At 71.6% G+C, this 56883-nt stretch carries 53 protein-coding genes (1 of these 53 only partly in view); 22 read left to right on the top strand and 31 right to left on the bottom strand.

What is annotated here, in order from left to right; all coding sequences use genetic code 11:
- The 3 genes in view from BLA60_RS38795 to BLA60_RS38785 are tightly spaced (at most 21 nt apart) and all read right to left on the bottom strand, a layout consistent with a single transcriptional unit that may run on beyond the window.
- A protein-coding gene (locus BLA60_RS38795) for an STAS domain-containing protein (RefSeq protein WP_154814898.1) crosses the window boundary here: on the bottom strand, positions 1-284 show its 5' portion. The gene continues 4 nt to the left of window position 1, outside the view; the window shows 284 of its 288 coding nt (coding positions 1-284); its start codon is at positions 282-284; its stop codon lies off the left edge, out of view.
- A gap of 18 nt (positions 285-302) precedes the next feature.
- Positions 303-1445, bottom strand: coding sequence for a CaiB/BaiF CoA transferase family protein (locus BLA60_RS38790; RefSeq protein ID WP_075138080.1), 1143 nt, complete (start codon positions 1443-1445; stop codon positions 303-305).
- A gap of 21 nt (positions 1446-1466) precedes the next feature.
- Positions 1467-2618, bottom strand: coding sequence for an acyl-CoA dehydrogenase family protein (locus BLA60_RS38785; protein ID WP_075138079.1), 1152 nt, complete (start codon positions 2616-2618; stop codon positions 1467-1469).
- Positions 2619-2666: 48 nt separating this feature from the next.
- Between BLA60_RS38785 and BLA60_RS38780 the strand changes: the two genes are divergently transcribed.
- Together BLA60_RS38780 and BLA60_RS38770 are read left to right on the top strand one after the other, a co-directional pair.
- Complete coding sequence (locus tag BLA60_RS38780; RefSeq protein ID WP_084736021.1) at positions 2667-3302, top strand: TetR/AcrR family transcriptional regulator; 636 nt, start codon at positions 2667-2669, stop codon at positions 3300-3302.
- 515 nt (positions 3303-3817) lie between these two features.
- The gene (locus tag BLA60_RS38770) at positions 3818-5488 is read left to right on the top strand and encodes a hypothetical protein (RefSeq protein ID WP_154814897.1); all 1671 of its coding nucleotides are present in this window, start codon (positions 3818-3820) and stop codon (positions 5486-5488) included.
- Between the two features lie 36 nt (positions 5489-5524).
- Here BLA60_RS38770 and BLA60_RS38765 read toward each other — a convergent pair whose 3' ends face one another.
- From BLA60_RS38765 to BLA60_RS38735, 6 genes are all read right to left on the bottom strand, one after another.
- Entirely contained in the window at positions 5525-6196 is a 672-nt protein-coding gene (locus tag BLA60_RS38765) for an alpha/beta fold hydrolase (protein WP_075138076.1), read from the bottom strand.
- Positions 6197-6238: 42 nt separating this feature from the next.
- Positions 6239-7060 (bottom strand): DUF4262 domain-containing protein, encoded by an 822-nt coding sequence (locus BLA60_RS38760; RefSeq protein ID WP_154814896.1) that lies wholly within the window; start codon positions 7058-7060, stop codon positions 6239-6241.
- On the bottom strand, positions 7057-7812 hold the full coding sequence (locus tag BLA60_RS38755) for a putative protein N(5)-glutamine methyltransferase (protein WP_075138074.1): 756 nt from the start codon (positions 7810-7812) through the stop codon (positions 7057-7059). The genes BLA60_RS38760 and BLA60_RS38755 overlap by 4 nt, the downstream gene beginning before the upstream one ends.
- On the bottom strand, positions 7809-10823 hold the full coding sequence (locus tag BLA60_RS38750) for a helix-turn-helix transcriptional regulator (protein ID WP_075138073.1): 3015 nt from the start codon (positions 10821-10823) through the stop codon (positions 7809-7811). The genes BLA60_RS38755 and BLA60_RS38750 overlap by 4 nt, the downstream gene beginning before the upstream one ends.
- 473 nt (positions 10824-11296) lie before the next feature.
- Positions 11297-11500, bottom strand: coding sequence for a DUF397 domain-containing protein (locus BLA60_RS38740; RefSeq protein ID WP_425427132.1), 204 nt, complete (start codon positions 11498-11500; stop codon positions 11297-11299).
- A gap of 25 nt (positions 11501-11525) precedes the next feature.
- Positions 11526-12374: a helix-turn-helix domain-containing protein gene (locus BLA60_RS38735; protein ID WP_075138094.1), complete on the bottom strand. Its 849-nt coding sequence runs from the start codon at positions 12372-12374 to the stop codon at positions 11526-11528.
- A 258-nt stretch (positions 12375-12632) separates the two neighbouring features.
- On the opposite strand from BLA60_RS38735, the gene BLA60_RS42780 reads away from it, so the two are divergent.
- Complete coding sequence (locus BLA60_RS42780; protein ID WP_154814895.1) at positions 12633-12992, top strand: hypothetical protein; 360 nt, start codon at positions 12633-12635, stop codon at positions 12990-12992.
- Between the two features lie 174 nt (positions 12993-13166).
- On the opposite strand, the gene dacB is transcribed toward BLA60_RS42780, so the two are convergent.
- The 5 genes from dacB to BLA60_RS38710 form a co-directional block, all read right to left on the bottom strand.
- Entirely contained in the window at positions 13167-14696 is a 1530-nt protein-coding gene (gene dacB, locus BLA60_RS38730) for a D-alanyl-D-alanine carboxypeptidase/D-alanyl-D-alanine endopeptidase (protein ID WP_075138070.1), read from the bottom strand.
- 82 nt (positions 14697-14778) lie between these two features.
- A complete protein-coding gene (gene tesB / locus BLA60_RS38725) occupies positions 14779-15702 on the bottom strand; it encodes an acyl-CoA thioesterase II (RefSeq protein WP_075138069.1) in 924 nt (307 codons plus the stop codon).
- A gap of 28 nt (positions 15703-15730) precedes the next feature.
- The gene (pyk, locus tag BLA60_RS38720; protein ID WP_075138068.1) at positions 15731-17155 is read right to left on the bottom strand and encodes a pyruvate kinase; all 1425 of its coding nucleotides are present in this window, start codon (positions 17153-17155) and stop codon (positions 15731-15733) included.
- 74 nt (positions 17156-17229) lie between these two features.
- Positions 17230-17898, bottom strand: coding sequence for a DUF2461 domain-containing protein (locus tag BLA60_RS38715; RefSeq protein ID WP_075138067.1), 669 nt, complete (start codon positions 17896-17898; stop codon positions 17230-17232).
- A gap of 82 nt (positions 17899-17980) precedes the next feature.
- Positions 17981-18955, bottom strand: coding sequence for a trypsin-like serine peptidase (locus BLA60_RS38710; protein ID WP_075138066.1), 975 nt, complete (start codon positions 18953-18955; stop codon positions 17981-17983).
- A gap of 229 nt (positions 18956-19184) precedes the next feature.
- Here BLA60_RS38710 and BLA60_RS38705 point away from each other — a divergent pair, with 229 nt between their 5' ends.
- Positions 19185-20618 carry an aromatic amino acid ammonia-lyase gene (locus BLA60_RS38705; protein WP_075138093.1) on the top strand — a complete coding sequence of 478 codons (1434 nt, stop codon included), beginning with the start codon at positions 19185-19187 and terminating at the stop codon, positions 20616-20618.
- A gap of 69 nt (positions 20619-20687) precedes the next feature.
- Here the strand turns inward: BLA60_RS38705 and BLA60_RS38700 are convergent, their stop codons facing one another.
- On the bottom strand, positions 20688-22199 hold the full coding sequence (locus BLA60_RS38700; RefSeq protein ID WP_075138065.1) for a glutamate synthase subunit beta: 1512 nt from the start codon (positions 22197-22199) through the stop codon (positions 20688-20690).
- The gene (gltB, locus tag BLA60_RS38695; protein WP_075138064.1) at positions 22192-26760 is read right to left on the bottom strand and encodes a glutamate synthase large subunit; all 4569 of its coding nucleotides are present in this window, start codon (positions 26758-26760) and stop codon (positions 22192-22194) included. The genes BLA60_RS38700 and gltB overlap by 8 nt, the downstream gene beginning before the upstream one ends.
- Before the next feature lie 371 nt (positions 26761-27131).
- On the opposite strand from gltB, the gene BLA60_RS38690 reads away from it, so the two are divergent.
- The 6 genes from BLA60_RS38690 (at position 27132) to BLA60_RS38665 (ending at position 34115) form a co-directional block, all read left to right on the top strand.
- Positions 27132-28550: a glycoside hydrolase family 16 protein gene (locus BLA60_RS38690; protein WP_084736019.1), complete on the top strand. Its 1419-nt coding sequence runs from the start codon at positions 27132-27134 to the stop codon at positions 28548-28550.
- A gap of 108 nt (positions 28551-28658) precedes the next feature.
- Entirely contained in the window at positions 28659-29942 is a 1284-nt protein-coding gene (locus BLA60_RS38685) for an ABC transporter substrate-binding protein (RefSeq protein WP_075138063.1), read from the top strand.
- 7 nt (positions 29943-29949) lie between these two features.
- Positions 29950-30867, top strand: coding sequence for a carbohydrate ABC transporter permease (locus BLA60_RS38680; RefSeq protein WP_075138062.1), 918 nt, complete (start codon positions 29950-29952; stop codon positions 30865-30867).
- Between the two features lies 1 nt (position 30868).
- Complete coding sequence (locus tag BLA60_RS38675; RefSeq protein WP_075138061.1) at positions 30869-31705, top strand: carbohydrate ABC transporter permease; 837 nt, start codon at positions 30869-30871, stop codon at positions 31703-31705.
- Positions 31702-33084, top strand: a complete 1383-nt coding sequence (locus BLA60_RS38670; protein WP_075138060.1) for a GH1 family beta-glucosidase — start codon at positions 31702-31704, stop codon at positions 33082-33084. The genes BLA60_RS38675 and BLA60_RS38670 overlap by 4 nt, the downstream gene beginning before the upstream one ends.
- 8 nt (positions 33085-33092) lie before the next feature.
- A complete protein-coding gene (locus tag BLA60_RS38665) occupies positions 33093-34115 on the top strand; it encodes a LacI family DNA-binding transcriptional regulator (RefSeq protein ID WP_075138059.1) in 1023 nt (340 codons plus the stop codon).
- On the opposite strand, the gene BLA60_RS38660 is transcribed toward BLA60_RS38665, so the two are convergent.
- Positions 34112-34756 (bottom strand): DJ-1/PfpI family protein, encoded by a 645-nt coding sequence (locus BLA60_RS38660; RefSeq protein ID WP_245812466.1) that lies wholly within the window; start codon positions 34754-34756, stop codon positions 34112-34114. The two genes, BLA60_RS38665 and BLA60_RS38660, sit on opposite strands and share 4 nt — an antisense overlap.
- A gap of 21 nt (positions 34757-34777) precedes the next feature.
- The gene (locus BLA60_RS38655; protein ID WP_084736017.1) at positions 34778-35749 is read right to left on the bottom strand and encodes a GlxA family transcriptional regulator; all 972 of its coding nucleotides are present in this window, start codon (positions 35747-35749) and stop codon (positions 34778-34780) included.
- Positions 35750-36100: 351 nt separating this feature from the next.
- Between BLA60_RS38655 and BLA60_RS38650 the strand changes: the two genes are divergently transcribed.
- From BLA60_RS38650 to BLA60_RS38635, 4 genes are read left to right on the top strand one after another with little or no spacing between them, the layout of a single operon-like run.
- Complete coding sequence (locus BLA60_RS38650) at positions 36101-37054, top strand: ABC transporter substrate-binding protein (protein ID WP_075138057.1); 954 nt, start codon at positions 36101-36103, stop codon at positions 37052-37054.
- Positions 37054-38103, top strand: a complete 1050-nt coding sequence (locus BLA60_RS38645) for a FecCD family ABC transporter permease (RefSeq protein ID WP_075138056.1) — start codon at positions 37054-37056, stop codon at positions 38101-38103. The genes BLA60_RS38650 and BLA60_RS38645 overlap by 1 nt, the downstream gene beginning before the upstream one ends.
- Positions 38100-38882: an ABC transporter ATP-binding protein gene (locus tag BLA60_RS38640; RefSeq protein WP_075138055.1), complete on the top strand. Its 783-nt coding sequence runs from the start codon at positions 38100-38102 to the stop codon at positions 38880-38882. Before BLA60_RS38645 ends, BLA60_RS38640 begins: the two co-directional genes overlap by 4 nt.
- A gap of 8 nt (positions 38883-38890) precedes the next feature.
- Complete coding sequence (locus BLA60_RS38635; RefSeq protein ID WP_075138054.1) at positions 38891-39958, top strand: NAD(P)H-dependent amine dehydrogenase family protein; 1068 nt, start codon at positions 38891-38893, stop codon at positions 39956-39958.
- Here the strand turns inward: BLA60_RS38635 and BLA60_RS38630 are convergent.
- A complete protein-coding gene (locus BLA60_RS38630) occupies positions 39955-40539 on the bottom strand; it encodes a TetR/AcrR family transcriptional regulator (protein WP_075138053.1) in 585 nt (194 codons plus the stop codon). The two genes, BLA60_RS38635 and BLA60_RS38630, sit on opposite strands and share 4 nt — an antisense overlap.
- A 73-nt stretch (positions 40540-40612) precedes the next feature.
- Between BLA60_RS38630 and BLA60_RS38625 the strand changes: the two genes are divergently transcribed.
- Positions 40613-41965 (top strand): MFS transporter, encoded by a 1353-nt coding sequence (locus tag BLA60_RS38625; protein WP_211288999.1) that lies wholly within the window; start codon positions 40613-40615, stop codon positions 41963-41965.
- Here the strand turns inward: BLA60_RS38625 and lgt are convergent.
- The 6 genes from lgt to BLA60_RS38595 all read right to left on the bottom strand — a co-directional run bounded on the left by lgt (position 41901) and on the right by BLA60_RS38595 (position 48095).
- Positions 41901-43043, bottom strand: a complete 1143-nt coding sequence (lgt, locus tag BLA60_RS38620; protein WP_084736016.1) for a prolipoprotein diacylglyceryl transferase — start codon at positions 43041-43043, stop codon at positions 41901-41903. The two genes, BLA60_RS38625 and lgt, sit on opposite strands and share 65 nt — an antisense overlap.
- 67 nt (positions 43044-43110) lie before the next feature.
- Entirely contained in the window at positions 43111-43902 is a 792-nt protein-coding gene (trpA, locus tag BLA60_RS38615; RefSeq protein ID WP_075138052.1) for a tryptophan synthase subunit alpha, read from the bottom strand.
- On the bottom strand, positions 43902-45161 hold the full coding sequence (gene trpB / locus BLA60_RS38610; RefSeq protein WP_075138051.1) for a tryptophan synthase subunit beta: 1260 nt from the start codon (positions 45159-45161) through the stop codon (positions 43902-43904). Before trpB ends, trpA begins: the two co-directional genes overlap by 1 nt.
- Positions 45140-45949, bottom strand: a complete 810-nt coding sequence (gene trpC, locus BLA60_RS38605) for an indole-3-glycerol phosphate synthase TrpC (RefSeq protein ID WP_075138089.1) — start codon at positions 45947-45949, stop codon at positions 45140-45142. Before trpC ends, trpB begins: the two co-directional genes overlap by 22 nt.
- Positions 45950-46096: 147 nt before the next feature.
- Positions 46097-46549, bottom strand: a complete 453-nt coding sequence (locus tag BLA60_RS38600; RefSeq protein ID WP_075138050.1) for a Trp biosynthesis-associated membrane protein — start codon at positions 46547-46549, stop codon at positions 46097-46099.
- The gene (locus BLA60_RS38595; RefSeq protein WP_075138049.1) at positions 46542-48095 is read right to left on the bottom strand and encodes an anthranilate synthase component I; all 1554 of its coding nucleotides are present in this window, start codon (positions 48093-48095) and stop codon (positions 46542-46544) included. The genes BLA60_RS38600 and BLA60_RS38595 overlap by 8 nt, the downstream gene beginning before the upstream one ends.
- A 107-nt stretch (positions 48096-48202) precedes the next feature.
- On the opposite strand from BLA60_RS38595, the gene BLA60_RS38590 reads away from it, so the two are divergent.
- Positions 48203-48817 (top strand): TetR/AcrR family transcriptional regulator, encoded by a 615-nt coding sequence (locus BLA60_RS38590; protein WP_075138048.1) that lies wholly within the window; start codon positions 48203-48205, stop codon positions 48815-48817.
- Here BLA60_RS38590 and hisI read toward each other — a convergent pair.
- Positions 48810-49142 carry a phosphoribosyl-AMP cyclohydrolase gene (gene hisI, locus BLA60_RS38585; RefSeq protein ID WP_075138088.1) on the bottom strand — a complete coding sequence of 111 codons (333 nt, stop codon included), beginning with the start codon at positions 49140-49142 and terminating at the stop codon, positions 48810-48812. The genes BLA60_RS38590 and hisI overlap by 8 nt on opposite strands.
- Positions 49143-49231: 89 nt before the next feature.
- Complete coding sequence (hisF, locus tag BLA60_RS38580) at positions 49232-49990, bottom strand: imidazole glycerol phosphate synthase subunit HisF (RefSeq protein WP_075138047.1); 759 nt, start codon at positions 49988-49990, stop codon at positions 49232-49234.
- 40 nt (positions 49991-50030) lie between these two features.
- Between hisF and BLA60_RS38575 the strand changes: the two genes are divergently transcribed.
- The 4 genes from BLA60_RS38575 (at position 50031) to BLA60_RS38560 (ending at position 52724) form a co-directional block, all read left to right on the top strand.
- Positions 50031-50606: a TetR/AcrR family transcriptional regulator gene (locus BLA60_RS38575; protein ID WP_084736011.1), complete on the top strand. Its 576-nt coding sequence runs from the start codon at positions 50031-50033 to the stop codon at positions 50604-50606.
- A 146-nt stretch (positions 50607-50752) separates the two neighbouring features.
- Positions 50753-51472 carry an ABC transporter ATP-binding protein gene (locus BLA60_RS38570; protein ID WP_075138045.1) on the top strand — a complete coding sequence of 240 codons (720 nt, stop codon included), beginning with the start codon at positions 50753-50755 and terminating at the stop codon, positions 51470-51472.
- 73 nt (positions 51473-51545) lie between these two features.
- Positions 51546-52280, top strand: coding sequence for an ABC transporter permease (locus tag BLA60_RS38565; RefSeq protein WP_075138044.1), 735 nt, complete (start codon positions 51546-51548; stop codon positions 52278-52280).
- Positions 52281-52316: 36 nt separating this feature from the next.
- Positions 52317-52724 (top strand): PPOX class F420-dependent oxidoreductase, encoded by a 408-nt coding sequence (locus BLA60_RS38560; protein WP_075138043.1) that lies wholly within the window; start codon positions 52317-52319, stop codon positions 52722-52724.
- Here the strand turns inward: BLA60_RS38560 and priA are convergent.
- The gene (gene priA / locus BLA60_RS38555; RefSeq protein ID WP_075138042.1) at positions 52690-53424 is read right to left on the bottom strand and encodes a bifunctional 1-(5-phosphoribosyl)-5-((5-phosphoribosylamino)methylideneamino)imidazole-4-carboxamide isomerase/phosphoribosylanthranilate isomerase PriA; all 735 of its coding nucleotides are present in this window, start codon (positions 53422-53424) and stop codon (positions 52690-52692) included. The two genes, BLA60_RS38560 and priA, sit on opposite strands and share 35 nt — an antisense overlap.
- Positions 53421-54287 (bottom strand): helix-turn-helix domain-containing protein, encoded by an 867-nt coding sequence (locus BLA60_RS38550; RefSeq protein ID WP_075138041.1) that lies wholly within the window; start codon positions 54285-54287, stop codon positions 53421-53423. Before BLA60_RS38550 ends, priA begins: the two co-directional genes overlap by 4 nt.
- Before the next feature lie 727 nt (positions 54288-55014).
- Here BLA60_RS38550 and BLA60_RS45150 point away from each other — a divergent pair.
- Positions 55015-55344: a hypothetical protein gene (locus BLA60_RS45150; RefSeq protein ID WP_211288998.1), complete on the top strand. Its 330-nt coding sequence runs from the start codon at positions 55015-55017 to the stop codon at positions 55342-55344.
- A gap of 97 nt (positions 55345-55441) precedes the next feature.
- On the opposite strand, the gene hisH is transcribed toward BLA60_RS45150, so the two are convergent.
- Both hisH and BLA60_RS38535 read right to left on the bottom strand, forming a co-directional pair.
- Positions 55442-56074, bottom strand: coding sequence for an imidazole glycerol phosphate synthase subunit HisH (gene hisH, locus BLA60_RS38540; protein ID WP_075138039.1), 633 nt, complete (start codon positions 56072-56074; stop codon positions 55442-55444).
- A gap of 9 nt (positions 56075-56083) precedes the next feature.
- The gene (locus tag BLA60_RS38535; protein WP_154814893.1) at positions 56084-56404 is read right to left on the bottom strand and encodes a fibronectin type III domain-containing protein; all 321 of its coding nucleotides are present in this window, start codon (positions 56402-56404) and stop codon (positions 56084-56086) included.
- 148 nt (positions 56405-56552) lie between these two features.
- Here BLA60_RS38535 and BLA60_RS38530 point away from each other — a divergent pair.
- Positions 56553-56883, top strand: a 331-nt coding sequence (locus tag BLA60_RS38530; RefSeq protein WP_425427131.1) for a hypothetical protein, incomplete at its 3' end; no start/stop codon positions are given.

The following is a 56883-nucleotide window of genomic DNA, read 5'->3' as shown; positions in this document are numbered from 1 at the left end:
CGGGGATGCATGGCGAACCGAACGGCATCCGAGGGAACCACCCGCAGCGCGCACCCAGCCTTCGCGCACCCGGCCTGCGCGTGCCGAACGACCTCCACCGCGCTGAGGTCGCACATGGAGACCGCGCTCAGGTCGAGGGTGAGCAGGTCAAGCTCGGCACCGCCGAGAAAGTCCGTCACCACCTGGTTGACCTCGACGATCCCGGCAGCGTCCAGCCGCCCCGCCACGCTCACCCCGGCGCCGGGGTTCACCGACACCGTGACCAGCGACATCCGTGCGCTCATGGCGCAGAGACTATCCGCTCAGCCGATCACGCCATCAGCCCGCAGCTTCTCCACGTCCTCCGGCGAGTAACCCAGGTCGGACAGCACCTCCACGGTGTCCGACCTCGGCTCGTGAGGTGCTGCGGGCGTGCCGGCGGGAGTCCTGTCGAACCTGGGGGCGGGGGCCGGCTGGCGATGGCCGTCGGGCGCCACGAAGGTTCCGCGGGCGGTGTTGTGCGGGTGTTCGGCGGCCTCCTCCGGCGTCAGGACGGGGGTGAGGCACGCGTCGGTGCCCTCGGCCAGCGCCGCCCACTCGTCACGGGTGCGGGTGCGGATCACGGCCGCCAGCGTGGCACGAACCTCGGGCCATCGCGCCTGGTCAAGGCGTCCGGCCACGTCGGCCGGGTCCACGCCCAACACCGTCACCAGTGCCTGCCAGAAGCGTTCCTCGATGGCGCCCACGGCGACGTACCGGCCGTCGGAGGTCTCGTAGGTGTCGTAGAACGGGGCGCCGCCGTCGAGCATGTTGTTGCCCCGGCCCTTGTTCCACAGGCCGATGTTGCGCAGGCCGTGCAGGCCCGTCGTCAGCAGCGCGGCGCCGTCGACCATCGACGCGTCGACGACCTGGCCCCTGCCCGACGCCGCCCGCTCCACCAGTGCCGCCAGGACACCCATCGCCAGCAGCATTCCGCCGCCGCCGAAGTCGCCGAGCAGGTTCAGCGGGGGAACGGGCCGTTCGCCAGCGCGGCCGATCGGCTCCAGGGCGCCGGCCAGGCCGATGTAGTTGATGTCGTGGCCGGCGGTCTGGGCCAGCGGACCGTCCTGCCCCCACCCCGTGACCCGGCCGTAGACCAGGCCGGGGTTGCGTTGCAGACACACCTCCGGGCCAAGGCCGAGGCGCTCGGTCACGCCGGGGCGGAAGCCCTCGATGAGCACGTCGGCGCCGTCGATCAGGCGCAGGACCACGTCGCGGCCCGCCGGCTGCTTGGTGTCCACGCCGATCCACCGCCGCGAGCGCGACAGCGGGTCGTTCGGGAACACCAGCACGTCGAAGCCGGGCTTGGCGCGGTCGACGCGCACGACGTCGGCGCCGAGGTCGGCCAGGACGGTGGTGGCGAACGGCGCCGGGGCGAGACCCGCCAGTTCGACGACCTTGAGCCCAACGAGCGGTCCGGCGCCCATCAGCCTCCCCTTCGGTTGTGACTACAGGGAACGGGAGATGATTTCCTTCATGATCTCGTTCGTGCCGCCGAAGATCCGCTGCACGCGCGCCGCGGTCCAGGCCCTCGAGATCGGGTACTCGGTCATGTAACCGTAACCGCCGAACAGCTGCAGGCACTCGTCGGCGACCCGGGAGAGCCGGTCGGTGGTCCACCACTTGGCCATCGCCGCGCCGGTCACGTCCAGTTCGCCGCGCAGGTGGCGTTCGATGCACTGGTCGAGGTAGGCCTTGGAGACCGCGACCTCGGTGGCGGCCTCGGCGAGGGTGAACTTGGTGTTCTGGAACTTGAAGATCTCCCGGCCGAACGCGGTGCGTTCCTTGGTGTAGGCCACGGTCATCTCGACCGCCGACTCCATCGCGGCCACCGCCGACACCGCGATGATCAGCCGTTCCTGCGGCAGCTGCTGCATCAGGTGCACGAATCCGAGACCCTCGGTGCCGCCCAGGAGGTTCTCGGCCGGGATCCGGACGTCGTCGAAGAACAGCTCGGCGGTGTCCTGGCCCTTGAGGCCGACCTTGTCCAGGACCCGCCCCCGGCGGAAGCCCTCGGCGCCCTCGGTCTCCAGCAGCAGCAGCGACACGCCCTGTGCCTTCTCCGCCGGGTCGGTCTTGGCGACCACGACCACCAGGTTGGCCTGGGCGCCGTTGGTGATGAACGTCTTGGCGCCGTTGAGGACGTAGTGGTCGCCGTCCCGGATGGCTTTGGAGCGCACGTTCTGCAGGTCCGAGCCGGTGCCCGGTTCGGTCATCGCGATCGCGCCGACGAGCTCGCCGGAGGCCAGGCGCGGCAGGTAGCGGCGCTTCTGGTCCTCGGTGCCGCACGCCAGCAGGTAGTGGGCGACGATGCCGCTGTGCACGGCGTTGCCCCACGCGTCGTCGCCGGCCTTGGCCTGTTCCTCCAGCAGGACCGCCTCGTGGGCGAACGTGCCGCCGCCACCGCCGTACTCCTCGGGGACGCTCAGGCACAGCAGGCCGACCTCGCCGGCCTTGTTCCACAGCTCGCGGTCCACCTGCTTGGCCTGCGCCCAGCGTTCCTGGTGCGGTGCGAGTTCCTTCTGGCAGAAGGAACGGGCGAGGTCGCGGAAGGTGTCGAGATCCTCGGTCAGCCAGGACGAGCGCTGGGTCAGCGGCATGAGATCTCCCCAAGAAACAATCCGGGCGGCATGTAAAGTCTGGCCTGAATGTACATGCGTGCGGACCTGCACGTAAAGCGGAGGAGTCGACACGTGACCGCGCACCGGACCCAGCAGGAACGCAGTACGCGCACCCGCGCCCTGCTGCTCGACGCGACCATCGACTGTCTGGTGGAACTGGGCTACGCGCACACCACGGTGATCGAGATCTGTCAGCGGGCCGGCGTGTCCCGGGGCGCGCAGCAGCACCACTTCACCACCAAGGCCGACCTGATGACCAGCGCGCTGGAGCACCTGTTCACCCGCCTGGCCGCCAAGATCCTCGACGGCGACCTGCCCACCGGCCCGGACCGCCTGGAGAAGGGCATCGACCTGCTGTGGGAGGCGTACTCCGGCGCCCTGTCGACCGCCGCGGTCGAACTGTGGGTCGCCGCCCGCACCGACGAGGAACTGCGGGCGAGCCTGCTGCCCGTCGACCGGGCGCTGGGCCACACGACCCTCGAGTTCTACCGGCGGCTCGTCGGCGCCCCCGACGTTCCCGCCGACCCGACCGAACTGGAGACCGTGCTGCTGCTGACCGTGCACCTGTTCCGCGGTCTGGCCCTGGACGCCATGATCGGCGGTGACCCCGGCCGGCGTACGGCCCTGATCGCCGACTGGAAGTCCCGGGTCCTCCCCCGCTGATCCGCTCCGGTTGGCGGCGGTTGGCCCGGCCCTCGCTCGCGCCAACCGCCGCCACGAAGTCGCCCGCGTCCGGGCGACTCGGGCGCCGCCGGACGTGCTGTCGCGACACCGCTCGCGCGGTGCCGGTGCCCCAACAGTCGCGTCCGTGAGTGGCGCCCGAGCCGCGCCGCCTCCCGCCCCGTTCCTGGTAGGCGGCGGTTGGCCCGGCCCTCGCACGAGCCAACCGCCGCTACGGAGAAAGAGGGGGGCAAGCGCGGAACGTGACGTTCGCTAACGCAACGAGTCTGGTAGCGATCGTTTTCAACATCACTCACCGAAATGCGAAAGTCACTCAGTAGCCGACAGTGACCGCCGCTCCCAGCGGGTCGCCCCCCGTCGCAGGCAGGCCCTCCTGACCCGGCCGGCGCGGGGTTGTGGCAGGTGAGGGCGCGGTGCGCGGTGGGCAGGGCACGCCGGGGCAACGATTGGCGCCCTTCCGGACATGGGTGTCCGGGATCACTGGCATCATGCAGGCCGTGACTCAGCCGCCACCGCAGCGACCGTTCCAGCCACCGCCGATGGGCATGCGGCCGCCCACACCACCACCGCCTCCTCCCCCGCCACCGCCGCCGAAGCCGCCGAAGCCGCCCCGGCGGCGGACCGGGGTCGGGGCCGTGCCGGCGATCGGCGCGGTGGCGGCGGTCCTGGCCGCCGGGCTCACGATCGCCGGGCTGTTCCTCCCGGTGCACTCGGTCACCAACTCGTGGGGCCCCGGCGAGGGGACGTTCGGCTACGACGTCACGTGGTGGGGTCTGACGGCCACCAGCGACGGCATCGACTCCCCCCTGGCCCAGTCCACCACCGCGGTCACCGGGATCCTGCCGTCGGTCGCGGCGGCGTTGTTGTTGGTGGCGGCGGTGTTCATGTACCTGGCCGGGCGGTCGCTGCGCCCGGGGGTACGCACGGCCGGCCGGTCACTGGTGTCGGCCGGCGTCGGCATGTTGGCCGGGGTGGCGACGTTCCAGCTGATCAGCAGCCTGCTGGACATGCGCACGTGGAACGAAAGCCCGCTCGACCCCGGCGAGGGCGTCGACTTCATGGTCGACATCGGCCTGTACCTGCCGCTGGGCGCGGTGATTCTCGGCGTGGTCGCGATCGTGCTGGCGCACCGCACCCGCCCGGCCCGCCGCGAACCCATGACGCCGCCGATGGGTATCCGCCGTCCCCCGTACCCCGGGCCGATGACCGGTCAGCAACCGGCGGTTCCCGGGCCAGGACAGTCCAGTGGCCGGTTCACGCCCGTCGCCCAGCCGCCCGCGCCGTTCGCCGCCGCCGGCTCCACTTCGGACACACCGGCGACCCCGGAGGACGACGCGGAGATCACCCAGACCGTCCACGTCGACACCGCCGCTCCGTCGGACGGCCCCCAACCCGACGGCATCACGGCGACGATCACCCCGTCCGCGACGGTGGCCGACGCCCTGCCCGCCGCTGAAACCCCACCGGCCTCCCCGGCGACGACAATCGGCCAGGTCCAACCGACCGAGGAAACGTCCACGGCGGAAACACAGCCCCACGCCACGACACCGGAGTCCGGCGCGACAACCGAGACGGTCACGGCCGAACCGGCGCAACCCGTCGACACGCCCGCGGCGACCACCTCGACCGAGTCCCCGCCCAGCGAGCCAGCCCGACCGACGGACCCGGCACCCGCCCAGCCGGCGGAACCCGGCGACACCGCGGCGAGCACTCCCGCCGAACCACCGACCCCGCTCGCCGACACCCCCAGCGAGCCAACGGAACCCGCCGACACGACATCCGCCGACCCAGCCCCGGGCGCGGCGACCGCAACGGCGAACACCGGCGCGGGCGAACCACCAGCCGGCGACGACCCCGCGACGGACACCGGCGCGAGCGAACCAACCCCCGCCGCCGGCCCTCCCTCGGAACCGACGGCCCCGGGCGGTCAGGAGAACCAGCCCGCGCCGGAAAGGTCGCCGGCCGACGACAGTCCGGTGTCACCGGAGCGGTCCACCGACGCGGGCGAGTCGGCGCCAACCGCCGGTGACAACCCGGCGGCCACCGGACACGTCCAGTCGACGGCAGCCCCCGAGCCGACCGACCCCGCGCCGGGTCAGCCGAAACCCCTGTCCCCGCTCAGTTTCCCGCCAGCGCCGCCCGCACCGGAGATCGACGGCCGGAGCTGACCGAACCGGCCGGCCCCGTGGCCGGGGCCGGCCGGTTCAGCGGGACAGGAACGGCGCCACCACCGCGGCGAACCGCTCCGGCGCCCGGGCGTGGATCTCGTGTCCGACCGGGATCGTCTCGACCGTGGCCGAGGGCATCTGGGTGGCGGCCTCGACGTGGCGGGTCTGGTCGAGGTGGCTCGACGGGCCTCCGCTGACCCACAGGGTCGGCGACGGGAACCGGCGGATGTTCGTCCACCACGCGGGGTTGGCGCGGCGGCCGTCCCCGCGCAGCGGGACCACGGCCCGCCAGTCGAACGGGGGCGGGGTGTCGGGCTCGGCGGGCGGGTTCGGGTCGGGCAGCGGCGGGCCGTGCTCGGGCGGCACGGGACTGTCCTCCAGGACCAGGTGGCGCACCAGCTCCGGGTGCCGCCCGGCCAGCAGCGACGCGACCAGGGCACCCATCGAGTGGCCGACGAGGTCCATCTCGGACACGTCGGGCAGCGCCAGGATCACGTCCGCCACCATCAGGTCGAACGTGTAGGTGTCGGGGCGCGGACTCCGGCCGTGGCCGCGCAGGTCGAGGGCGATGGTGTGCCGGCCATCGAGTCTGGCCGCGAAGTCCGTCCAGGTGGCGGCGTCCTCACCGAGGGCGTGCAGGAGGACCACCGGCGGCTCGGCGCCGGGGGTTCCGGTGGTGCGGCGGTTCAACTCGACGGTCGACGGCATCAGCAGAGCGTAGTGGAGAACCTACAAGTCCACTATGGACTGTCAGCCCTCGTGCGTGGTCCGCGACCAGTTGCCGTCCGGTTCCTGCCAGGCGGCGTGGCCGCGCGGCAGGTCAGCGAAGTCACGGATGTGCGGATGGCCCGTCACCAGGTGCCGCAGGTGCACCAGGCCCGTCTCCCCGCCGGGGGAACGGCTGTCGCGGAACTCCCACCCCCCGGACCGGGTGTGCACGATGCCGACGATCGGCGCCTCGCCCCGGATCACCCCGGTCGAACCGACGACCAGTTCGTCGCCGTCGGTGTCCGGGAACGGGGAGGTCGCGAGGTCGGCGAGCCTGGTCCACTGGCCCGGCGGATGGTCGTCGCGCGGGAGCCACAACAGGGGCTGGTTGGCGCGGCACCGCTCACCGGCCGCCGCGTCCCACGGGAACCGGCCGTCGCGGTCGGGCCAGACCAGCTGCACCGCCGGCACCGCCGACCGGTAGAAATCCCCCGCGAGGGTGAGCATCTCCTCCTGCCAGCTCGGGTCCACCGGGCGCACCACCACCGGGAACCCGTCCAGCACGCCCCACCGCTGCTCCCCCGGCCGCAACGTCTGCCCCGCGCGGACCTGCTGGCCGACGGCGTTGACCCAGGCGTGCATGTCCCGCCCGCGCAGCCCGAACATGCAGACCTCCGGCGACCGCATCGTGTGCCACAGGCCCACCGAGTAGGCCCAGCCGGGCACCTCCCGCTCCTCGGCCACGACCACGACACTCCAGCCGTGCTCCTCGATGTGCCACACCATGTTCAGCTCACGCGGGCCGAGCCCTGCCGGTAACTCGCCGCCGGCGCACAACCAGCAACGGCAGTCCGCCTCAGTCACCCGGCGACCCTAACGCGGCCGATCACCGCCGTGGCCTCCTCCCCCTCGGCGCTCACCGACCACGCCTCCAGCCCCGCCCCGGCCAGCACCGCCACCGCCGGCCCGGCCTGCCGCCGCCCCGACTCGGACAGCAGGTGCCCGCCCGGCGCCAGCCACCGCGCCGCCGACGCCGCGACCCGACGCAGCACGGCCAGCCCGTCGGCGCCGCCGTCGAGGGCCTGCCTCGGCTCGTGGTCACGCGCCTCGGGCGGCATCAGCCCGATCTCACCGGTCGGCACGTACGGCACGTTCGCCACCAGGACCTCGACCCGTCCGCGCAGCTCACCGGGCAGGGCCGCGAACAGGTCACCCTGGTACACCCTCGGCACGTTGCGCCGCGCGGCCGCCACCGCGGCCGGCGACACGTCCGCCGCGTGCAGCTCGACCGGGACCGCCGCCGCGATCGCCGCGCCGACAGCGCCACAACCGCAGCACAGGTCGACGACCACCGCGCCGGGGCGGGCCAGCGCCACCGCCTGGTCGACCAGGAACTCCGTGCGGTGGCGCGGGACGAACACGCCCGGCCCGATGTGCAGCCGCAGCCCGTGGAACTCCGCCCAGCCCAGCACGTACTCCAACGGCTCGCCGGCCACCCGCCGCTCGGTCAGCCCCGCCAGCTCCGCCGGCGAGGACGCCGCCTCGGTGAGCAGCCGCGCCTCCTCCTCGGCGAACACGCATCCCGCGGCCCGCAGCCGCGCCACCAGATCGGTCACCGGCCACCGGGCGCGTCGTCGAGCAGGCCCCGCTCGTAGGCGATGGCCACCGCGTCGGTCCGCCGGGCCGCCCCCAGCTTCGCCATGATCCGCGACAGGTGCACGCTCACCGTCTTCTCACTGATGTACAGCTCCTCGCCGACCTGCCGGTTGGTCCGGCCCAACGCCACCAGCCGCAACACGCTGCGCTCCCGGGGGGTGAACGGGTCGAGCGAGGTGCGCGGCACCGGGCCATCGCCCAGCGTCAGCCGCGCCCGGCGGGCCAGCGAGCGCACCGCGTCGCGCAGCGGCAGCGCCCCCAGCCGGCAGGCCACCTTCTCGGCCGCCCGCAGTTCGGTCTCCGCGCCCTGGCGGTCCTCGGCTCCCAGCAGCGCCTCGGCCAGCCGCCACCGGGCCACCGCCTGCTCGTAGACCGCGCCGTAGCCGAAGTTCTCGATCACCGTGCGCCACAGCGCCGGGTCGTCCTCGCCGGACAACCGGCTGGCCTCGGCCTCGGCCCTGGCCAGCCAGCCCCGGCCCTCCGGACCCAGCCGGCCGGTGCGCGCCCGGCCGAGGCGCGCGGTGTCGCGGGCCAGGGTGAGCAGCCGCTGTCCCTCCTCGACGGCGGCCAGGCGCTCGTCCTCGGCCCGCCGCCGGGCGGCGTCGCCGGCCCGCTCGGCACACAACGCGAGGCCCAGCGCGGCGATCCGGATGTTCACCAGCGGCCACTTCCCGGCGACCCGCTCGGCCCACTCCACCGTCTCCCGCACGCCGCGCACACCGTCCTGGTGGCGGCCCTGCCAGAACGCCAGCTCGGCGCCGACCGCGCCCATCGTCGCGCCGATCTGGAAGTCGCGGTTCCACTCCGGGCGCAGCTCGGCGACCAGCCGGGCGCCCTCCTCCAGCCGGCCCCTGGCGACCACGACCGCACTGCCGAGAGCGGCGATCCTGGCCGAGACCGTGTTCGACACCCGCCGCCCCGGCGGCTCGGCCGCCGACTCGCTGGCGTCCCAGTCGCCACGCGCGTAGCTGGTGATCACCTTCAGCGCGCGCAGCTCGAAACCGTAGGAACCCCAGGCCAGACCGGTGCTCCTGGCCCTGGCCAGGCCCTCGTCGATGACCGCGATGGCCTGGTCGATCTCGCCGTGCTCGTAGTGGTTGAGGCCCAGGTAGTGCCAGGTGCGCAGCTCGACGCTGGGTGCGTCGGCCAGCTGCGCCAGGCGCTGGGCCTGCCGCAGCCGCTCGCGGCTCTGCTCCAGCAGGTCGTCGGCCTCGTCCAGCACGGCCAGGGTGCTCAGCGCGTCGGCCTCCACCGCCGGCTCGTCCGCCGCGCGGGCGTCGGCCACGGCCATCTCGGCGAACACGCGCGCCTCGGCCGGATCGCCGATGCCGCGCAGGATCGCCGCGTACACCGCCAGTACCCAGGCCTTCTCGCAGCTGGGCGGCAGGTCGCGGACGTGCTCCCAGGCGCGTTCGATGACCTGGCGGGCCTCCTCGTCCCGGCCCTCGACGGCGAACAGCGCCGAGGCGAACCGGCGCAGCGTCATCCCGGCCAGCTCCGGGTCGCCGTCCGGGTCGAGCAGTGTGGCCGCCGAGCGCAGGAACGCCACCGCCCGCTCGGGCTCACCGGCGCTGCCGGCGGCGTGCGACGCCTTGCGCAGCAACGCGCCCTCGTCGACGTCCGGCGGGCGGTCGGCCTCGGGCACCGCGTCCCACAGTTTGAGTGCCCGCTCGAAGTGACGCAGCGACTCGGTCGGCGCGCCGGACTGCTTGGCCTCGATGCCGGCGGTCACCGACGCGGCCAGTGCCTGGGGCAGCTGGTGGCTCTCCATGCTGTGGTGGGCCAGTGCCGCTGCCATGCCCCGGCGGACGTGCTTGCCGAGCAGCCGCTTGGCGTAGGCGCTGTGCAGCCGGACCCGTTCGCCGGGCAGCAGGTCGCCGTAGACGGCCTCGCGCAGCAGCGCGTGCCGGAAGGAGTAGATCTCGCGGTTGTCCTGCTGCTGGGGCAGCAGCACGTGGTGCTGCACCGCCTCGCGCAGGGCCTCCTCCAGCTCGGTCTCGGACAGCTCGACGACGTCGAGCAGCACGTGGTGGCCGATCCGGCGACCGCCGACCGACGCCACCCGGATCACCTGCTGGGCCGGGGCCGACAGCCGTTCCACGCGGGAGAGCAGCACGTCGACCAGGGTCGCCGGCAGGCCGGAGGGGTGGCCGGACTCGGTGTAGGCGGCGACCAGCTCCTCGGCGAAGAACGCGTTGCCCTCCGACCGTTCGGCGACCTCGCGGACGGTGTCCTCGGGCAGCACCTCGTCGGCCAGCGCGGCGACGAACGTGCGGGAGTCGGCGTCGCCGAAGGGGGTCAGCTCCAGGCGTTCGGTGGCGGGCTGGCGGACCAGCTCGGCCAGCAGCTGGCGCAGCGGGTGGCGGCGGTGCAGGTCGTCACCCCGGTAGGTGCCGGCGACCAGCAGCCGCTGGTCACGCAGCCGGGAGACCAGGAAGGCCAGCAGCCAGCGGGTGGAGCCGTCTGCCCAGTGCAGGTCCTCCAGCACGAGCACCACGCACCGGTCGGCGGCCAGGTCGGTGAGCAGGCCGTGGACGGCGTCGAACAGCTGGAGCTGGCCGATGTCCTGCTCGGAGCGGCGCACGCCGTCGCGGGTGCCCACGCCGCCGGACTGGTCGGCCTCGCCGGCCGGCAGCACCGCGTCGGGCAGGAGCCTGGCCAGGGCGGGGCGGGTGCGCAGGGCCTGCTCGGGGTCGGGCAGCTGGGCCATCGCCTCGACGAAGGGCAGGTAGGGCAGGCCGGTCTCGCCGGCGTCCAGACAGCGGCCGGTGAGCACCAGGGCGTCCTTGTCCCTGGCCAGCGCGGCCAGTTCCTCGGTCAGCCTGGTCTTGCCGACCCCGGCGTCGCCGGAGATGAGCAGGGCCGCCGCGGTACCCGCGGCGGCCTGTTCGAAGGTCACACGTAGCCGGTCCAGCTCCCGGTCACGTGCCACCAGCGCGATTCCGGATCCGAGGCGAGCCACGTTCTGCATGCTCGCACACCTCAGGTGGCCGGCCGCATCTGATTAACCGGTGACCGGGACCTCCCCTTCCGCCGCCGTAGGGTCCGCCGCCACCACGGGGCGGAGGTCCGGCGGGCCTCGCGGGCGTGGGCCAGGGCATCCTCGGCCAGCGCGCGCTCCAGGCGGTACGCCATCTCGAACCTGATCTGTTCGGGGGTGACTATCATCTCGACTCCTCGTTCACGTCCTGCGGTGACGAGAGTCAGAGTCGTCCTGAGGCCGGGGGCCGGGCATCGGACGTTCGCGCAGGCCTGCGCGGGGCGATGCCTTACCCGGACGGGGGAGGGCGTAAGGGGTGCGGGTAAGGGGCCTGAGGCGGGGTAAGGAGCCGGTGCTCCAGGGTCTGGAGAGCACTGGGGCCGCCGTTCACTCAAGCGATGCCACTGGTGATTTCCCTACGGGAACCGGGCCGGACGGGCCGGCGCGGCTCACCGGCGCGACGCTCAGGCGTCGAGCCGTCCCTCCTTGAGGGCGCCGAGGAACACGGTCCATCCGGCGTTGGCGAACTCGACGTGACCGGCGTCCGGGCGCTTGGAATCCCGCACCGCTGCGCCGATTCTGGCCACGACAAGCTCGACACAGTCGTTGCCCGCACCGCTACGGCTGCTCTTGCGCCAGTCCGCACCTGTCAGGTCAGAAAAGGTCAACACTCTGCTCCTCTCGAAATCGTCTCTAGGTCAGCCGGTCGGCTGCCTGAGTGACCATTGCGGCGGTGTCGTCCGGCTTCAATGCCGCCGCACGCAAATGGTCGAACATCAACGTATACCGGTGGACGTCCGATGGCTGTTCCAAGTAGACGCCAGTTGTCGTGTTCTCGACATAGACGACATCCGGGTCGGCCTGCTCGGGGAAGCCGAGGATGAGGAACGGGCCCTCCATGCCGGCGTGCGCGCCGGAGGCGAAGGGCAGGACCTGGAGGGTGACGTGCGGCAGGGCGGCGAGTTCGACGAGCCGGTGGAGCTGTTCGCGCATGATGTCGACGCCGCCGACGGTCCGGTGCAGGACGGCTTCGTCCAGTATCGCCCAGTACTCCGGCGGAGTCGGGTCGGTGAGCAGCTTCTGCCTGGTCACCCGGGCCTTGACCCGGCGTTCGACGTCGGCCTCGGTCGCGTCGGGACGGATGGCGCGGTGCACGGCCCTGGTGTAGCCCTCGGTCTGCAGCAGGCCGGGGATGAGCAGGGCCTGGTGGGTGCGCAGCGAGGCCGCGTCGGACTCGAGGCCGACGAAGGAGCCGGTGAAGACCTCGTTGTAGGCGTGCCACCAGCCCTTCTTGCGGGCCTCGCGGGCGAGTTGGACGAGGGCCTCGCGTTCGTCGTTCTCGATGCCGTAGACCTCCAGCATGTCCCGGACGTCGCGGGGGGTGACCCCGACGTGGCCGGTCTCGATGCGACTAATCTTGGAGGCGGAGCACTCCAACTTCTCGCCGACCTCGTCGATGGTCAGTTCGGCGGCCTCGCGGAGCCGCCGTAGCTCGCTGGCGAGGCGACGGCGCCGAACCGTCGGGCTGGGACCTCGCGCCAACACGATCACCTCATCGTTGTCGGTTGCTCAAGTTTCTAGCAACTGGGTGGGGAAACCGAGAAACTCGGAACAGGTTGCCTGCGCACAGTAGAGATTTCCAACCTAGCCCTTGCGGTGTCACCCGATCGTGTATTGCAACTTGCAGAATGCGGGTCGCTACCCGCAAGCTGCTAATGCGACGAGCTGTTTGTTCAACGAACACGCAAGGTCGACGCACAGGTTAGGCCCTCCGTAATCGTCGGTTCAACGGGAGTCACGGTGAGTAGTCCAGTCTTTGGCGAGCTGGAGTCGTCGCTGGCCGGGTACCTGACCGACGTCACCAAACGGACCCGGTTGGGTGATGACCGTTCGGTGGCCGCTCTCGCCCGGGCGGAGCTGCCTCGGCTGGTGGTGGCGCTGCGGGCCGTGCTCGACGAGCACAGCCCGGACAGCGGGGGACGGTGTTCACGGTGTCGTCGGCGACGGTTCGGGCGGGTGCCCTCACCCTGTCGGGCCTACCTCACGGCCCATCTGTGCCTGGTGGCCGTGGAGGAGACGTCCTCGACCGCTCCCTCTGACGCGACCGTGCCCATGCGGCGACCGGTGGTGGTTCGTGAGGTGTTGCGAGCTTCTGGTTGATGGTGTGCGAGTGTCGGTTTTGCCCGAACCGACGCTCGTGTGGTGACCCGCTCTCCCTTTCTCCCCCCGGGTCACCGTGCCGACGGGGGCGAGCCCGGTTCTTTCGGGCTCGCCCCCTGTGGTCGTGGTGTGGCTGGACCACCTGTCCGCCCGCCTTCATTCCTGGGTGTCGTGTCAGCAGGCCTTGACCCAGCTGCATTCCAGGTCCTGGGGGTAGGTGGTGGTGCGGGGGGCCGTGGTCGCCGCGGTGGTGTCGCCGCCTTCCTCGGCCAGGCGGACGGCGACCCTGTCTTCAATGGTCTTGGCGTTGATGCCGATCGTGTTGTTGGTCAGCATCGAGAACACCAGGCGCTCACCACCAGCCGTGTCCACATAGCCGGACAGGCCGGTGACGCCGGTGAGGCTGCCGGTCTTGGCGTGGACGTTGCCTTCGGCCGCGGTCCCGGCCATGCGGCTGCGCAGGGTGCCGCCGGTGAGGCGGTCGGGGTTGCCGGCCACGGGGAGGGCGTCGAACCAGGCCGGGAACCAGGGGCGGGTGGTGGCCCCGGACAACAGCTGCGCCAGTTGGGCCGGCGAGATCTGGTCCATTCTGGACAGACCCGACCCATCCGCCATGGACAGTGCGCCCGTGACGCCCAGGGTGGTGAGGGCGTCCACCAGAACCGGACGGCCGGCGTCCCAGCTGCCCTCGCCGGAGACCTTGCGGCCCATGGACTTGACGAGGATCTCGGCGTGCAGGTTGTTGCTCAGCTTCAGGAACGGGACCTGCAACTCACTCAGCGGGATGGACTCGCGGGTCGCCAGGACCCGCGCGTCGGACGGTGTCGCGGCGCGGACCGTGGGGCCAAGGACCGTGACACCGTGGCGTTGGAGGGACGCCCGGAACAGGGCCGCCGCGTAGCCGGTGGGCTCCCAGACGGCCATCCACTCCGACTGGGCGGAGGCGCCGGCGGGAATGGAGCCGGTGATGGTGAAGGTGTTGGTGCCGTGGACCCGATCAACCGTCGTGGTGTTGGACGAACCCGCCGGGCCGGTGGTCGCGTTGTTCACCACCCGGACGTAGTTGGTGGGGGGATCGGTGGTGACCGTGGGGCGCTGGCCGGCCGCCCCTGGCGCCACGCGGACGATGATCGAGCCGGCGTCGAAGTCCTCGTCCGGGGACACGGTCAGGGCCGAGACCTGGGCGTTGTAGTAGTAGGGCTCGTCGTCCCAGGCCCAGGACAGGCCGAGGCGGATGTCGTCGAACCAGGTGTCGTCGGCGGTCAGGTTGCCGGTGACCACCCGGGTGCCGGTGGCGGCCACCGTCGCGGCCAGGGCGTCGTAGTCGGCGGCCAGCATCGTGGGGTCACCGGTGCCCTTGAGGTACAGGTTTCCGTTGAGGACCGCGCCGGTTCGGCGGGCGGGGGTGGCCACCGTCGTGGTGAACGTGTGGTCGGGGCCCAGAACCTCCAGGGCCGCGGCCGAGGTCGCCAGTTTCGCGTTGGACGCCGGCTGGCGACGACGCTCGGGGGCCCGCTGGTAGACGACGTCGCCGTCCGGTGTTGTGACCACCAGGCCCACGTCGGCGCCGGCCAGGCCCGGGTCGGCGAGGATGGTGTCCAGGTCGGCGCCCAGCGAGTCGCGGTCCTGGGCCTGGACCGGGGCACCGGCCACCAGGACGATCAGGCCAGCTGTCAGGGCGGTCAGGCGAAGAGATCTACGCACAAGGGTCTCCTGAGGTGATCAGGGAACGTCGAGGTGGAAGATCCTCCTACTCTGGACAGTCCCTGACAATCACCAACAAGGGTTAGTCGTAGACCCTCAACAGCCCCTCCTGCACCACCGTCGCGATCAGCGAACCGTCCCTGGCGAAGAACCGGCCGGTCGCCAGCCCTCGCGCGTCCGACGCGCTCGGCGACACGCTATCGTACAGGAACCACTCGTCCGCGCGGAACGGTCGGTGGAACCACAGCGCATGGTCCAGGCTCGCACCGACCACGTTGTCATAACCCCAGTAGATCCCGTGCCGGGCCAGGATCGAGTCCAACAGGGTCATGTCCGACGCATACGTCAGCACGCACACGTGCAACAGCTCGTCGTCGGGCAGTGTGCCGTCGGCGCGCATCCAGACCTGGTTACCGCCCTCCAGGTCACCGCGCTCCCTGGCCTTCCACGGAGGCTCGGTCACGTACCGGATGTCGATGGGACGCGGCAGGGTCGCCATCGCGCCCAGCTTGTCCACCAGCTCCGCCATGCTCCACGCGCGGTTGGGCAACGACTCCGGATCGGGCACGTCCGGCATCCCGTCGGCGTGGTCCAGACCCGCCTCCGGCACGTGGAACGACGCCGACAACGAGAAGATCGCCTTGCCGCGCTGGACCGCCACGACCCGGCGGGTGGTGAACGAACGACCGTCGCGGATCCGGTCCACCTCGTAGACGATCGGGATGCTCGGATCCCCGGGGCGGATGAAGTACGCGTGCAGCGAGTGCACCTTCCGCTCCGGCGGCACGGTCCGGCCGGCCGCCACCAGGGCCTGGCCGGCGACCTGCCCGCCGAAGACCCGCACCGGGGACTCCGCCGGGCTCACGCCACGGAAGATGTTCTCCTCGATCCGCTCCAGGTCCAGCAGCGCGACCAGGTGGTCCACCACCGGCTGGCCGGTGGCGACCTCCGGCGTGCCACCCAGTCGCTCCAGGTCAGCCGCCGCCTGTCGCGCCGCTTCGGTCATGTCGCCGCTCCCCGGGGCCTCGGCACCCTCAGGCGTGGTCCTCCTCGCCGAGCCGGTGCACCCGGATCAGGTTAGTGGAGCCGACCGTCCCCGGCGGCGAGCCTGCGACCACGACCACAAGGTCACCCGGCTGGTAGCGGCCGATCGAGAGCATCGACGTGTCCACCTGGCGGACCATCAGGTCGGTCGAGTCGACCTCCGGCACCATGAACGTCTCCACGCCCCAGGTCAGCGCGAGCTGACTGCGCACCGCCGGTTCCGGGGTGAACGCCAGCAGCGGCAGGTGCGTGTGCAGCCTGGCCAGCCGGCGGACCGTGTCCCCGGACTGGGTGAAGGCGACCAGCGCCTTGGCGTTGAGCCGCTCGCCGATGTCGCGGGCGGCGTAGGACAGCACGCCCCGCTTGGTGCGCGGCACGTGCGTCAGCGGCGGCACGACCGTCGACTCGCTCTCCACGGCCTCGACGATCCGGCTCATGGTCTCGACGGTCTCGATCGGGTACCGGCCCACGCTCGTCTCGCCGGAGAGCATGACCGCGTCGGCGCCGTCGAGCACCGCGTTGGCCACGTCGGAGGCCTCGGCGCGGGTCGGCCGGGAGTTGTTGATCATGGATTCCAGCATCTGGGTCGCCACGATCACCGGCTTGGCGTTCTCCCGCGCGATCTGGATGGTGCGCTTCTGCACCAGCGGAACCTGCTCCAGCGGCAGCTCCACTCCCAGGTCACCCCGGGCGACCATGACACCGTCGAAGGCGAGCACGATCGCCTCCAGGTTCGACACCGCCTCCGGCTTCTCCAGCTTGGCGATCACCGGCACCCGGCCCCGGCCCACCCGGTCCATCACCTGGTGCACCAGGTCGATGTCGGCCGGGGACCGCACGAAGGACAGGGCGACGAAGTCCACCCCGAGCTGCAGCGCGAACTCCAGGTCCTCGATGTCCTTGTCCGACATCGCGGGGACCGACACGTCCATCCCCGGCAGCGAGATGCCCTTGTTGTTGCTGACCTTGCCGCCCTCGGTGACCTCGCAGACCACGTCCGGCCCGTCCACCTCGACCACCGTCAGCCCGACGTTGCCGTCGTCCACCAGCAGCCGGTCGCCGGGCGTGGCGTCCCGGGCCAGGCCCTTGTAGGTGGTGGACACCCGGTCATGGGTGCCGGCGACGTCCTCGACGGTGATCCGGACGACGTCACCGACGCGCCACTCGGCCTTGCCGCTGGCGAACGTGCCGAGACGGATCTTGGGACCCTGCAGGTCACCCATGATGCCCACGGCCCGGCCCGACTCGTCCGAGGCGGCCCGCACCAGGTCGTAGACCTGCTTGTGGTCGCTCTGGCTGCCGTGGCTGAAGTTCATCCTGGCGACGTCCATGCCGGCCGCGACCAGGTCACGCACCTTCTCCGGTGTCGCCGTCGCCGGCCCCAGAGTGCATACAATCTTCGCTCGTCGACTCACAGGTACGCAGCCTAGCGCGCAACGCTGGAACGATCCCGAAATACTCGGCAGTAATGAGCGGATCGATCCAGAAGTTATCGACTCGTTCGCTTCTCGGTGACCCCGACGTGGTCCCGTGCCCACTCGTTGAACGGCCGCAGCGCACGGAAGGACCGGCGTACCCGGTCGAGCAACGCCCGTTCGTGCAGCACGTCATCGGGTTCCCAGACCCGCGCGGCGTAGACCGAGCGGTAACGCAGCAGGTCGAGGCGCGGGTGGTCGGGGTCGACGCCACGCGGGCGGGTGCGCAGCCGGTCCCCCAGGATCTCGAAGCCGGACCGCTCCAGCTTCGCCAGCACCGAGGCCAGGGCGCTGCCGTGGATCCGCTCGCCGACCGCCGTGCGGTACCGGGCGAGCTGGTCGGACTCCAGGTGGAAGCAGCCGCCGCCGACCCGCACACCGTCCGGGCCGACCTCCACGTAGTAGGCGCCCGCGCCCCGGCCGGCCTCGATCACGCCGCCGCAGTGGTCCTTGTACGGGGTCTTGTCCCTGGCGAACCGGACGTCACGGTAGGGGCGGAACACCGTCACCCGGGAGTCGTCGGCGGCGAACTCGCCGGCCAGCTCGGCCAGCAGCGCCTCCATCGGCGCCCGCACGTCGGCCAGGTAGACGTGCTTGTTGTCGGTCCAGTAGGACTTGGAGTTGTCCGCGACCAAGCCGTCGTAGAAGTCGATCGCGTGCTCACCGAAGCCGGTGAACCGCATGCTGGTGCTGGGTGGCGTGCTCATCGGCACCGAGGATAGGCCCGTGGCGGCCCGGGCGAGCGGGCCGCCACGGACCGTTGCCTCAGGCCGCCTGCGCGGCGTTGTACACGCCCTGGGCGTCGGCGCCGAAGTACGGGCCGAACATCCACAGCGTGATGAGGTTGATCTTGTAGCTGTTCACCGAGTTCTGGATCCCGGTGCCGGCGCCCTCGTCGAAGTCGAGGAACCACGGGCCGCCGCTGGACCCGCCGGTCATGTCACAGGTCATGCCGATGCCGTCGCTGATGATCGCGTCGAACGTGCCGCCGCTGCAGTAGATCATCGTCGAGCCGTCGTACGGGTCGGCCGCCGGCCAGCCGAAGGCGTACATGTCCTGGCCACGGTCCTGGTTGAACGCGATCCCCTGGCCACCGACGACGTCGGTGAGGCTCCGGCCGTCGAGCGGGTTGACCACGGCGGCGCCGACGTCGTAGTTGATGTCCTCGGTCGCCGTCCACTGCGGGGTGGCGAAGGTGGCGCGCGCGGTCCAGGTGCCGTGCGGGGCGCTGCCGTTGTCGTAGCCGGGGACGAAGACCCAGTCGGTGTGCCAGGCGCCGTCGAGCTTGACGCAGTGCCCGGCGGTCATCACGACGCTCTTGTTTCCGCTGGTCACCGCGTTGCCACTGCACGAGGCCTGCCGGCCGCCGTAGGTGAAGAAGACCCGGCCGGCGGTGGCCTCGACGGCGCCGCCGCCCGGCCACTCGCCGCCGCCTTCGGGGAAGACCATCGGCAGCAGGTCATTGAGCAGGGAGTTCGTCGGTTGCACGACCTGGGAGACGCCGCGCCGGACGTCCTGGGTCAGCGCGGAGGTGTCGGCCCTGGGCAGCAGCCGGTCGAGCGGGATCGCCGCCCGCATGGCCTCGGGTGTCCATCGCGCGGCGACGCTCTGCTCGCCGGACAGGTGGTGGACCCCGACGGACGGTGCCTGGGCCGCCGCCGGGGCGGCGGGGGCCACGAACACCGTCACCGCAAGCCCGCTCGCCACCACGGCTACGGCGGACCGCCAGTTACTACGCATGGATACCTACCTTCCGGATCACCCACTCAGGGGTCATCCGTGCAGGGGATAGGTGGACACCACTGTCAACGAGCGTTCTGCCTGATGGTTACTGGAACAGACCTGGTGGATTGCGGAGAGTGGCGTCCGGTGCGGCGCCACACAGGGTGGACATCACAGGTCACTCGAACGGGTGTTGAGTCCACAATGGCGTGAACGTGACCGAGTGGTGGTGAATGACGTGGCAGAACTGGTGGTGGACGGCCGGACCCTCACCTGTACCGACGTGGAGCTGGTGGCCGACCACAAGGTGACCGTGCGGGTCTCCCCCGACGCGGCCCACCGCGCCGAAGCCGCGTGGCGACTGGTCACCGACCTGTCGGCCGAACGCGAGATCTACGGCCGCACGACCGGCGTCGGCGCCAACCGCGACCTCACCGTCGACGAGGACGCCGGGCCGGAACACGGCCGCCGGCTGCTGCGCAGCCACGCCGGCGGCACCGGCGACCTCGTGCCGGCCAGAACACTGCGGGCGATGCTGCTCATCCGGCTCAACCAGCTCGCCGCCGGCGGGTCCGGCGCCCACCCCCGCCTGCTCGACACCCTCGCCCAGGCGCTGAACACCGGATCCGTGCCGAGGATCCACCGCACCGGCGCCATCGGCACCGGCGACCTGACGGCGCTGGCCGAGACCGCGCTCGCACTGTCCGGTGAGGTCCCGTGGCTGGCCGGCGGCGTCGCGCCGGTGTCGCTCGACACGTCCGACGCGCTCGCGTTCATGTCCAGCAACGCCGCGACCCTGGCCGAAGCCGTGCTGGCGTCACTCGAACTGGACCGGTTGCTGCGGGCGAGCCACGTCGTCGCGGCGCTGTCGTACGTGGTGCTCGGCGGGTCGGCCGAGGCGTACGCGACCGCCGTGCACGAGGCGCGACCGCACCCGGGCCAAGTGCGGTGCGCGGCGGAAATGCGCCGGCTGCTCGGGATGACCGGGGAGCCACGGCCCGGGCGGCGGATCCAGGACCCCTACGGGTTACGGGCCTTCCCGCAGGTCCAGGGGCCGGCGTTGGACGCGTTGGCCTACCTGTGGGAAGTACTGGGGGTGGAGATCAACTCGGCGACCGAGAACCCGATGGTGTCGCTGTCGGCGCGGAACGTTTTCCACCATGCGCATTTCCACACCGCTTACGTGGCGGTGGCGTTGGACCGGGCCCGGGCGACCATTCACCACGTCGCGGAACTGTCGGCCACCCGGCTCGGGGACCTGGTCGAGCCGTCGTTCACCGACCTGCCCGCGTTCCTGGCCGTGGGACCGCCGGGAAGCTCCGGGGTGATGATCCTCGAGTACGTGGCACATGACGCGCTCGCGGCGCTGCGGCAGGCGGCGTTGCCGGTGACGTTGGGAACCGCCGTGGTGTCCCGGGGAGTGGAGGACCACGCGAGCTTCGCCACGCAGGCCGCTCGGCAGGCTGTTGCGGTCGGGGTCGCCTATCGGCAGGTACTCGCCTGTGAGCTGGTGGCGGCGGTTCGGGCGTTGCGGATGCGGCCGGCCGATCTGATGGATCTACCGGTTCGGCTGGGGTTCGAGATCGCGGACGCCGTGCTGGACCCCGGGTTGGCTGATCGGGCATTGTCCGGGGACCTCGCCGTTGCCGGTGGGTTGTTGGGGCGGTTGTCCTCTGTGTGATGTGGTGCTGGGTTGGGTCGCCACGGCCGCACCGAGGCCGGTGCGGCCGTGATCAGCAGGTCCCTGTCCTCAGACGGCCAGCGGCAGGGCTGTCGGGTGTACCGGTGACGGCAGGTCCGACGCACCGGTCAGGTAGGCGTCCACCGAGGACGCCACCGACCTGCCCTCGGCGATCGCCCACACCACCAGGGAGGCTCCGCGGTGGGCGTCTCCGCAGGTGAAGACTCCCTCTGTGGGGGTCTGCCAGTCGGGGCCGCAGGGGATCGTTCCTCGGCGGGTCAGGCTGACGCCCAGGCCGTCGAGCAGGGGCAGGTGTTCCACGCCCTCGAAGCCGATGGCCAGGAGGACCAGGTCGGCCGGGACTCGTTCCACCTGGTCCGCCACGGGCACCACCTCGCGGGCGCCGGTTTCCGGGTCCTTGCGGACCACGACCTCGCGCAAGTCCACCGATTCCACCCGGTCCTCACCGGTCACGCGTTCCACGGCCACGGCGAAACGGCGTTCGCCCGCCTCCTCGTGGACGGGGTAGTTGCGCAGGATCCAGGGCCAGACCGGCCACGGGGAGAGGTCGTCGTCCCGGGTCGTGGGAGGGCTGGGGTACTGGTCCAGTTGGGTCACCGAGAGCGCGCCCTGGCGGGTGGCGGTTCCGTAGCAGTCCGCGGCGGTGTCGCCGCCGCCGATGATCAGGACGTGCTTTCCCTTGGCGGAAATGGTGGTCGGGCCGTCGCCTTCGCATTCTCGGTTGGCGGCCACCAGGTGGTCCATGGCCAGGTGGACACCATCGAGGTTTCTTCCTGGCAGGTCGGGGGCGTCCCGGCCGCGCAGCGCGCCCACCGCGAGGATCACGGCGTCGTAGTTGGCGCGCAGCGACTCCACCGACAGGTCGCCTGGTTGGGTGCCGCCCACCTCGCAGCCGGTGACGAACCTGGTGCCTTCCTGGCGCAGTTGCGCCAGGCGGCGGTCGAGGGACTTCTTCTCCAGCTTGAACTCGGGGATGCCGTAGCGCAGCAGGCCCCCCAGGCGGTCGTCACGCTCATAGACCGTGACCTCGTGGCCTGCTCTGGTCAGCTGTTGCGCGGCGGCCAGACCCGCCGGGCCCGAGCCGACGACCGCGACGCGTTTGCCCGACGACACCGCCGCCTGCCTCGGCCACACCAGGTCCCGTTCCCACGACACGTCGGCGATGGCCTCCTCCACGCGTTTGATGGCCACCGGGCCACCGGACAGCGGAGAGATCGACAGCACACACGCCGCCTCGCACGGGGCGGGGCAGAGACGACCGGTGAACTCCGGGAAGTTGTTCGTGGCGTGCAGACGCTCGCTCGCCGACGCCCAGTCACCCACCCGGACCAGGTCGTTCCACTCCGGAATCAGGTTGCCCAGGGGGCACCCGGCCGAACCGGAATGACAGAACGGGATACCGCAGTCCATGCAGCGGTGCGCCTGGTCACGGACCTCCTGCGCCCGCTGCGCCGGCTCCTGGTCCCGGTACACCTCACGCCAGTCCGCCAACCGGTCCTCGACCGGGCGCTTCGGCGCGTCCTTCCTACCGTGCTTGAGAAAACCGCTCGGGTCAGCCACGTGACGCCTCCATGACCGCCTCGTCGATGTCGCGGCCCTCGGCGGCGGCAAGCCGCATCGCGTCCAGCACGCGTTGGTAGTCGCGGGGCATGACCTTCGTGAACGACGCCGCGCGGCGGGTCCAGTCGCCGAGCAGCGACGCGGCCACCGCCGAACCGGTCGCGCGGTGGTGGGCCGTCACGGTCTCGCGCAGCCAGCGCAGGTCATCGCCGCCGGGACGTTGCAGGTCGACCATCGCCGTGTTGACCAGCTTCTCGTCCAGGTCCAGGACATACGCTATGCCGCCGGACATGCCGGCCGCCAGGTTGCGGCCCGTCGGGCCAAGCACCACCGCCCGGCCGCCGGTCATGTACTCGAAGGCGTGGTCGCCGACACCCTCGGCGACGGCCACCGCCCCCGAGTTGCGGACACAGAAACGCTCGCCGACCCGGCCGCGCAGGAAGATCTCCCCGCCGGTCGCGCCGTAGCCGATGACGTTGCCGGCGATCACCTGCTGCTCGGCGGCGAACGCCGAGTCCGGGTGCGGGCGCACCACGATCCGCCCGCCGGACAGGCCCTTGCCGACGTAGTCGTTGGCGTCGCCCACCAGGTCCAGGGTGATACCGGCCGGCAGGAACGCGCCGAGCGACTGGCCGGCCGAACCGTCCAGTTCGATGTGGATCGTGTCGTCCGGCAGACCGTCGCCGCCGTAACGGCGGGTGACCTCCGAACCCAGCAGCGTGCCGACCGTGCGGTTCACGTTGCGTACCGGCAGCTCCAGGCGCATCGGGTGCGCGTCCTCCAGCGCCGCCTCGGCCAGCTGGATCAACGTGCGGTCCAGCGCCTGCTCCAGGCCGTGGTCCTGGCCCCGCACCCGCCGGCGCGAACCGGCGTAGGTGGTCTCGGGCACCGCGAAGATCGGCGTCAGGTCCAGGCCGCGTGCCTTCCAGTGCTCGACCGCGTCGTCGGTGTCCAGCAGCTCCGCGTGCCCGATGGCCTCGTCGAGAGTCCGGAAACCCAGCTCCGCCAACAACTCCCGCACCTCGTCGGCGACGAACCGGAAGTAGTTGACCACGTGCTCGGCCTGGCCGGTGTACCGCTGCCGCAACGTCGGGTTCTGCGTCGCCACCCCCACCGGGCAGGTGTCCAGGTGACACACCCGCATCATCACGCAGCCGGCCACGATCAGCGGCGCGGTCGCGAAACCGTACTCCTCGGCACCGAGCAGCGCCGCGACCACCACGTCCCGGCCGGTCTTCATCGCACCGTCGACCTGGACGGTGATCCGGTCGCGCAGACCGTTGAGCATCAACGTCTGCTGGGTCTCGGCCAGACCCACCTCCCACGGCGTCCCCGCGTGCTTGAGCGAGTTCAGCGGGGAAGCGCCCGTGCCGCCGTCGTGTCCGGAGATCAGCACGACGTCCGCGTGTGCCTTGGACACCCCGGCGGCGACCGTGCCGACCCCCAGCTCACTGACCAGCTTCACGTGCACGCGGGCGTGCTCGTTGGCGTTCTTCAGGTCGTGGATGAGCTGGGCGAGGTCCTCGATGGAGTAGATGTCGTGGTGCGGCGGCGGGGAGATCAGGCCCACCCCGGCGGTGGAGTGCCGGGTGCGCGCGATCCACGGCCACACCTTGTTCGGCGGCAGCTGGCCGCCCTCCCCCGGCTTCGCGCCCTGCGCCATCTTGATCTGCAGGTCGGTCGCGTTCACCAGGTACTCGCTGGTCACGCCGAACCGCCCGCTGGCGATCTGCTTGATCGCCGAGCGGCGTTGCGGGTCGTAGAGCCGGTCGGTGTCCTCGCCGCCCTCGCCGGTGTTGGACCGCCCGCCGATCCGGTTCATCGCGATCGCGAGCGTCTCGTGCGCCTCGGCGCTGATCGAGCCGTAGGACATGGCGCCGGTGTTGAACCGCCGCAGGATCGCCTCGGCCGGCTCGACCTCGTCGAGCGGGATCGGCTCGCGGCCCTCGGCGCGGAACCGGAACAGCCCGCGCAGCGCGCCGCCCTCACGGTTGAGCCGCTCCACCTCCGCGACGTAGTCGCGGTAGACGCCCTCCTGGCGGGTCTTCGTCGCGTGCTGCAACAGGAAGACCGTCTCCGGGGTGAACAGGTGCAGCTCGCCGTCGCGGCGGTAGGCGTACTCGCCGCCGGACTCCAGACGCCGGTGCACCCGGTCGGTCGGGTTCTCCGGGTGGGCGCGGCGGTGCCGGGTGGCGACCTCCTCGGCGATCACGTCGAGGCCGACGCCGCCGAGTTTGGACACCGTGCCGGTGAAGTACTCGTCGAGCACCTCGCCGGACAGGCCGAACGCCTCGAAGACCTGCGCGGCGGTGTAGGCGCCGACGGTCGAGATGCCCATCTTGGACATGATCTTGAGGACGCCCTTGACCAGCGCGTTGACGTAGTTGCGGATCGCCTGGGCCGGCTCGATGCCGGTGATGGTGCCCCGGCGGATCTCGTTCTCGATCGACTCGAACGCCAGGTACGGGTTGACCGCGGCGGCGCCGTAACCCAGCAGCAGCGCCACGTGGTGCACCTCGCGGGCGTCGCCGGTCTCCACGACCAGCGCGACCCGCAGCCGCTCCTTGGTGCGCACCAGGTGGTGGTGCACCGAGGCGGCGAGCAGCAGCGACGGGATCGGCGCCATCCGGTGGTCGGAGTCGCGGTCGGACAGCACCAGGGTCCGCGCGCCGGCGGCGATCGCCTCGCTGGCCTCGCGGCGCACCCTGGCGATCGCCTCGACCAGCGCCTCACCCCCACCGTCCACTTCGTACAGCCCGGGGATGACGGTGCAGGCGTAGCCCGGCATGTCGCCGTCGTCGTTGACGTGGATCAGCTTGGCCAGCTCGTCGTTGTCGATCACCGGGTAGGGCAGCTGGATGTGCCGGCAGGACGCCGGGCTGGGTTCGAGCAGGTTCTGCTCGGGGCCCATGATGCGCTGCACGGAGGTGACGATCTCCTCGCGGATCGCGTCCAGCGGCGGGTTGGTGACCTGGGCGAAGTTCTGCTTGAAGTAGTCGTAGAGCAGCCGGGAACGCTTCGACAGCGCGGCGGTCGGGGTGTCCGAGCCCATCGAGCCGATCGGCTCGGCGCCCTTGAGCGCCATCGGCGAGAGCAGGATCTTCAGCTCCTCCTCGGTGTAGCCGAAGGACAGCTGGCGGCGCAGCACGGACTCGTTGGTCTGCACGACGTGCTCGCGGTCGGGCAGGTGCGCGATCTTGAGCAGTCCGGCGTGCAGCCACTCCTCGTAGGGCAGTTCGGCGGCCAGGGCGCTCTTGATCTCGTCGTCGTCGACGATGGTGCCGGCGGCGGTGTCCACGAGGAACATCCGGCCCGGCTGGAGCCGCCCCTTGGCCACGACCTTCTCCGGCGGCACGTCCAGCACACCGGTCTCGCTGGCCAGCACGACGCGGTCGTCGGTGGTGCGCCACCAGCGTGCCGGACGCAGTCCGTTGCGGTCGAGGACCGCGCCGACGAGTGTCCCGTCGGAGAAGGTGACGCTGGCCGGGCCGTCCCACGGTTCCATCAGGCTGGCGTGGAACTTGTAGAAGGCCTTGCGCCTCGGGTCCATCGTGGTGTTGTTCTCCCAGGCCTCCGGGATCATCATCAACACCGAGTGCGGCAGGGTGCGCCCGCCCAGGTGCAGCAGTTCGAGCACCTCGTCGAACGACGCCGAGTCCGACCCGTCCGGGTCGCAGATCGGGTAGAGCCGGGTCAGGTCGCCGGGGATCAGCTCGGAGGCCAGCAGGGCCTCGCGGGCACGCATCCGGTTGCGGTTGCCACGGATCGTGTTGATCTCACCGTTGTGCGCGACGAACCGGAACGGGTGGGCCAGCGGCCAGGACGGGAACGTGTTGGTGGAGAAGCGGGAGTGCACCAGGGCGATGGCGCTGGCGAGCCGCTCGTCGGTCAGGTCGGAGAAGAACACCGGCAGCTGCGCGGTGGTCAACATTCCCTTGTAGACCATCGTGCGCGCGGACAGCGACGGGAAGTACACCCCGCAGCCGGCGGCCACGCTCTCGTGCTCGGCGCGCTTGCGCAGACAGAAGGTGAGGCGGTCCAGGGCGATGCCGGCTGCCCGGTCGCCGGCCGCGTCGGGCTGGGCGGCCAGGAAGGGCATGGCGAAGTGCGGCATCACCGAGCGCGCGGTCGGGCCGACGTCGGCCGCGTCCGGGGTGACCGGGACCTCCCGCCAGCCCAGGACCTCCAGGCCCTCCTCGCCGGCGATGCGTTCGACCAGGGCGACCGCCCGCGCGCGACCGTCGTGGTCGGCGGGCAGGAAGGCCAGGCCCGTGGCGTAGGTGTGCGCGCCGTGCTCGTCGGGGGCCGGCAGGTCGAAGTCGACCTCGTCGCGGAGCAGGGCGTCGGGCAGTTGGAGCAGGATTCCCGCCCCGTCACCGCTGGTCGGCTCGGCTCCCGCGGCGCCTCGGTGTTCGAGGTTGGCCAGCGCCACCAGTGCGTCGGTGACGATCTGATGCGAGCGTCGCCCCTGTATGTCGGCGACCATGGCCACGCCACACGCGTCATGCTCGGCGGTGGGATCGTACAGACCCCGCGCGGTGGGAATGGCAGAAAAAATCACGCGTCGACCTCCCTCGTCGTCCTCGCGCTCAGTGTTGGTACCTGGGCGCGGGACGGCGGTGGCCCGCGTGTTGACGTGAGCTTAACAGTCCCGAAACCCCTGAGCTACGCATCGATCGTGGATTCTCGGCGTCGGGTGTAACGATTTGCGTGATCCACGCGATGGGTGCCGCAGTCCCTGGTGAGGACCTCCCGGCACCCTGCCTCAACCTACTTCAGGGTAACCGAGGCGGGGCGAAATCGAGAAGCGACAGTGTGTCACCACCTGTTGACAACCAGACGTGAGAGCGCTTCCATTGGCCACGGCAATATCTGCGGCCTGAGTTCAGGCACTCGGAACCCTGCCCGAGCGTGACGAGGAGGTCACCGCCCATGGCCACAACCCGTTCCCCCGCTCCCCCCGGCCGGCCGGTACGCCGGTCGGCCCGGCTGCTCGCCGCCGGCGCGGCAGCGGCCGCCGTGCTCGCCCTCGCCCAACCGATCGCCCCGGCGGTCGCGTCGGTCCCGCCGCCGGACAGCGGCTGGACCCAGGTCTGGGCCGACGACTTCACCGGCTCGGCCGGCAGCCTGCCGTCCTCGTCGAACTGGATCTTCGACATCGGCCACGGCTACCCCGGCGGCCCGGCCAACTGGGGCACCGGCGAAATCGCCTACCACACCGACAACCCGGCCAACGTGAGCGTCGACGGGTCGGGCAACCTGCGGATCACGCCGCTGCGCGACGGCAACGGCAACTGGACCTCGGCCCGCATCGAGACCCGGCGCGGGGACTTCCGCCCACCGGCCGGCGGCGTGCTGCGCATCGAGGGCCGGGTGCAGATGCCCAACGTCACCGGCAACTCCGCCCTCGGCTACTGGCCGGCGTTCTGGGCGCTTGGCTCGCCGTACCGGGGCAACTACTGGAACTGGCCGGGCATCGGCGAGTTCGACATCATGGAGAACGTCAACGGGATCAACTCCGTGTGGGCGGTGCTCCACTGTGGAGTCGCACCGGGCGGCCCGTGCAACGAGAACAACGGCCTTGGCGCCAGCCGCGCGTGCCCGGGGTCGAGCTGCCAGTCGGCGTTCCACACCTACCGCTTCGAGTGGGACCAGAGCGTCTCGCCCAACCAGCTGCGCTGGTACGTCGACGGCCAGCAGTTCCACTCGATCAGCCAGAGCCAGCTACCGGCGGACACGTGGAACCAGATGACCACCCACGCCGGGTACTTCATCCTGCTCAACCTGGCCATCGGCGGCGCGTTCCCCGACGGGGTCGCCGGGCGGGCCACGCCGGTGGCCGAGACCGTGCCCGGCCGGCCGATGCTGGTCGACTACGTCGCGGTGTGGAGCCGGGGCGGCGGGGGCACCGACCCCGAGGAGCCGCCGCCGGGTGACGGCGGCAGCGCCTACGACCGGTTGCAGGCCGAGAACTTCCAGCAGCAGAGCGGGTTGCAGACCGGCGGCACGACCGACGCCGGCGGCGGCAGCTACGTCGGCTGGGCGGCCAACGGTGACTGGGCCCGCTACGACGACATCGACTTCGGTTCCACCCCGGCCAGGCAGTTCCAGGCCAGGGTGGCCTCCGGGGCGGGCGGCGGGGTGAGCGGCCTGGTGGAGGTCCGGCTGGACTCGCGGACCGCCGCGCCGATCGGCAGCTTCGCCGTGGGCAACACCGGCGGCTGGGAGAGCTGGCGCACCGTGCCGGCCAACATCGCCGCCACGACCGGGGTGCACGACGTGTACCTGACCTTCACCAGTGGTCAACCGGCCGACTTCGTCAACGTGAACTGGTTCACCTTCGCCCGCTGACCAGGGAAACAGCGGCGCGATGCGCCGGCTCCCCGCACCCGTCGTCTCGGGTGCGGGGAGCCGGACAGTTTTCGACCCATCGATGAGAGCGCTCTCACGGAGGACACCATGCGTACGTCACGACGACCCGGCAGCGCTCTCGCGCTCGCGGCGGTGAGCGCCATCGTGCTCACCGCGTGCGGCGGCGAGGAGGCCGCCGACCCCAACGCCGAGATCACCCTGACGATCAACGTCTACGGCGACAACTTCTCCTTACCCGACAACCGCTCCCTCTACGACGCCTACGAGGCCGCCCACGACAACGTCACCATCGTCGAGAACCGCAGCGACTTCGGCACCCACCACCAGAACCTCCAGGCCCGGCTCACCGCCGGCTCCGGCACCGCCGACCTCGAAGTCATCGAGGTCGGACAGGTCTCGGGCTACATCGGCCAGCCGGACAAGTTCGTGAACTTCAACGACCACGGCGTCGACAGCTCCCAGTGGACCGAGTCCACCGTGGCGCGCGCGTCCACCCCGGACGGTGGCACGCTGATCGGCCTGCCGACCGACATCGGCGGGCTGGCCATGTGCTACCGCACCGACCTGTTCGCCGCCGCCGGCCTGCCCACCGACCGCGAACAGGTCTCCGCGCTCTGGCCGACCTGGGAGGACTACGTCGCCACCGGCGACCGGTTCCTGGCGAACTCGCCGAAGGTCAAGTGGTTCGACGCCGGCGGGCACGTGTTCACCGGCGTGCTCGGCAACGAGGCGCAGACCTACTACGATGCCGAGGGCACCCTGATCGTCGAGAAGAACCCGGTCGTGCGCGACGCCTGGGACCTGACCGTGGACGCCATCGAGAAGGGCCAGTCGGCCGCGCTCGCCGAGTTCTCCCCCGAGTGGAACACCGGCTTCCAGCAGGGCCAGTTCGCCACGATCACCTGCCCCGCCTGGATGATGGGCTACATCCAGGCCAACGCCGCCGACACCTCCGGCAAGTGGGACATCGCCACCATCCCCGGCGGCTCTGGCAACTGGGGCGGCTCGTACGTGACCGTGCCGGCGCAGGGCGCCAACACCGACGCCGCCGCCGAGCTCGCGAAGTGGCTGACCTCCCCCGAGCAGAACATCGAGCTGTACAAGATGATCGGCAACTTCCCCAGCCAGACCAGCACCTGGACCGATCCCGAGATCGCCGACTACACCTCGGAGTTCTTCTCCGGCGCGCCCGCCGGCACGATCTTCCCCGCGTCGCTGGAGAACGCGCCGGTGCAGGTCTACGGCCCGCAGAGCGGCGTCATCGGCAACACCTTCGCCGGCGCGCTCAACAGCGTCGAACAGGGCACCGACCCCGACCAGGCCTGGGAGTCGGCGATGAAGGACATCCAGGCCGCCGCCGGCGAGGGATGACGAACGCGTGGAGAAGCTCCGCTCCAGGCTGTACCGGTTCGACCTCAAGGGCTCGCCCTACCTCTACGTGCTGCCGTTCTTCGGGCTGTTCGCGGTGTTCGGCCTGTTCCCCATGGCCTACACCGCGTTCATCTCGACCACGGCGTGGAGCCCCCGGCGGGCGGGCAGCGAGGACGAGTCGGTCGGCCTGGAGAACTACCAGAACCTGTTCGGCGACGAGAACTTCCACAACGCGCTGATCAACACGTTCGGCATCGGCCTGGTGTCGACCGTGCCGCAGCTGCTGCTGGCGCTGGGGATCGCCCACCTGCTCAACTACCGGCTGCGCGGGCGGCTGCTGCTGCGGATGGGTGTGCTGGTCCCCTACATCACCTCGGTCGCGGCGGTGGCGCTGATCTTCAACCAGATCTTCGCCCGCGACTTCGGGCTGCTGAACTGGTTCCTCGCGCCGTTCACCGAGAACCCGATCGACTGGCGGGCCGAGAAGTGGGCGTCGTGGCTCGCGGTCTCGGCCATGGTCACCTGGCACTGGACCGGCTACAACGCGCTGATCTACCTGGCGGCCATGCAGACCATCCCCTACGAGCGCTACGAGTCCGCGTCCATCGACGGCGCCAGCCGCTGGCAGCAGTTCCGCTACATCACCATCCCCGCTTTGCGGCCGACGATCATCTTCACCGTCGTGGTGTCCACCATCGGCGCGCTGCAACTGTTCGCCGAACCGTTCCTGTTCGACACCACGCGCAACAACAACGGCGGCTCGGACCGGCAGTTCCAGACCGTGGTCCTCTACCTGTACCAGCAGTTCTGGACCAACGGCCGCTACGGCTACGCGGCCGCCATCGCCTGGACGCTGTTCGGAGTGACGGTGGTGATCGCGCTGGTGAACTTCCTGCTGGCGCGCCGGATCAGGTCGGAGGACTGACATGGCGACCCGCCGCGCACCCGACCAGCCCCGCTGGGGCACCTACGCGATCCTGTTCGGGATCGTGGTGGTCTCGATCTTCCCGCTGTACTGGTCGATCGTGGTCTCCTCCCGGGACCAGTCGGCCGTCGGGCACTACCCGCCGCCGCTGGTGCCCGGCGGCAACCTGTTCGACAACCTGGCCGCCGCCTTCGACCAGGGCAACTTCGGGCTGGCACTGACGAACTCGGTGATCGTGGCCGGCACGATCACCGCGTCGGTGGTGTTCACCTCGACGCTGGCCGGCTTCGCCTTCGCCAAGCTGACCTTCCGGGGCAGCGGCGCGCTGTTCACCTCGGTGGTGGCGACCATGCTGGTGCCCACCCAGCTGGCGATCATCCCGCTGTACATCATGGTGACCCAGTGGTTCGGCTGGGCCAACGACCTGCGCGGGGTGATCGTGCCGGCGCTGATGAGCGCGTTCGGTGTGTTCTTCATGCGCCAGTACCTGACCTCCGCCATGCCCACCGAACTGTTGGAGGCCGGAAGGGTGGACGGCGCCACCACGTTGCGGATCTACTGGAGCGTGGTGCTGCCGATCGCGCGGCCGGGGGCGGCGGTACTGGGGCTGCTCACGTTCATCACCTACTGGAACGACCTGTTCTGGCCGCTGATCCTGCTCAACACCCAGAACCCGACGGTCCAGGTGGCGATCGCGAACACCGCGAGCGGCATCGAGGTCGACTACTCGCTGGTGCTGGCCGGCACGGTGATCGCGACCTTCCCGATGCTGATCGTGTTCCTGCTGCTCGGCCGACAGATCATCGGAGGAATCATGCAAGGGGCGGTGAAGGGATGACCAGACTGACGTTCCCCGAGGACTTCGTGTGGGGTGCGGCCACCGCGGCCTACCAGGTCGAGGGCTCGGCGACCGCCGACGGGCGCGGACCGTCCATCTGGGACACGTTCGCGCGCACGCCGGGGCGGGTCACCGGCGGCGACACCGGTGACGTGGCGGCCGACCACTACCGCCGCTACCGGCAGGACGTGGCGATGATGGCCGACCTCGGCCTCCCGGCCTACCGGTTCTCGGTGTCCTGGCCCAGGGTCCAGCCCTCCGGCAAGGGCCCGGCCAACGCCGCCGGCCTTGACCACTACGACCGGCTGGTGGACGAACTGGTGGCCAAGGGCATCACCCCGGTGCTGACGCTCTACCACTGGGACCTGCCCCAGGAGCTGCAGGACTACGGCGGCTGGGTGGTGCGCGACACCGCCGCCCGCTTCGCCGACTACGCGATGCTGGTCGGGGAACGGCTCGGTGACCGGGTGCCGCTGTGGACCACGCTCAACGAGCCGTGGTGCTCGGCGTTCCTCGGCTACGGCTCCGGCGAGCACGCGCCGGGACTGCCCGACCAGGAGACCGCGCTGCGGGTCGCCCACCACCTGCTGCTGGCCCACGGCTACGGCACCCGGGCGCTGCGCAGCGCGCTGCCGGCCGACGCGCGGGTGTCGATCACGCTGAACCTGGCGGCCGTGCTGCCCGCCGGCGACACCCCGGCGGCGGCCGACGCGGCCCGGCGGGTCGACGGGCTGGCCAACCGGATGTTCCTGGACCCGCTGCTGCGCGCCAGCTACCCCACCGACGTGCTGCGCGACACCGCGGCGGTGACCGACTGGTCGTTCGTGGTGAGCGGCGACCTGAAGGTCATCTCGTCGCCGATCGACGTGCTGGGCGTCAACTACTACTCCCCCACGCTGGTCGACACCGGCGAGCGCCGGCCGGGGCCATCGCCGTGGCCGGCGTGCGAGGACGTCCGGTTCGTCGACCAGCCGGGGCCGGCGACCGCGATGGGTTGGGCGATCGACTCGCGCGGGCTGCGGGCGGTGCTGCGGCGGGTGCACGAGGACTACGCTCCGATGCCGCTGATGATCACCGAGAACGGCGCGGCGTTCGACGACGAGCTGGCCGCCGACGGCGCCGGTGACCACGTCCATGATCACGAGCGGATCGCCTACCTGCGGGACCATCTGCGGGTGGTGCACGAGGCGATCGAGGCCGGCATCGACCTTCGGGGATACTTCGTGTGGTCGCTGCTGGACAACTTCGAGTGGGCACACGGCTACTCGAAGCGCTTCGGCATCGTCCACGTGGACTACCCGACCCAGCGCCGGGTGTGGAAGGACAGCGCACACTGGTACCGCGAGGTGATCACGACGAACGGCTTCGACCCCGAATGAGTTCCTGAATGAGCGCGGCGTTCCCACAACGGCGCAAGCCGACCCTGGACACGGTGGCCGCGGAGGCGGGGGTCTCCCGGGCCACGGTGTCCCGGGTGATCAACGGTTCCCCCCGGGTGTCCCCCGAGGTCAAGGACGCGGTGTCGTCCGCGATCGACCGCCTCGGCTACGTCCCCAACCGCGCGGCCCGCAGCCTGGTGATGCGCCGGACCGACTCGATCGCCCTGGTGATGCGGGAGCCGGACGCCACCGTGCTCGCCGACCCGTACCTGGGCAACATCATCATCGCCACCAGCCAGACCCTGGTCGGCACCGGCGTGCAGCTGGTGCTGGTGAACGCGCGCAACGACGCCGAGCACGCCCGGCTGGCCGACTACGTGCGCAGCGGCCACGTCGACGGCGTGCTGCTGGCGTCCATGCACGGCGACGACCCGCTGCCCGGGCTGCTGCTCGACGCAGGCATCCCGACCGTCGTCGGCGGCCGGCCGCAGCGGCACCTGCCCGGCCTGACCTACGTCGACGTCGACAACGTCGGCGGCGCGCAGCTGGCGGCCGAGCACCTGCTGGCCGGCGGCCGGCGGCGGATCGCCACGATCGCCGGCCCGCAGGACATGACCGCCGGCTCCGACCGGCTCGGCGGCTACCGGCGGGCGCTGGCCTCGGCCGGGCGCAAGGCCGACCGCGTGGTGTACGGCGACTTCACCCGGGAGTCGGGCGAGCAGGCGATGGCCGCGCTGCTCGCCCGCCACCCGGACCTGGACGGCGTGTTCGCCGCCAACGACCTGATGGCCGTCGGTGCGCTGCGGGCGCTGCGCGCGGCCGGCCGCGCGGTCCCCACCGACGTGGCGGTCGTGGGCTACGACGACATCGAGCTGGCCCGGCACACCGAGCCGCCGCTGACCACGATCCACCAGCCGATCATCGACCAGGCGCGGACGATGACCGAGCTGCTGCTGACCCAGATCGGCGGCGACCCGGTGGCCGACCCGGTGGTGCTGCCGACCGAACTGGTCGCCCGCGAGTCGGCCTAGCCGGACCGGGGCGAGAGCAGCTGGCCGACCTTGGCCATCAGCTCCGGCCCGGCCTTGTCCGGCGAGCCGCTGTCGAATGGCGGCCGCGGGTCGTACTCGAGCATGAGCTGTACGGCCCGGGCCGCCTCCTCCCCCCAGATCTCCGCCGACAGGGTCAACCCGAGGTCGATCCCCGCCGACACCCCCGCGCCGGTGATCACCGAACCGTCGATCACCACCCGCTCGTGGCTGACCACCGCACCGAGCGAGCCCAACAGCTCGCGCGCCCCCCAGTGCGTGGTGGCCGGCCGGCCGGTGAGGATCCCCGCCTTGGCGAGCAGGGTCGAGCCGGTGCACACCGACGCGGTCCAGGTGGCGTGCGGGTGCGCGGCCCGCAGCCAGTCCAGCAGCACGGTGTCCTCCAGCGCGTCGACGAACCGGGAGCTGCCCGGCACGACGATCACGTCCGGGGCCGCCAGATCCGCGAAGGTGGTGGTGGCGTGCATGACCAGGCCGTTGTCGGTGTACACCGGGCCGGTCTGCTCGGCGACGAAGTGCGGGGTCGCCGCCGGGTGCCAGCTCAGCGTCTCGTAGGGCCCGACCAGGTCGAGCGCGGTCAGGTTGTCGTAGAGCACGAACGCGATGTCCAACGTTCTGTCCAACGCTTTGTCCACTGTTCTCCCTCAGGTGTTGGCCGCACCGACCGGGTGCGCGGTGCGCCGGAACCGCTGCCGGTACTCCGCCGGCCCCACCCCCAGCTGTCGGTGGAACGCGCGGCGCATCGTCTCGGCGGTGCCGAACCCGCAGCGGGCCGCCACCGTCTCCACCCCGTCGGACCGGTCGAGCAGCGCGCGCCTGGCCGCCTCGACCCGCGCCCGCTCCACGTAGGCCCCCGGGGTCAGCCCGACCTCCCGGCGGAAGATCCGGGCGAAGTTGCGGGGGCTCATGTGCGCGTGCTCGGCCAGCACGTCGACCCGCAGGTCGGCGCCGAGGTTGGCCAGGACCCACTCCTGGACCTCGCGCAGCAGCCCGCTTGGCTCGTCGACCAGCGGCCCGCTGAACTGCGTCTGCCCGCCAGGGCGGTGCACGAACCAGACCAGCCACCGGGCGACCTCCAGCGCGACGTCTCGGCCGAGGTCCTCCTCGACCAGCGCCAGCGCGAGGTCCATGCCGGTGGTGACCCCGGCCGAGGTCCACACGTTGCCGTCGCGCACGAAGACCTGGTCGGACTCGACGCTGACCTTCGGGAACAGCTCGGACATCGTGCCGGTCGCCACCCAGTGCGTGGTGGCCCGGCGGCCGTCGAGCAGCCCGGCCCGACCCAGCAGCAGCGACCCGGTGCACACCGAGGTGACCCGCCGGGAACGCTGGGCGTTGGTTCTGATCCAGGCGACCAGCCGCTCGTCGAACAGCGCCTGCCGCACCCCGGGACCGCCGGCGACGACCAGGGTGTCGATGTCGGCCCGGTCGGGCAGCGGGCCGTCCATGGTCAGCGGGAGTCCGCCGGAGGTCATCACCGGCTCGTTGGCGACCAGCTCGACGGTGTACGAGTCCGCGACGACGTCCGCGGCGGCCCGGAAGACCTCCAGCGGACCCGCGACATCGAGCAGCTGCACACCGGAGTACGCGACGAGCACGACGGAACGGGGGGCCATGCCGTCCATCCTGTGGGAGCGGGCGGCGTGTCCGCAATGACAAACAACCCTCGTATCCGGCCAGCCGCGGTGGCAGTCGCCGGGGTGGTAGCGTCCTGCTGCTGGTCACGTGCTTGACCGGTGACGCGAACAGTCCGCGGCCCAACCGGGGTCGCGGCAGGTGGTAGCGAAGTCCGGTGTGAACCCGGCGCTGTCCCGCAACTGTGGAGGCCCCGCGTACGCGGCGCCCGAGCCAGGTCGCCTACCGCTCCCCGCGTCGACGCCAACCGCCCCCGGTGCAGGGATGCGGCGTCCCGCCACCTCAAGGCGCGCGCCGGCCCGACGCCGGCCGAACCTCCCGAGGTGGTCCCCATGTCCCTTCCCCGCAGGCGCGTGCGACGCCTGACGGTCCTCGCCCTCACCGGCGCGCTGGCGCTGGCCGGCTGCGCCGAACGCGCCGAGGACGACCAGCCGCCCGCAGCGCAGGACCAGGCCGACTTCCCGGTCACGCTCACGCCCGCGCAGGGCGAGCCGCTGACCCTGGACAAGCGGCCCGACAAGATCGTGTCGCTGTCGGCAAGCAACACCGAGACGATCTACGCCGTCGGCGCCGGGGACCAGGTCGTCGCGGTCGACGACCAGTCCAACTTCCCGGCCGACGCGCCGCGCACCGACCTGTCGGGCCTCACGCCCAACGTGGAGGCGATCGTCGGCTACGACCCGGACCTGGTGGTGCTCTCCGACGACACCGACGGCATCGCCGCCGCGCTCACCAAGGTCGACCGCAAGGTGCTGATCGTGCCGGCCGCCGCGACCCTGGACGACCTGTACGCCAGCGTCGAGCTGCTCGGAAAGGCCACCGGGCACGCGCAGGAGGCCGCCGACCTGGCCGGGCGGATGCGCGCCGACCTGGACAAGATCGTCGCCGACACCCCGAAGCCCAGCGAGCCGCTGACCTATTACCACGAGCTGGACACCACGTACTTCAGCGCGACGTCGAAGACGTTCATCGGCCAGGTGTACGGCCTGTTCGGGCTGACCAACATCGCCGACCCGGCCGACACCGACCAGGGCGGCTACCCGCAGCTGACCGTCGAGCACATCCTCGAGTCCGACCCGGACCTGATCTTCCTGGCGGACGTGAAGTGCTGCGGCCAGAACGCCGAGACGGTCGCCGCCCGCCCCGGCTGGAACACCCTGGGCGCGGTCCGCGACGGCAACGTCGTCGCGCTGGACGACGACCTGGCGTCCCGCTGGGGGCCCCGGGTGGTCGACCTGGCCGCCGACATCGCCGAGGCCGTCGAGAAGGCGAGCCAGGGCAGCTGATGCGCGCGCGCCAGGACCGGGGGATCCGCCCGACCAGGCTCGCTCCGCTGGCGATCGCCGTGGCGCTCGTCGGGCTGGTCGCCGTGGTCTCGGTGTCGATGCTGCTCGGCGCGGCGAACCTGGGCTGGACCAGGGTCGCGCAGGAGGTGTGGGCCCAGCTGACCGGCGGCCGCTCGCCGCTGTCGGCCACCGAGGCGGCGATCGTGTGGGACGTGCGGCTGCCCAGGATCGTGCTGGCCGGCCTGGTCGGCGCCGCGCTGGCGATGGCCGGCGCGGCGTTCCAGGGCGTGTTCCGCAACCCGCTGGCCGACCCGTTCCTGCTGGGCGCGGCGGCCGGTGCCGGCATGGCGGCCACCATCGTGGTGGTCGCCGCGCCGCAGGTCACCGGCTGGGTGATCGGGCCGCTGCCGCTGGCGGCGTTCGCCGGCGCGATCGGTGGGGTCGGCCTGACCTGGCTGCTCGGCCGCTCGGCCGGCGGCGGCACGGCGGTGCTGCTGCTGGCCGGGGTGGCGGTGGCGTCGTTCCTGACCGCGATCCAGACGTTCGTCCAGCAGCTCAACACCGACACGATCAAACAGGTCTACAGCTGGATGCTCGGCGGGCTGAACACCACCGGCTGGCGCGAGATCCTGGTGACCGTGCCCTACATCGCGCTGGCCGGCGTGGTGCTGTGCCTGTGCGGGCGGCTGCTGGACGTGCTGGCGGTCGGCGACGACGAGGCGGCGTCGCTGGGCGTGCGCCCCGGGCGGGTGCGGGTGGTGGTGCTGCTGGCGGCCTCGCTGGCGACGGCGGCGGCGGTGTCGGTGAGCGGGCTGATCGGGTTCGTCGGGATCGTGGTGCCGCACGTGGTGCGGCTGCTGGCCGGCGCGAGCTACCGGGTGGTGATCCCGCTGTCGCTGGCCGGCGGGGCGGTGTTCCTGATCGTCGCCGACCACATCGCGCGCACCGCGTTCGCCCCGGCCGAGCTGCCGATCGGCGTGATCACGGCGTTCACCGGCGCGCCGTTCTTCCTGCTGGTGCTGCGGATGAACCGGCAGGAGGTGCGATGACCGCGCTGTCGCTGCACGACGTGTCGGCCCGCTACGGGTCCAGGGTGGTGGCCTCGGGCGTGGACGTCGACCTGCCGGCCGGCAGCTGGCTGGCGATCATCGGGCCGAACGGGGCCGGGAAGTCCTCGCTGCTCAAGGCGATCCTGGGCGCGGTCGAGCACGACGGGGAGATCCTGCTCGACGAGCGGCCGGCCTCGGCGCTGAGCGCCCGGGCTCGGGCCCGCGCGATCGCCTACGCGCCGCAGAACCCGCAACTGCCCGACCGGCTGACGGTGACCGACTACGTGCTGCTGGGCCGCACCCCGCACCTGGCGCCGCTGGCCCGCGAGCGGCGCGCCGACCTGGCGGTCGTCGAGCAGTCGCTGCACCGGCTGGACCTGACGGGGCTGGCCGGGCGGGCACTGCACACCCTGTCGGGTGGTGAGCGGCAGCGGGCGGTGCTGGCCAGGGTGCTGGCCCAGCAGGCCGGGCTGCTGCTACTCGACGAGCCGACCACGGGCCTGGACATCGGGCACGCGCAGGCCCTGCTGGAGCTGGTGGACCGGCTGCGCGCCGAGGACGGCGCGACGGTCGTCAGCACCCTGCACGACCTGACGCTCTCCGCCCAGTACGCCGACCGTGTGCTGCTGCTGCACGGCGGCGAGGTCGTCGGCTACGGCACGCCCGAGGAGGTGCTCACCCGCGAGACCGTGGCGCGGCACTACGCGGCCGAGGTGGAGATCCTCAAGACCGACAACGGGAATCTCGTCGTCACGCCGACCAGGGCACCTCGGGGCTAACCTGAGACGTGACCTTTCGCGTGGTGCAGTGGAGCACCGGCAACGTCGGCCGGCACGCCATCGCCGGGATCGACGCCCGCCCCGACCTGGACCTGACCGGCGTCTGGGTGTCCTCAGTGGACAAGGTGGGTCGGGACGCCGGTGACCTGGCGGGCCTTGGCCGTGAGCTGGGGGTGACCGCGACCGGCGACGCCGACGCGCTGATCGCCACCCGTCCGGACTGTGTGGTGTACACGGCGATGGCCGACGACCGGCTCGGCGAGGCCATGGAGGACCTGGCCCGGCTGCTGGCGGCCGGTATCAACGTGGTGTCCAGCAGCCCGGTGTTCCTCCAGTTCCCCGACGGCGTGCTGCCGCCGGAGGTGGTCGAGCCGGTGCGCCGGGCGGCCCTCGACGGCCGATCTTCGTTGTGGGTCAACGGGATCGACCCGGGGTTCGCCAACGACTGGCTGCCACTGATGCTGACGTCGGTGTGCCAGCGCGTCGACCAGGTGCGCTGCATGGAGATCCTGGACTATTCGACGTACAACAACCCCACCGTGTTGTTCGACATCATGGGCTTCGGCCGGCCGATGGACGACACGCCGATCCTGCTCCAGCCCGGCGTGCTGACCATCGGCTGGGGCAGCGTCGTGCAACAACTGGCCGCCGGCCTGGGCATCACCCTCGACGAGGTCGAGCAGGAGGCCACCCGGCTGCCCGCCCCGGAGACCTTCCACGTCGCCGCCGGTCGGATCGAGGCCGGCACGGCCGCGGCGCTGCGCTTCGAGGTGCGCGGCATCGCCGGCGGCCGGCCGGTCTGCGTGCTCGAACACGTCACCCGGCTGCGCGCCGACATCGGTGTGGAGTGGCCCCAGCCCCCCGGCCAGGGCGGCTACCGGGTCGAGGTGACCGGCGAGCCCAACTGTGTGCTGGACCTGCGCCTGCGCGCCACCAACGGCGACCACAACACCGCCGGCCTCAAGGCGACGGCGATGCGGCTGGTCAACGCGATCCCGGCGGTGGTGGCCGCCGAACCCGGCCTGCTGACCGCGCTGGACCTGCCGCTGGTGACCGGGCGCGGCCTGGTGCCCTAGTCCGCACGGTCCTCGGTGGACAGTCGCGGGCGGAGTCGGTCGAGGTAGTCGGCGAGCAGTGACCGCGCCTCGGGTTCGGTGAGCTGGTCGGCCATCAGCAGCGTCCCGACGCCGTGGGCGATGGCCATCACCTCGCACGCGAGCCGGCGCGCGGCGGGCACGCCTTGGGCGTCGAGCACGTCGGCGAGGTGGTCGGCCAGGCCGCGCAGGTGGGTGCGGTAGGCCCGGCCGGCGACGTCGGGGTGGGTGATCGCCAGGCCTTCCAGGGAGACGCCGACGCGGTGGAGGTCGCGGCTGGCCCGGTCGGTGGGCAGCGCCTCGTCGAGGAACGCGCCGATCACCCCGAGGGCCGGGCCTTGCCGGTCGGCGCGGGCCTGCCAGCGCCGGATGCTCTTGTCGGCCAGGCGGTCGAGGGTGGCGCCGAGGAGTTCGTCCTTGGTGGAGCCGTAGTACTGGACCAGCCGCAGCGAGACGTCGGCCTCGGTGGCGACCGCACGCATGGTCACGGCGTTGACCCCGCCCCTGGCCAGGAGGCGTTCCACGGCCTCCATGATCTCGGTCCGTCGACCGGCCTCGGACATCGGCGGGCTCCCTTCGCTCGGGCCGATGATACAGTCGTATCAAATTTTGATACAGCTGTATCAAAGGAGGATCGTGCGCCGGCTCGCCCTGTGGGCCTCCTGCCTGGCCCAGCTCATCGTGGTGCTGGACGTCTCGGTGGTGAACGTCGCCCTGCCGTCCCTGCAGACCGACCTCGGGCTCGACCGGGTGGCCGCGTCGTGGGTGGCCATGGCCTACACGCTGGGCTTCGCCGGGGTCCTGCTGGTCGGCGCTCGGCTCGCCGACGTCGTGGGCACCGCGCGGCTGCTGGCCTGGGGCGTCGCGGCGTTCACGCTGGCCAGCGTCGCCGGAGGGCTCGCGACCCAGGGCTGGGTGCTGATCGCCGCCCGCGCCGCCCAGGGACTGTCGGCGGCGGTGGTCTCCCCCGCGACGTTCACCCTGCTCACCGCGACCCACGCCGAAGGCCCCGACCGGACCAGGGCCATCACCGTCTGGACGGCGGTGAGCCTGGCCGGCGGCGGGATCGGCACCGTCGCCGGCGGCCTGCTCACCGACCTGGTCTCCTGGCGCGCCACCCTGCTGGTCAACCTGCCGATCGGGGCGATGGTCGCCGGCGCGGCGTGGGCGCTCCACCGGCGCAGCGGCGAGCGGCACCGCCCCGGACGGATCGACCTGGTCGGCGCCGGGCTGGCCACCGGGGCGTTCACCGGGGCCACCTACGCGCTGTCGACCGGCCTGCCGGTCACTCCGAGCCTGGTCACCGGCGCATTGTTCGTGCTGCTCGTCATCCAGCAGCGGCGCACCCGGCACCGGCTGGTGCCGAGCCGGCTCCTGCGGAACCGGACCATCGTGCTCGGCAACATCGCGGTCGCGCTCACCGGAGCCTGCTTCCAGGTCGCCCTCTGGTACTTCCTCACCTACCGGATGCAGACCCGGCTGGGGTACTCACCGATCGAGGCCGGGGTGGCGTTCCTGCCGCTGACCGTCGCCATGCTGGCCGTGAACCTGTGGCTCACGCCCCGCCTGCTGGCCCGGCACACGCCCCGCACGCTGGTGATGGCCGGGGTGGTGGTCGCGGTGCCCGGGCTGCTGTGGCTCACGGTCGTGGACCACGGCTCGTTCGTGCTCGCGGTCGGTGTGCCCAGCGTCCTGGTCGGTGCCGGCGGCGGACTGCTGAACACACCGCTGGCCACGCTGGTCACCACCGGCGTCCGACCCGAGCACGGCGGCGCGGCCTCCGGGCTGATGAACACCGCCAAGCAGTTCGGCGGCGCGGTCGGCCTGGCCGCCGGCAGCGCCGTGGCCACCGCCGGCACGGACCGGGCCGCCTTCGCCCTGCTGGCGGCCGCGCTGGTCGCGGCCGCCGCCGTGGTGACCGGGCTCAGGACTCCTTGCCGGTGGTCGAACTGGACTCCTTCGCCTTCTCGGCGGAGTCCTCGTCCTTGACCTCGTCGGAGTCCTGGGACTCCTTGGTGTCGTCGGCTTCCTTGGGCTCGTCCGCATCGTCCGCCGAGTCGGCGTCCTTGTCGGCGTCCTTGTCGGCGTCCTTGTCGGCGGTGTCCTTGTCAGCGGCGTCCTCGTCGGCGTCCTCGTCGGCGTCGTCGCTGTCGGAGTCGGGCTTGACGGACGGGGGCTCGTTGGTGTCCGGGTCGGTACCCTGGATGGCGGCCAGGTCCTCGCGTGGACCTCGGCCCTTGGCCATGATCAGGTACACGATCGCGCCGACGAACACGAGGATCGACACCCAGACGTTGATCCGCAGGCCGGCGACCATGGTGGCCTCGTCGGTGCGCATCAGCTCGATCCAGCCCCGGCCCAGCGTGTAACCGGCGACGTAGACGGCGAACGCGCGACCGTGCCCGAGGCGGAAGCGGCGGTCGGCCCACACCACGAGGGCGGCGACGGCCAGGTTCCACAGCAGCTCGTAGAGGAACGTCGGGTGCACGACCTCGACCGGGATGTGGTCGACGGCCACACCGTTGAGGTTGTCCTCGACGGCGCCGTTCATCCGGCGGTAGATCTCCAGACCCCACGGCAGGTCGGTCGGCCCGCCGTAGAGCTCCTGGTTGAAGTAGTTGCCCAGTCGCCCGATGGCCTGCGCGGTGACGATGCCCGGCGCGACCGCGTCGGCGAACGCCGGCAGCGGCACCTTCTTGACCCGGCACCCGATCCACGCACCGACCGCGCCCAGCGCGATCGCCCCCCAGATGCCGAGACCACCGTCCCAGATCCGCAGCGCGTCGAGCGGGTTGCGGCCCTCCCCGAAGTACCGGTGGTAGTCGGTCGCCACGTGGTAGAGACGGCCGCCGACCAGGCCGAACGGCACCGCGAACACCGCGATGTCGACGATCGTGCCGGAGGTTCCGCCGCGCGCGACCCAACGCCGCTCGCCCCACCAGATCGCCACGATGATGCCGGCGATGATGCACAGGGCGTAGGCCCGCAGCGGGATGGGGCCGAGCTCCCACACGCCACGGTCAGGGCTCGGGATGTTCGCCAGGAAGACGCTGGACGCCAGGTTCACGCGCGTCACCGTAACGGGCGACCACAACGCTGTACACAATGGGTCGCCCTACGGGCGGTAGTACCTGCTACCGGCTGGGGACCATGGGGCGCCGCACACCGTCGGCCAGTTCCTCGGCCAGCTCGCGGAGCTTGGCGACCTCGCCGGCGCGGGACACGAACGCCGACCCGACGACGACCGCGTCGGCGAAACCGGCGATCTCGGCGGCCTGGTCACCGGAGCGGACCCCGAGACCGACGGCGATCGGCAGGTCGGTGCACTCGCGGGCGCGGGCCACCAGCCCGGAGGCGGCCACGCCGACCCGGTCCCGCGCGCCGGTCACGCCCATGACGGCGGCCGCGTAGAGGAACCCGGTGGTCGCGGCGGTGGTGGTGGCGATCCGCTCGGTGCTGGAGGACGGCGCTACCAGGAAGATCCGGTCGAGGTCGTGCTCGGCGGCGGCGGCGATCCAGTCCGCGCCCTCGTCCGGGATGAGGTCGGGGGTGATGACGCCCAGCCCGCCGGCGGCGGCGAGGTCACGCGCGAAGCGGTCCACGCCGTAGCGGTGCACGGGGTTCCAGTAGGTCATCACGACGGCGTGACCGCCGGCCGAGGACACCTGTTCGACGACCCGGAACAGGTCCCGCAGCCGGAATCCGCCGCGCAGGGCGAGGTCGGCGGCGGCCTGGACGGTCGGGCCGTCCATCACCGGGTCGGAGTAGGGAACGCCGACCTCGACGATGTCGCAGCCGGAGTCGATCATTGCGGTGAGGCGTTCGGCCGAGCCGTCGACGGTCGGGTACCCGGCCGGCAGGTAGCCGATCAGGGCCGCGCGGCCCTCGGCGCGGGAACGGGCGAACACCGGGTCGAGGCGGGACATCAACTCTCCATGAAACCGAAGTACTTGGCCGCGGTGTCCATGTCCTTGTCCCCGCGTCCGGACAGGCACACCACGATCAGCCCGTCCGGCCCCAGCTCCCTACCCAGCCGTAATGTGCCGGCCAGTGCGTGCGCGGACTCGATCGCCGGGATGATGCCCTCGGTCCGCGACAGCAGTTGGAAGGCGTCCATGGCCTCGGCGTCGGTGACCGGCCGGTACTCGGCGCGACCGGTGTCCTTGAGCCACGCGTGCTCGGGACCCACCCCGGGGTAGTCGAGGCCGGCCGAGATCGAGTACGCCTCGATGGTCTGGCCGTCCTCGTCCTGGAGTAAGTAGGACAGTGCGCCGTGCAGCATGCCGGGGCTGCCCTCGCTGAGCGTGGCTCCGTGCTCACCCGGTTCGCTGCCCCGCCCGCCCGGCTCGAAACCGACCAGGCGCACCGACGGGTCGTCGATGAAGCCGTGGAACATGCCGATGGCGTTGGACCCGCCGCCCACGCACGCGGTGACCGCGTCGGGCAGCCGACCGGCCTGGTCCACGATCTGCGCGCGCGCCTCCTGGCCGATGACCTTGTGGAAGTTGCGCACCATCATCGGGAACGGGTGGGCGCCGGCGGCGGTCCCCAGCAGGTAGTGGGTGGTGTCGACGTTGGCCACCCAGTCGCGCAGCGCCTCGTTGATGGCGTCCTTGAGGGTGCGGGAACCGGTGGTGACCGGGATGACCTCGGCGCCGAGCAGTCGCATCCGGGCGACGTTGAGCGCCTGGCGCTGGGTGTCGACCTCGCCCATGTAGACGACGCACTCCAGGCCCATCAGGGCGCACGCGGTCGCGGTGGCCACGCCGTGCTGGCCGGCGCCGGTCTCGGCGATGACCCGGGTCTTGCCCATCCGCTTGGTGAGCAGCGCCTGACCGAGCACATTGTTGATCTTGTGCGAGCCGGTGTGGTTGAGGTCCTCGCGCTTGAGGAAGATCCGCGCGCCGCCCGCGTGCTCGGCGAAGCGCGGCGCCTCGGTGAGCAGCGAGGGCCGCCCGGCGTAGTCGCGCAGCAACCCGGTGAACTCGGCGATGAACTCCGGGTCCAGCCTGGCCTTCTCGTACACGGCCGCCAGCTCGTCCATGGCACCGATCAGCGCCTCGGGCAGGTAACGCCCGCCGTAGGGTCCGAAGTGGCCGTGCTCCGGGTCGTGCTCGCTGTGCTGGTGCTGGTCGCGCCCGGGGTCGGTGTGGGTCTCGGAGGTCACCGGCTCGGCCTCGGACAGGCCGGGTGCGAACCGGCGGTGACCAACTGCACGAGCGCGGCCTTCGGGTCCGGGCTCGCGACCAGGCTCTCGCCGACCAGCACGGCGTCCGCGCCGGCACCGGCGTGGGTCATCAGGTCGCCGGGGCCCCGGATGCCGGACTCGGCGATCTTGAGCACCTCGAACGGCAGCCCGGGGGCGAGCCGGCCGAAGACCTCCCGGTCGACCTCCAGGGTGTGCAGGTCACGGGCGTTGATGCCGATGACCGACGCACCCGCCTCCAGCGCCCGGTCGGCCTCCTCGGCCGTGTGCACCTCGACCAGCGCGGTCATGCCAAGCGACTCGACCCGGTCCAGCAGCGCGACCAGCGCGTTCTGCTCCAGGGCGGCGACGATCAGCAGCACCAGGTCGGCGCCGTGCATCCGCGCCTCGTGCACCTGGTAGGGGCCGACCACGAAGTCCTTGCGCAGCAACGGAACGTCCACGACCGCACGCACCGCGTCGAAGTCGGCCAGCGATCCGCCGAAGCGCCGCTGCTCGGTGAGCACGCTGATCACGCGCGCACCGGCGTCGGCGTAGTCCTTGGCCAGGGCCGCCGGATCGGAGATCGAGGCGAGGTCCCCCTTGGACGGGCTGCGCCGCTTGACCTCGGCGATGACGCCGATGCCCGAGCCCCGCAGGGCGGCGATGGCGTCCCGGGGCGGCGCCGCCTTCGCGGCCCGCTCCTTCACCGTCTCGAACGGGAGCGCTGCCTCTCGCACCGCGAGATCGGCGCGCACGCCCTCGATGATCGACTCGAGAACGCTCACCACTGGCCACGCTCACCGGCGTCGGTCGGCCGTGGCGCGAACGCCACTTCCGCTGTGCCACAGGTGCTGTCAGTCACCGGCCTTGCCCCTTCCCGCCAAAGGGATGCTAACCCCGGACCGAGCGGCGACTCGTTACCGGGTCCGCGCTCACCGTTCATCTTCCGCCTTGCCGACCGTCGGGTCCCGGCCTTCGCTCAAACCGTCCCACATGTCCTTGTCCGGATCGTTCGGGGCGGTACGCGCGTTAGCCGACCGATACCTCGCCCCCAGCGTCGGCAGCCGCCGCGCGAACCGGATCACCAGCACACCGGCCGCCACCAGCAGCAGCGCGCCGAGCAGCGCGGTCCACCGGCCGAGTCCGGCACCGCCGGCGGCCAGCGCCTGCCAGGCGCCGAGCAGCCCCGCGAGCACGACCAGACCGCCGACCACGCGCCGCGCCCAGCCGCCCGTGGCCAGCGTGCCGCCGGCCCCGGCCAGGGCGACCAGCGCGAGACCGGCGCCCGAACCAGGGGCGTCGTCGAGCGCGGTCGAGCCCCAGAACGCGCCGGCCGCGGCCAGCAGCGTCGGCCCGACGATCCACAGTGGACGGCGATCAGCCATCGGCTGGTCCGTCGGCCGGGCGCATGGTCCGGGCGGTGGCGATCGCGGCCAGCACGGCCAGCGCCTTGTTGACGCACTCGGCGTCCTCGGCGGCGGGGTTGGAGTCGGCCACGATGCCCGCCCCGGCCTGCACGTAGGCGACGCCGTCGCGGACGAGCGCGGTGCGGATGGCGATGGCGGTGTCGGCGTCCCCGGCGAAGTCGAGGTAGCCGACGACGCCACCGTAGAGGCCCCGGCGGGTCGGTTCGAGCTCCTCGATCAGCTCCATGGCCCGGGGTTTGGGCGCGCCGGAGAGCGTGCCGGCGGGGAAACAGGCGGTGACCGCGTCGAAGGCGGTGCGCCCGTCGAGCAGGGTGCCGGTCACGGTGGACACGATGTGCATGACGTGGCTGTAGCGCTCGACCCGGAAGAAGTCGACGACGTGCACGCTGCCGGGGCGGCAGACCCGGCCGAGGTCGTTGCGCCCGAGGTCGACCAGCATGACGTGCTCGGCGCGTTCCTTGTCGTCGTTGAGCATGTCCTTCTCGAGGATGGCGTCCTCGTCGGGATCGACGCCGCGCCACCGGGTGCCCGCGATCGGGTGCGTGGTCGCCACCCCGTCGCGCACGGTGACCAGCGACTCCGGGCTCGACCCGACGATGTCGAAGCCGTCCAGGCGCAGCAGGTACATGTACGGGCTGGGGTTGGTGGTGCGCAGGACGCGGTAGATGTCCAGCGGGTCGGCGCCGCCGGTCGGCGTCTCGAAACGCTGGGAGAGCACGACCTGGAAGCACTCGCCGGCGCGGATGGCCTCCTTGGCGGTGCGCACGGCGGCGGTGTAGTCCTCGGTGGTGCGCCGGCGCAGGAAGTCGGGCGGCGGCCGGTCGAAGGTGGCCACGGTCGGCGGGGCCGGCTGCTGGAGCTGCTCGGTCATCCCGGCCAGGCGCGCGACCGCCTCGTCGTAGGCGGCGTCGACCCGCTCGGGGCTGTTGTCCCAGTTCACCGCGTTGGAGATGAGGGTGATGGTGCCCTCGTGGTGGTCCAGGGCGGCCAGGTCGGTGGCCAGCAGCATGGCGAGCTCGGGGACGTGCAGGTCGTCCTCGGTGAGGTCGGGCAGGCGTTCGAGGCGGCGGACGGCGTCGTAGCCGATGTAGCCGACCATGCCGCCGGTGAGCGGGGGCAGGCCGGGCAGGGCCTCGGTGCGCAGGATCTCGACGGTCTCGCGCAGGGCGGTCAGCGGGTCGCCGCCCTCGGGCAGGCCCACCGGCCGGGCGCCCGCCCAGTGCGCCTGTCCGTCACGCTCGGTGAGCACAGCGGCACTGCGGACGCCGATGAACGACCAGCGCGACCACGACCGCCCGTTCTCGGCGGATTCGAGGATGTAGGTGTTGGGGCGCCCCTGGGCGAGTTTTCGGTACACGCCGACCGGGGTCTCGGCGTCGGCGAGCAGTCGCCGGACGACCGGGATGACGCGGTGATCGGCCGCCAGCCGGTGGAACTCCTCGCGAGTGGGGCTGACCACCCCGAGCCCGCGCGGCGTGGATCGTGACTCGGTCACACTGGGCATGCGAGCCATTCTCCAGCCGTGGCCGAGACGGCGACACGCTGGGTATCCGGACCGCACAGAATTCATGCCGTGTTGAATAACTTGACACGGTGCCCCATGATGATGCGGTGACCAAGGGTGCGAAGCAAGACGCCCCCCGCCGGCGTGGCCGACGCCCCGGCGGGACCGACACCCGCGCCGCGCTGCTGGCCGCGGCCCGCGAGATCTTCGTCGAACAGGGCTACGACGGCGCCACCGTCCGGGCGATCGCCGCCCGCGCGCAGGTCGACGCGGCGATGGTGAACCACTGGTTCGGCGGCAAGGAGGGCCTGTTCGCCGAGGCGGTGCTCAAGCTGCCGTTCAACCCCCAGGACGTGGTGGAACGGGTGCTCGTCGGCGACGTCGACCAGTTGGGCGAGCGGATCGTCCGCACGTTCGTCACCATCTGGGACAACTCGGCCGGCGGGATGTTCACGGCGCTGGTACGCAGCATCGCCGGCCACGAGCAGGCGTCGAACGCGCTGCGGGACTTCCTGATCAAGCACATCATGGCGCGGATCATCGCCAAGGTGGCCCCCGACCGGCACGAGTTCCGCGCGACACTGGTGGCCTCGCAACTGGTGGGGATGGGCATGGTCCGCTACGTCGCCCGGTTCGAGCCGCTGGCCTCGGCCGACGCGGACACGATGGTGGCGGCCGTGGCGCCGACGTTGCAGCGCTACATCACCGGCACCATCAGCTGAGCAGCACGTCCTCGTCGAAACAGGTCGCCGCGCCGGTGTGACAGGCGGCCCCTTCCTGGTCGACGACGAGCAGCACGGTGTCGCCGTCGCAGTCGAGGCGGACCTCGTGCACGTACTGGGTGTGGCCGGAGGTCTCGCCCTTGACCCACAGGCGCTGACGGCTGCGGGAGAAGTAGGTGGCCCGGCGGGTGGTGAGCGTGCGGTGGAGGGCCTCGTCGTCCATCCAGGCGACCATGAGGACCTCGCCGGTGCCGTGACGTTGGGCCACCGCGCAGACCAGCCCGGCGGCGTTGCGCTTGAGCCGCGCCGCGACCGCCGGATCCAGTCCGGTGGCGCCCGGTTCGCCGGCGGTGGCGCCCGGTTCGCCGCCGGTCGCGTCTGGTTCGCCGCCGGTCGCGTCTGGTTCGCGGGCGGTCATCGGACGACGACCCCGGCGGCGCGCAGGCCGTCCTTGACCTCGCCGATGCGCAGCTGTCCGAAGTGGAACACGCTGGCGGCGAGCACGGCGTCGGCGCCGGCGGCGACCGCCGGCGGGAAGTGGTCGACCGTCCCGGCGCCGCCGCTGGCGATCAGCGGGACGTCGACGGCGGCGCGCACGAGCTTGATCAGTTCGAGGTCGAAGCCGGCGCGGGTGCCGTCGGCGTCCATGGAGTTGAGCAGGATCTCGCCGACGCCGAGTTCCTGGCCCCGGGCGGCCCACTCGACGGCGTCGATGCCGGTGCCCTCGCGCCCGCCGTGGGTGGTCACCTCGAACCCGGAGGGTGTGGCGGCGCGCCGGGCGTCGACGGAGAGCACCACGCACTGCGCGCCGAACCGCTGGGAGCACTCACGCAGCAGTTCTGGCCGCAGGATGGCCGCGGTGTTCACCGAGACCTTGTCCGCGCCGGCCCGCAACAGCTTGTCCACATCGGACACGGCACGGACGCCGCCGCCGACGGTCAGCGGGATGAACACCTGCTCGGCGGTGCGCCGCACGACGTCGAAGGTGGTCTCCCGGTCCGAAGAGGACGCCGTGACGTCGAGGAAGGTGAGCTCGTCGGCGCCCTCGGCGTCGTAGGCGGCGGCCAGGGCGACCGGGTCCCCGGCGTCGACGAGGTTGGTGAAGTTGACGCCTTTGACGACCCGCCCGGCGTCCACGTCCAGACAGGGGATCACGCGCACCGCTACCGACATGCCGTCGAGGATACTGGCGGTAGGGACGAGAGGAGCCACGGTGGCGCGTACGGGCAGACGCCCGGGTCGAACCCAGACCCGCGAGGAGATCCTGACGGCCGCGCGCAACCAGTTCGCCGCCCGCGGCTACACGGCCACGACCATCCGTGGCATCGCGGCCGAGGCCGGCGTGAACCCCGCCCTGGTACACCACTTCTTCGGGTCGAAGGACCAGATCTTCGTGGCCGCGCTGAACCTCCCGTTCAATCCCGCGACCCTGGTGACGACCGTCCTCGACGGCCCCCGCGAGCGCATCGGCGAACGCATCGTGCGCCTGTTCCTGAGGTTGTGGGGCGACCCGGCGACCAGGACCCCGTTCTTCGCCCTGGTGCGCTCGGTGTCCAGCAACGAGGAGGTCGCCGCCCAGCTGCGCCAGTTCATGGAGAACGCGGTACTGGCGAAGGTGGCGGACGCGCTCGACCTGCCGCCGCTGCGCCTGACCGGCGCCGTGTCCCAGATGGTCGGCCTGGTCATGGTGCGCTACGTCATCGGCGCCGAACCCCTCGCCTCGGCGACCGAGGACGAGGTCGTGGCCCTGGTCGCGCCGGTACTCCAGCACTACTTCACGCCTGCCTGACCCGGTGTCGCGGGCCGGCGCTCCGCCAGGCCGGTCCGGCCACGAGCCGCACCCAGTCCCACCCAGCGCGCCCCCGGACACGGCCGCGCCTCCCCTCCCGGGGGCCGGTCTTGACTGGTGAACGCGGCGGGCGCAGAATTAAACGCGTGACCAATTACGCCATCTCCGTCTCCGGGCTCCGGGTCCGGCGTGGGCCCCGGGAGGTCCTGCGTGACGTGAGCTTCTCCGTGCCGGTCGGGTCGGTCACCGGCCTGCTCGGGCCGTCGGGCTGCGGCAAGACGACCCTGATGCGGTCGGTCGTCGGTGTTCAGATCGTGGCGGGCGGGGAGGTCACCGTGCTCGGTGAACCCGCCGGCAGTCCCCGGTTGCGTGACCGGATCGGGTACGCCACGCAGAACCCGTCCGTCTACGCGGATCTCACCGTGCGCGAGAGTCTTCGTTACTTCGCCGCGATTGTTCGGGCGCCCAGGGGCGATGTCGATCGGGTCATCGGCGAGGTCGGGCTCGGCACCCACGCCGACCACCTGGTCGGCGAGTTGTCCGGTGGTCAGCTCAGTCGCGCGAGCCTGGCCGTCGCCCTGCTCGGGCGCCCCCGCCTACTGGTGCTCGACGAGCCGACCGTCGGTCTGGACCCGGTGCTGCGCGAGGAGCTGTGGGACCTGTTCGGCCGGCTCGCCGGCCAGGGCGTCACCTTGCTGATCTCCAGTCATGTCATGGACGAGGCCGCCCGCTGCGGGCGGCTGCTGCTGATGCGCGAGGGCCGGATCCTCGCCGACGACACCCCCGACGCGCTGCGTGCCCGCACCGGCACCGACGACCTCGAACAGGCCTTCCTGCGCCTGGTCCGGGAGGAGGAGGCGTCGTGAGCGGAGCTTGCGGAGCGAACCATTCAGCGCAGGGCGACCAAGAGCGGCGCGACCGAGCCCACGAGGAGGCGGCATGAACGTCCGGTTCGCGTCGGCGACGGCGCGGCGCATCGTCACCCAGCTGCGGCACGACCGCCGGACCGTGGCGATGATGATCCTGGTCCCGTCCCTGCTGCTGATACTTCTTCGTTACGTTTTCAACTCCGAACAGGCGTTCAGCGCGGCGGCACCGGCGCTGCTGGCGGTCTTCCCGTTCGCGATCATGTTCATCGTCACGTCGATCACCACGCTGCGGGAACGCACGACGGCCACGCTCGAACGGCTGATGACGTTGCCGATCGGCAAGTTGGACCTGCTGGTCGGCTACATGATCGCGTTCGGCCTGGTGGCGATCGTGCAGGTGCTGGTGGCGGCAGCGATCTCGCTGACCTGGCTCGGCCTGGAGATCACCGGCTCGGTCTGGATGCTGTTGGTGATCGCTGTGCTGGACGCGTTGCTCGGTACCGCGCTGGGGCTGTTGGCCAGCGCGTTCGCCAGGACGGAGTTCCAGGCCGTCCAGTTCATGCCGGCGATCGTCATGCCGCAGGTCCTGCTGTGCGGCCTGTTCGCCCCGCGCGACTCGATGACCCCGGCCCTGGAGTGGCTGTCGAACGTCATGCCGCTGTCGTACGCCGTCGACGCCCTCGACTCCGTCACCCGTTCGGCTGAAATCGACGGCACGCTCGTGCGCAACCTGTTGATCGTGGCCGGGTGTGTGGTGCTCGCCCTGGTCCTCGGTTCGGCGACGCTGCGCCGCCGAACGCCCTGAGAACACTCACAGCGACCCTGCTCTACCGTCGGTGCCATGATCTCCGACGTCGAGCGGCTGCACCGCAGCAACTATGTCCTGATCACCACGTTCCGGCGCGACGGCACGCCGGTGCCGACTCCGGTGTGGGCCGCGCGCGACGGCGACGAGCTGATCATCTGGACCAGGTCCGAGGCCGGCAAGGTCAAGCGGATCCGCCGCAGTCCGCGCGTCGAACTGTCCGAGTGCGACGCGCGCGGCCGGCCACGGGGCGAACCCGTGACCGGCACCGCGCGCATCCTCGACGCCGAGGGCACCGAACGCGGCCGCCGCGTGCTCACGCGCAAGTACGGCCTGACCGGCCGGATCGTGATCGGTTCCAGCAAACGTTTCCGTGGCGCGCACGGCTCGTTGTGCCTGGCGATCACCGTCACCGCACGGAAGCAAGCGCCTCAGGCAGGGTGAACGCCCTGGTGTACAAGGCTTTCCCGATGATCGACCCTTCCACGCCGTCGGCCACCAGCCCGGCCAGCGCCCGCAGGTCGTCCACACTGGACACCCCTCCGGAGGCGATGACCGGGGCGGTCGACCGCGCGCACACGTCGCGCAGCAGCGCGAGGTTGGGCCCGTCGAGCGTGCCGTCCTTGGTGACGTCGGTGACGACGTAGCGCGAGCACCCGTCGCGTTCGAGCCGTTCGAGGACGTCCCAGAGCAGGCCGCCGTCCTCGGTCCAGCCGCGTGCGGCCAGCCGGTGCTCTCCGGTGTCGCCGATGCGGACGTCGAGCCCGACGGCGACCCGGTCACCGAACTCGCCGATGACCCGACCGCACCACTCGGGGTTCTCCAGGGCGGCGGTGCCGAGGTTCACCCTGGCGCAGCCGGTGCCGAGCGCGGCCGCGAGCGAGTCGTCGTCGCGGATGCCGCCGGACAGTTCGACCTTGACGTCCAGCCGCCCGACGATCTCGGCGAGCTGGGCCCGGTTGTCGCCGGTGCCGAAGGCGGCGTCGAGGTCGACCAGATGGATCCACTCGGCGCCGTCCCGCTGCCAGGCCTCGGCGGCCTCCCAGGGGTCGCCGTAGCCGGTCTCGGTGCCGGAGCGGCCCTGGTGGAGCCGCACGGCGAGGCCGTCGCGAACATCGACTGCGGGAAGGAGCGTGAACGTCACCGTGGCAGGGTATCGAGCACCCCGTAGAGCTTGGTCGCCAGCTTGGCGATCAGCTCCCGCGAGCGCACCTCGTCCAGCGCGACCCGCCCCAGCTCCCGCAGCACGGCGCGGTAGGCCCCGACCTCGGCCGGCGACTCGATGAAGTGGCTGACCGTCTCCCCGTCGACGAACACGATCCGCTTGAAGTCACGCACGTTGACCAGGGAGAACGCGCCGGTCATGCCCGCGTGGGCACCCGCCGTCCTCGGCACGACCCGCACGGAGACGGTCGGCCGGACCGACCGGCGCAGCAGCGAGTGCAGCTGTTCGGACATGAGCGCGGCCCCGCCGACGGGGGTGTGCAGGACGAATTCGTGCAGGTAGAAGACGCTGCCCGGCGCGTCCTCCCCCTCGAAGTGCCGCTGCCGCGCCTGCACGACCCCGACCCGCTCGGCGATGTCCCACTTGGGCACGTTCGGGTTGGCCTCCAGCACGGCGGCGGCGTAGTGGCGGGTCTGCAGCAGTTCGGGGACGACGCCGCCGCTGAAGCACTCGATGCCGTTCGCGTGCCGCTCGTGGTTGGCGAGCGTGCGCACCCGCCGGGGAAGGGCGGGGTTGTGATGGACGTGCCAGCCGGGGCCGTGGTCGAGGCTCAGGGCCATCAGCCGCTCCCGCTCGTCGCCCCGAACCCCACAGATGGCGATGAAGGCCGCCACGTCGTGGCTCGACCCACCCCGCTTCCCCGACAGAATCCGCGACACGCGACTGGGACTCCAGCCCAACTCCCGCGCGACACCGCTCGCATGGAACCCGCCACACTCCATGGCCCGGCGAAGCCCCTCACCAAGCTCCCGACTACGTACCGTTGGTTCTCGATCCTCCATGGCAACGGACGCTATTCGTTTGCCAGGCCGGCACAACACCCGTGCTCCCACATCGAGCGAATTCCCCAACCGGCCACGAAATGTCGCCGAACGGCAGATATCTGATCGGTCGCGCTGTACCGCGCCGACTGGGCCGATCCGCCGTCACCCGACGCTGTCGGACCCTCCAGGTAAGCTGGTTACCGGGGGGCGGAGGCCATCCCCTCGCACCAGATCACACCCATGCACATCAGATCAACTCATTTTTTACTCGCGCCGCCCCATTCGCCCGGCGGACCGCTCAACAATTCGTGCACCAATCACACCATCGGCTATCCCATCAGTTCGATCGCAATTCGATAAAGAATTCATCTCCCCTTTCTCTGGCCAGCCGGAAGACTGGCCTGGCCTGCAGGCCCTTCACTCCAAGCACAGGCCGAACCACACGAACGGGTCTTCCCTGCCCCGACTTCCGGTTTTCTCACGCGGCAAATCTACGGAGAGTAGAACTGCGCGGCGTGACCGATGTGTCGACGAACCGCCTGAACAGGACGGACGGTGTATAACCAACCACCTCCCAGGCAATTCCAGTCCACATTGCCAGCCACTTCGGCACCATTCCTTCTACCTGGACAGGATGCGCCGCGCCCGGCACGGAGCCGACCGCCCACCGCTCCCAGCAGCCCACCAAACGCTTGCGCCGACAGGGCTTCACGCACCGCTGCTCCGCCGGGTCGGCGAGAACCCGATGGGCGAGGCCCCCTGCTGGTCCTGGCCAACCGCACGATCGCCGGCGCACCGCAGCAACGACGACGGCGACGGCAGCGCCGGCTGCCGCCACGACGACGGCGGTGCGGCGGCTGCGGTGGCGGTGGCGGCGGTGACGGAAGTAGCGGCAGTGGTGGCGGCGGTGGTGGCGGAGGCGGCGGTGGCGGTGGCGGTGGCGACGACAGCGAACGACGACGGCGACAGCGACGGTGGCAGCGGTGGCAGCGGCGACGGCGACGACGACGGCGGTGTGGCGGTGTGGCGGTGGCGGTGGTGGTGTGGCGGAGGTGACGGATTGCGGCGGCGGTGACGGAAGTAGCGGAGGCGACGGCCACGGTGGCGGAGGTGACGGCGGTGGGCCGTCTACGTCAGCCTGATCGAGCGCACCGGGCTGGCCGCGGGGCTGGCTACTGGAGGCTCTTGAGCCAGTTGGTCAGCAGTTGCGCCCCGGCGTCGCCGGACTTCTCCGGGTGGAACTGGGTTGCTGACAGTGGGCCGTTCTCCGCGGCGGCGACGAAGTCGTCGCCGTGGTGTGACCAGGTCACGAGGGGGGTGGGCATGGGCGGCTCGGTGTCGAGCTCCCAGGTGAGCGCGGCGTAGGAGTGGACGAAGTAGAAGCGCGTGTCGGCGTCCATCCCGTCGAACAGCACCGAGCCGGACGGCGCGCGCACGGTGTTCCAGCCCATGTGCGGCACGACGTCCGCCTTCAGGCGCGCGACCGTGCCCGGCCACTGTCCGCAACCGGCTGTCTCCACGCCGTGCTCGATGCCGCGGTCGAACAGGATCTGCATGCCGACGCACACGCCGAGCACCGGGCGCCCCCCGGCCAGCCGCTGGCCGATGATCCGCTCCCCGTTCACCGATCCCAGCCCGGCCATGCACGCCGCGAACGCCCCGACCCCCGGCACGACCAGCCCGTCGCACTCCAGCGCCGCCCGGGGATCGGCCGTGACCTCGACGTCCGCCCCGACCCGGCGCAGCGCCCGCTCCGCCGAGCGAAGGTTGCCCGACCCATAGTCCAGTACGACGACTCGTGTCACCCCCCCAGGCTACGAGATCCCCGTCGTGCGCCGCACCACGGTTGACGCCGGGCCGAACCGGTAGGACCGCACCCGGAACTCGGCCACCCGCTCCCCCGGCAACAGCACCAGCCCGTGCGAAGTCACGTCCGGGTCGACCATGGCCACCACCCGGAACTCCCGCTCCCCCGCCGGCCGGGACTCCACCAGGAAGCCCTCCTCCCCCACCGAGTTGTCCGTCCACTCGAACCGGACCTCGTCCGGCGCCACGACCGTCGCCGTCAGCTCCGTCGGCGCCCCCTCCCCACCTCGCGCCCCCGCCGGCACCGAACCGGGCCCAACCCCGACCAAACCCCGCGACGATGCCGGACTCGAACCGAGCCCTACCGAGCCCCTCACCCCCGACGACACCGAACCCGAAACAACCCCATCCCCACCCCACATCCACCGCGACGCCTGACCAACCCCAACCCGCAACCACGACGACACCACACCCGAGATGACCCCGCCCCCACCGCACAACGACGCCACACCCGAAACAACCCCACCCACATCCCACGACCACGGCGGCTGCGGCTGCGGCTGCGGCTGCGACAGTTGCGGCGGCGGTGCCGACGGCGACGACAGCGGCGGCGGCGACGACGGCGACAACGGCGACAACGGCGGCGACAGCGGCGGCAGCGGAGGCAGCGGCAGCGGCAGCGGCAGCGGCGGCGGCGACAACGGTGGCGACAACGACAGCGACAGCGGCGGCGGCGGCAGCGGAGGCGGCAGCGGCGGCTGCGGTGGCGGAGGCGGCGACAGCGGTGGCGGCCTCGACCACGGTCGCC

This window comes from Actinophytocola xinjiangensis (assembly GCF_001921215.1).
Taxonomy (GTDB): Bacteria; Actinomycetota; Actinomycetes; order Mycobacteriales; family Pseudonocardiaceae; genus Actinophytocola; species Actinophytocola xinjiangensis.
Note: the sequence above shows the minus strand (reverse complement) of the source record. Positions and strands in the feature narration are given on the sequence as shown.

What these genes read in the sequence shown, in the direction of transcription:
- BLA60_RS38790 (WP_075138080.1), bottom strand. Translation starts at nt 1,445, where the DNA reads ATGGGCGCCGGACCGCTCGTTGGGCTCAAGGTCGTCGAACTGGCGGGT.
- BLA60_RS38785 (WP_075138079.1), bottom strand. Translation starts at nt 2,618, where the DNA reads ATGCCGCTGACCCAGCGCTCGTCCTGGCTGACCGAGGATCTCGACACC.
- BLA60_RS38780 (WP_084736021.1), top strand. Translation starts at nt 2,667, where the DNA reads ATGTACATGCGTGCGGACCTGCACGTAAAGCGGAGGAGTCGACACGTG.
- BLA60_RS38765 (WP_075138076.1), bottom strand. Translation starts at nt 6,196, where the DNA reads ATGCCGTCGACCGTCGAGTTGAACCGCCGCACCACCGGAACCCCCGGC.
- BLA60_RS38750 (WP_075138073.1), bottom strand. Translation starts at nt 10,823, where the DNA reads ATGCAGAACGTGGCTCGCCTCGGATCCGGAATCGCGCTGGTGGCACGT.
- tesB (WP_075138069.1), bottom strand. Translation starts at nt 15,702, where the DNA reads ATGACCGAAGCGGCGCGACAGGCGGCGGCTGACCTGGAGCGACTGGGT.
- BLA60_RS38715 (WP_075138067.1), bottom strand. Translation starts at nt 17,898, where the DNA reads ATGCGGTTCACCGGCTTCGGTGAGCACGCGATCGACTTCTACGACGGC.
- BLA60_RS38710 (WP_075138066.1), bottom strand. Translation starts at nt 18,955, where the DNA reads ATGCGTAGTAACTGGCGGTCCGCCGTAGCCGTGGTGGCGAGCGGGCTT.
- BLA60_RS38690 (WP_084736019.1), top strand. Translation starts at nt 27,132, where the DNA reads ATGGCCACAACCCGTTCCCCCGCTCCCCCCGGCCGGCCGGTACGCCGG.
- BLA60_RS38685 (WP_075138063.1), top strand. Translation starts at nt 28,659, where the DNA reads ATGCGTACGTCACGACGACCCGGCAGCGCTCTCGCGCTCGCGGCGGTG.
- BLA60_RS38675 (WP_075138061.1), top strand. Translation starts at nt 30,869, where the DNA reads ATGGCGACCCGCCGCGCACCCGACCAGCCCCGCTGGGGCACCTACGCG.
- BLA60_RS38670 (WP_075138060.1), top strand. Translation starts at nt 31,702, where the DNA reads ATGACCAGACTGACGTTCCCCGAGGACTTCGTGTGGGGTGCGGCCACC.
- BLA60_RS38665 (WP_075138059.1), top strand. Translation starts at nt 33,093, where the DNA reads ATGAGCGCGGCGTTCCCACAACGGCGCAAGCCGACCCTGGACACGGTG.
- BLA60_RS38655 (WP_084736017.1), bottom strand. Translation starts at nt 35,749, where the DNA reads ATGGCCCCCCGTTCCGTCGTGCTCGTCGCGTACTCCGGTGTGCAGCTG.
- BLA60_RS38650 (WP_075138057.1), top strand. Translation starts at nt 36,101, where the DNA reads ATGTCCCTTCCCCGCAGGCGCGTGCGACGCCTGACGGTCCTCGCCCTC.
- BLA60_RS38645 (WP_075138056.1), top strand. Translation starts at nt 37,054, where the DNA reads ATGCGCGCGCGCCAGGACCGGGGGATCCGCCCGACCAGGCTCGCTCCG.
- BLA60_RS38640 (WP_075138055.1), top strand. Translation starts at nt 38,100, where the DNA reads ATGACCGCGCTGTCGCTGCACGACGTGTCGGCCCGCTACGGGTCCAGG.
- BLA60_RS38630 (WP_075138053.1), bottom strand. Translation starts at nt 40,539, where the DNA reads ATGTCCGAGGCCGGTCGACGGACCGAGATCATGGAGGCCGTGGAACGC.
- trpA (WP_075138052.1), bottom strand. Translation starts at nt 43,902, where the DNA reads ATGTCCCGCCTCGACCCGGTGTTCGCCCGTTCCCGCGCCGAGGGCCGC.
- BLA60_RS38600 (WP_075138050.1), bottom strand. Translation starts at nt 46,549, where the DNA reads ATGGCTGATCGCCGTCCACTGTGGATCGTCGGGCCGACGCTGCTGGCC.
- BLA60_RS38595 (WP_075138049.1), bottom strand. Translation starts at nt 48,095, where the DNA reads ATGCCCAGTGTGACCGAGTCACGATCCACGCCGCGCGGGCTCGGGGTG.
- hisF (WP_075138047.1), bottom strand. Translation starts at nt 49,990, where the DNA reads ATGTCGGTAGCGGTGCGCGTGATCCCCTGTCTGGACGTGGACGCCGGG.
- BLA60_RS38565 (WP_075138044.1), top strand. Translation starts at nt 51,546, where the DNA reads ATGAACGTCCGGTTCGCGTCGGCGACGGCGCGGCGCATCGTCACCCAG.
- BLA60_RS38560 (WP_075138043.1), top strand. Translation starts at nt 52,317, where the DNA reads ATGATCTCCGACGTCGAGCGGCTGCACCGCAGCAACTATGTCCTGATC.
- BLA60_RS38550 (WP_075138041.1), bottom strand. Translation starts at nt 54,287, where the DNA reads ATGGAGGATCGAGAACCAACGGTACGTAGTCGGGAGCTTGGTGAGGGG.
- BLA60_RS45150 (WP_211288998.1), top strand. Translation starts at nt 55,015, where the DNA reads ATGGGCGAGGCCCCCTGCTGGTCCTGGCCAACCGCACGATCGCCGGCG.